This is a genomic window from Rhodococcus sp. IEGM 1307 (assembly GCF_030056915.1).
In the GTDB taxonomy this organism is placed as follows: domain Bacteria; phylum Actinomycetota; class Actinomycetes; order Mycobacteriales; family Mycobacteriaceae; genus Rhodococcus_F; species Rhodococcus_F opacus_D.
This window is the reverse complement of the sequence record NZ_JASHKW010000010.1, coordinates 1-57,671: the sequence shown is the minus strand read 5'-3', so window position 1 is coordinate 57,671 and position 57,671 is coordinate 1. Positions and strand designations below refer to the sequence as shown.

Annotated in this window: 48 protein-coding genes, 1 tRNA gene and 2 pseudogenes (1 of these 51 running past the window's edge); 31 read left to right on the top strand and 20 right to left on the bottom strand. The window is 65.4% G+C overall.

The window, feature by feature from the left end; translation table 11 throughout:
- The 4 genes from QM841_RS20815 to QM841_RS20800 all read right to left on the bottom strand — a co-directional run.
- Positions 1 to 149, bottom strand: partial view of a CHAT domain-containing protein gene (locus QM841_RS20815; RefSeq protein ID WP_283333402.1) — the beginning only. The gene continues 2,809 nt to the left of window position 1, outside the view; the window shows 149 of its 2,958 coding nt (coding positions 1-149); it begins with the start codon at positions 147 to 149; the stop codon falls past the left edge of the window.
- Positions 150 to 161: 12 nt separating this feature from the next.
- Complete coding sequence (locus tag QM841_RS20810) at positions 162 to 1,562, bottom strand: lipase/acyltransferase domain-containing protein (RefSeq protein ID WP_283333401.1); 1,401 nt, start codon at positions 1,560 to 1,562, stop codon at positions 162 to 164.
- A 123-nt stretch (positions 1,563 to 1,685) separates the two neighbouring features.
- On the bottom strand, positions 1,686 to 2,255 hold the full coding sequence (dcd, locus tag QM841_RS20805; RefSeq protein WP_005238072.1) for a dCTP deaminase: 570 nt from the start codon (positions 2,253 to 2,255) through the stop codon (positions 1,686 to 1,688).
- Positions 2,256 to 2,264: 9 nt separating this feature from the next.
- Complete coding sequence (locus tag QM841_RS20800; RefSeq protein WP_283333400.1) at positions 2,265 to 2,933, bottom strand: TetR/AcrR family transcriptional regulator; 669 nt, start codon at positions 2,931 to 2,933, stop codon at positions 2,265 to 2,267.
- An 86-nt stretch (positions 2,934 to 3,019) separates the two neighbouring features.
- Here QM841_RS20800 and QM841_RS20795 point away from each other — a divergent pair, with 86 nt between their 5' ends.
- Both QM841_RS20795 and QM841_RS20790 read left to right on the top strand, forming a co-directional pair.
- On the top strand, positions 3,020 to 3,844 hold the full coding sequence (locus tag QM841_RS20795; RefSeq protein ID WP_283333399.1) for an oxygenase MpaB family protein: 825 nt from the start codon (positions 3,020 to 3,022) through the stop codon (positions 3,842 to 3,844).
- Between the two features lie 96 nt (positions 3,845 to 3,940).
- Positions 3,941 to 4,014 (top strand) — tRNA-Gly (locus QM841_RS20790).
- A gap of 239 nt (positions 4,015 to 4,253) precedes the next feature.
- On the opposite strand, the gene QM841_RS20785 is transcribed toward QM841_RS20790, so the two are convergent.
- Genes QM841_RS20785 through QM841_RS20775 form a run of 3 tightly spaced genes read right to left on the bottom strand, consistent with a single transcriptional unit; the run spans position 4,254 to position 7,815 of the window.
- Positions 4,254 to 5,897, bottom strand: a complete 1,644-nt coding sequence (locus tag QM841_RS20785; RefSeq protein ID WP_283333398.1) for a hypothetical protein — start codon at positions 5,895 to 5,897, stop codon at positions 4,254 to 4,256.
- A 44-nt stretch (positions 5,898 to 5,941) separates the two neighbouring features.
- Positions 5,942 to 6,871, bottom strand: a complete 930-nt coding sequence (locus QM841_RS20780; protein ID WP_283333397.1) for a hypothetical protein — start codon at positions 6,869 to 6,871, stop codon at positions 5,942 to 5,944.
- Positions 6,871 to 7,815: a hypothetical protein gene (locus tag QM841_RS20775; RefSeq protein ID WP_283333396.1), complete on the bottom strand. Its 945-nt coding sequence runs from the start codon at positions 7,813 to 7,815 to the stop codon at positions 6,871 to 6,873. Before QM841_RS20775 ends, QM841_RS20780 begins: the two co-directional genes overlap by 1 nt.
- A 393-nt stretch (positions 7,816 to 8,208) precedes the next feature.
- Between QM841_RS20775 and QM841_RS20770 the strand changes: the two genes are divergently transcribed.
- Positions 8,209 to 8,577 carry a hypothetical protein gene (locus QM841_RS20770; RefSeq protein ID WP_283333395.1) on the top strand — a complete coding sequence of 123 codons (369 nt, stop codon included), beginning with the start codon at positions 8,209 to 8,211 and terminating at the stop codon, positions 8,575 to 8,577.
- A gap of 707 nt (positions 8,578 to 9,284) precedes the next feature.
- Here QM841_RS20770 and QM841_RS20765 read toward each other — a convergent pair.
- The 6 genes from QM841_RS20765 to QM841_RS20740 all read right to left on the bottom strand — a co-directional run bounded on the left by QM841_RS20765 (position 9,285) and on the right by QM841_RS20740 (position 16,201).
- Positions 9,285 to 10,058, bottom strand: coding sequence for an SDR family oxidoreductase (locus QM841_RS20765; protein ID WP_283333394.1), 774 nt, complete (start codon positions 10,056 to 10,058; stop codon positions 9,285 to 9,287).
- A gap of 103 nt (positions 10,059 to 10,161) precedes the next feature.
- Positions 10,162 to 10,602, bottom strand: coding sequence for a tautomerase family protein (locus QM841_RS20760; protein WP_120661785.1), 441 nt, complete (start codon positions 10,600 to 10,602; stop codon positions 10,162 to 10,164).
- A 146-nt stretch (positions 10,603 to 10,748) separates the two neighbouring features.
- Entirely contained in the window at positions 10,749 to 11,648 is a 900-nt protein-coding gene (locus tag QM841_RS20755; RefSeq protein WP_164065032.1) for an alpha/beta hydrolase, read from the bottom strand.
- A 427-nt stretch (positions 11,649 to 12,075) separates the two neighbouring features.
- Positions 12,076 to 12,987, bottom strand: coding sequence for an MBL fold metallo-hydrolase (locus QM841_RS20750; protein WP_283333393.1), 912 nt, complete (start codon positions 12,985 to 12,987; stop codon positions 12,076 to 12,078).
- 195 nt (positions 12,988 to 13,182) lie between these two features.
- Positions 13,183 to 15,207: an acetoacetate--CoA ligase gene (locus QM841_RS20745; RefSeq protein WP_283333392.1), complete on the bottom strand. Its 2,025-nt coding sequence runs from the start codon at positions 15,205 to 15,207 to the stop codon at positions 13,183 to 13,185.
- A gap of 40 nt (positions 15,208 to 15,247) precedes the next feature.
- Positions 15,248 to 16,201: an AraC family transcriptional regulator gene (locus QM841_RS20740; RefSeq protein WP_283333391.1), complete on the bottom strand. Its 954-nt coding sequence runs from the start codon at positions 16,199 to 16,201 to the stop codon at positions 15,248 to 15,250.
- Between the two features lie 543 nt (positions 16,202 to 16,744).
- On the opposite strand from QM841_RS20740, the gene QM841_RS20735 reads away from it, so the two are divergent.
- Positions 16,745 to 18,685: an ATP-binding protein gene (locus QM841_RS20735; protein ID WP_283333390.1), complete on the top strand. Its 1,941-nt coding sequence runs from the start codon at positions 16,745 to 16,747 to the stop codon at positions 18,683 to 18,685.
- A 145-nt stretch (positions 18,686 to 18,830) separates the two neighbouring features.
- Here the strand turns inward: QM841_RS20735 and QM841_RS20730 are convergent, their stop codons facing one another.
- Entirely contained in the window at positions 18,831 to 19,466 is a 636-nt protein-coding gene (locus QM841_RS20730; protein ID WP_283333389.1) for a TetR/AcrR family transcriptional regulator, read from the bottom strand.
- 151 nt (positions 19,467 to 19,617) lie between these two features.
- On the opposite strand from QM841_RS20730, the gene QM841_RS20725 reads away from it, so the two are divergent.
- From QM841_RS20725 to QM841_RS20700, 6 genes are all read left to right on the top strand, one after another.
- Complete coding sequence (locus QM841_RS20725; protein WP_283333388.1) at positions 19,618 to 20,835, top strand: acetyl-CoA C-acetyltransferase; 1,218 nt, start codon at positions 19,618 to 19,620, stop codon at positions 20,833 to 20,835.
- A gap of 21 nt (positions 20,836 to 20,856) precedes the next feature.
- Positions 20,857 to 21,588, top strand: coding sequence for an SDR family NAD(P)-dependent oxidoreductase (locus tag QM841_RS20720; protein ID WP_283333387.1), 732 nt, complete (start codon positions 20,857 to 20,859; stop codon positions 21,586 to 21,588).
- A gap of 32 nt (positions 21,589 to 21,620) precedes the next feature.
- The gene (locus tag QM841_RS20715; protein ID WP_283333386.1) at positions 21,621 to 23,417 is read left to right on the top strand and encodes an acyl-CoA dehydrogenase; all 1,797 of its coding nucleotides are present in this window, start codon (positions 21,621 to 21,623) and stop codon (positions 23,415 to 23,417) included.
- A gap of 19 nt (positions 23,418 to 23,436) precedes the next feature.
- A complete protein-coding gene (locus QM841_RS20710) occupies positions 23,437 to 24,198 on the top strand; it encodes an SDR family NAD(P)-dependent oxidoreductase (protein WP_283333385.1) in 762 nt (253 codons plus the stop codon).
- A 43-nt stretch (positions 24,199 to 24,241) separates the two neighbouring features.
- Positions 24,242 to 24,697, top strand: coding sequence for a MaoC family dehydratase (locus tag QM841_RS20705; RefSeq protein WP_283333384.1), 456 nt, complete (start codon positions 24,242 to 24,244; stop codon positions 24,695 to 24,697).
- 1,139 nt (positions 24,698 to 25,836) lie between these two features.
- A complete protein-coding gene (locus QM841_RS20700; protein WP_283333383.1) occupies positions 25,837 to 26,235 on the top strand; it encodes a DUF2510 domain-containing protein in 399 nt (132 codons plus the stop codon).
- 667 nt (positions 26,236 to 26,902) lie between these two features.
- Here QM841_RS20700 and QM841_RS20695 read toward each other — a convergent pair.
- A complete protein-coding gene (locus QM841_RS20695; protein ID WP_283333382.1) occupies positions 26,903 to 27,823 on the bottom strand; it encodes a PaaX family transcriptional regulator in 921 nt (306 codons plus the stop codon).
- Positions 27,824 to 28,061: 238 nt separating this feature from the next.
- Between QM841_RS20695 and QM841_RS20690 the strand changes: the two genes are divergently transcribed.
- The 11 genes from QM841_RS20690 (at position 28,062) to QM841_RS20640 (ending at position 40,567) form a co-directional block, all read left to right on the top strand.
- Positions 28,062 to 28,904: a PaaX family transcriptional regulator gene (locus QM841_RS20690; protein ID WP_283333381.1), complete on the top strand. Its 843-nt coding sequence runs from the start codon at positions 28,062 to 28,064 to the stop codon at positions 28,902 to 28,904.
- Between the two features lie 125 nt (positions 28,905 to 29,029).
- Positions 29,030 to 29,947: a transporter substrate-binding domain-containing protein gene (locus QM841_RS20685; protein ID WP_283333380.1), complete on the top strand. Its 918-nt coding sequence runs from the start codon at positions 29,030 to 29,032 to the stop codon at positions 29,945 to 29,947.
- A 47-nt stretch (positions 29,948 to 29,994) separates the two neighbouring features.
- Positions 29,995 to 30,930, top strand: coding sequence for an amino acid ABC transporter permease (locus QM841_RS20680; RefSeq protein ID WP_283333379.1), 936 nt, complete (start codon positions 29,995 to 29,997; stop codon positions 30,928 to 30,930).
- Positions 30,927 to 31,748: an amino acid ABC transporter ATP-binding protein gene (locus QM841_RS20675; RefSeq protein ID WP_283333378.1), complete on the top strand. Its 822-nt coding sequence runs from the start codon at positions 30,927 to 30,929 to the stop codon at positions 31,746 to 31,748. Before QM841_RS20680 ends, QM841_RS20675 begins: the two co-directional genes overlap by 4 nt.
- Positions 31,745 to 32,899: a CapA family protein gene (locus tag QM841_RS20670; protein WP_283333377.1), complete on the top strand. Its 1,155-nt coding sequence runs from the start codon at positions 31,745 to 31,747 to the stop codon at positions 32,897 to 32,899. Before QM841_RS20675 ends, QM841_RS20670 begins: the two co-directional genes overlap by 4 nt.
- A complete protein-coding gene (locus QM841_RS20665; RefSeq protein ID WP_283333376.1) occupies positions 32,899 to 34,137 on the top strand; it encodes a CaiB/BaiF CoA transferase family protein in 1,239 nt (412 codons plus the stop codon). The genes QM841_RS20670 and QM841_RS20665 overlap by 1 nt, the downstream gene beginning before the upstream one ends.
- Positions 34,134 to 35,300, top strand: a complete 1,167-nt coding sequence (locus QM841_RS20660; RefSeq protein WP_283333375.1) for a 2-hydroxyacyl-CoA dehydratase family protein — start codon at positions 34,134 to 34,136, stop codon at positions 35,298 to 35,300. Before QM841_RS20665 ends, QM841_RS20660 begins: the two co-directional genes overlap by 4 nt.
- Positions 35,297 to 36,559, top strand: coding sequence for a 2-hydroxyacyl-CoA dehydratase family protein (locus tag QM841_RS20655; protein WP_283333374.1), 1,263 nt, complete (start codon positions 35,297 to 35,299; stop codon positions 36,557 to 36,559). The genes QM841_RS20660 and QM841_RS20655 overlap by 4 nt, the downstream gene beginning before the upstream one ends.
- A 7-nt stretch (positions 36,560 to 36,566) precedes the next feature.
- Entirely contained in the window at positions 36,567 to 37,802 is a 1,236-nt protein-coding gene (locus QM841_RS20650; protein ID WP_283333373.1) for an MFS transporter, read from the top strand.
- Positions 37,803 to 37,845: 43 nt separating this feature from the next.
- Positions 37,846 to 39,612, top strand: coding sequence for a CocE/NonD family hydrolase (locus QM841_RS20645; protein WP_283333372.1), 1,767 nt, complete (start codon positions 37,846 to 37,848; stop codon positions 39,610 to 39,612).
- A gap of 25 nt (positions 39,613 to 39,637) precedes the next feature.
- On the top strand, positions 39,638 to 40,567 hold the full coding sequence (locus QM841_RS20640; RefSeq protein WP_283333371.1) for a poly(ethylene terephthalate) hydrolase family protein: 930 nt from the start codon (positions 39,638 to 39,640) through the stop codon (positions 40,565 to 40,567).
- Positions 40,568 to 41,554: 987 nt separating this feature from the next.
- On the opposite strand, the gene QM841_RS20635 is transcribed toward QM841_RS20640, so the two are convergent.
- Together QM841_RS20635 and QM841_RS20630 are read right to left on the bottom strand one after the other, a co-directional pair.
- A complete protein-coding gene (locus QM841_RS20635; RefSeq protein WP_283333370.1) occupies positions 41,555 to 42,781 on the bottom strand; it encodes a metal-dependent hydrolase family protein in 1,227 nt (408 codons plus the stop codon).
- Positions 42,782 to 42,837: 56 nt separating this feature from the next.
- On the bottom strand, positions 42,838 to 44,328 hold the full coding sequence (locus QM841_RS20630; RefSeq protein WP_283333369.1) for an AbgT family transporter: 1,491 nt from the start codon (positions 44,326 to 44,328) through the stop codon (positions 42,838 to 42,840).
- Between the two features lie 206 nt (positions 44,329 to 44,534).
- Between QM841_RS20630 and QM841_RS20625 the strand changes: the two genes are divergently transcribed.
- Positions 44,535 to 45,599: an Lrp/AsnC family transcriptional regulator gene (locus QM841_RS20625; protein WP_283333368.1), complete on the top strand. Its 1,065-nt coding sequence runs from the start codon at positions 44,535 to 44,537 to the stop codon at positions 45,597 to 45,599.
- Between the two features lie 414 nt (positions 45,600 to 46,013).
- On the opposite strand, the gene QM841_RS20620 is transcribed toward QM841_RS20625, so the two are convergent.
- On the bottom strand, positions 46,014 to 47,339 hold the full coding sequence (locus tag QM841_RS20620) for a metal-dependent hydrolase family protein (RefSeq protein WP_283333367.1): 1,326 nt from the start codon (positions 47,337 to 47,339) through the stop codon (positions 46,014 to 46,016).
- Between the two features lie 73 nt (positions 47,340 to 47,412).
- Complete coding sequence (locus QM841_RS20615; RefSeq protein WP_283333366.1) at positions 47,413 to 48,822, bottom strand: MFS transporter; 1,410 nt, start codon at positions 48,820 to 48,822, stop codon at positions 47,413 to 47,415.
- Positions 48,823 to 48,894: 72 nt separating this feature from the next.
- On the opposite strand from QM841_RS20615, the gene QM841_RS20610 reads away from it, so the two are divergent.
- The 4 genes and pseudogenes from QM841_RS20610 to QM841_RS20595 all read left to right on the top strand — a co-directional run bounded on the left by QM841_RS20610 (position 48,895) and on the right by QM841_RS20595 (position 50,838).
- On the top strand, positions 48,895 to 49,191 hold the full coding sequence (locus QM841_RS20610; RefSeq protein ID WP_283333365.1) for a putative quinol monooxygenase: 297 nt from the start codon (positions 48,895 to 48,897) through the stop codon (positions 49,189 to 49,191).
- 39 nt (positions 49,192 to 49,230) lie between these two features.
- Positions 49,231 to 50,064, top strand: a complete 834-nt coding sequence (locus QM841_RS20605) for a MurR/RpiR family transcriptional regulator (protein WP_283333364.1) — start codon at positions 49,231 to 49,233, stop codon at positions 50,062 to 50,064.
- A 255-nt stretch (positions 50,065 to 50,319) separates the two neighbouring features.
- Positions 50,320 to 50,400: pseudogene (locus tag QM841_RS20600) on the top strand (SDR family oxidoreductase); the annotation flags it as partial.
- Between the two features lie 168 nt (positions 50,401 to 50,568).
- Complete coding sequence (locus tag QM841_RS20595; protein WP_283333363.1) at positions 50,569 to 50,838, top strand: hypothetical protein; 270 nt, start codon at positions 50,569 to 50,571, stop codon at positions 50,836 to 50,838.
- A 374-nt stretch (positions 50,839 to 51,212) separates the two neighbouring features.
- On the opposite strand, the gene QM841_RS20590 is transcribed toward QM841_RS20595, so the two are convergent.
- On the bottom strand, positions 51,213 to 52,124 hold the full coding sequence (locus QM841_RS20590) for a hypothetical protein (RefSeq protein WP_283333362.1): 912 nt from the start codon (positions 52,122 to 52,124) through the stop codon (positions 51,213 to 51,215).
- 374 nt (positions 52,125 to 52,498) lie between these two features.
- Between QM841_RS20590 and QM841_RS20585 the strand changes: the two genes are divergently transcribed.
- From QM841_RS20585 to QM841_RS20565, 5 genes and pseudogenes are all read left to right on the top strand, one after another.
- Positions 52,499 to 53,464 carry a thiamine pyrophosphate-dependent dehydrogenase E1 component subunit alpha gene (locus QM841_RS20585; protein WP_283333361.1) on the top strand — a complete coding sequence of 322 codons (966 nt, stop codon included), beginning with the start codon at positions 52,499 to 52,501 and terminating at the stop codon, positions 53,462 to 53,464.
- 14 nt (positions 53,465 to 53,478) lie between these two features.
- Entirely contained in the window at positions 53,479 to 54,510 is a 1,032-nt protein-coding gene (locus QM841_RS20580; protein WP_105423492.1) for an alpha-ketoacid dehydrogenase subunit beta, read from the top strand.
- A 2-nt stretch (positions 54,511 to 54,512) separates the two neighbouring features.
- Positions 54,513 to 56,048 (top strand): dihydrolipoamide acetyltransferase family protein, encoded by a 1,536-nt coding sequence (locus QM841_RS20575; protein ID WP_283333360.1) that lies wholly within the window; start codon positions 54,513 to 54,515, stop codon positions 56,046 to 56,048.
- A gap of 9 nt (positions 56,049 to 56,057) precedes the next feature.
- A complete protein-coding gene (gene lpdA / locus QM841_RS20570; RefSeq protein WP_283333359.1) occupies positions 56,058 to 57,470 on the top strand; it encodes a dihydrolipoyl dehydrogenase in 1,413 nt (470 codons plus the stop codon).
- Between the two features lie 68 nt (positions 57,471 to 57,538).
- Positions 57,539 to 57,671, top strand: a pseudogene (locus tag QM841_RS20565) (lipoyl synthase); the annotation flags it as partial.

The following is a 57,671-nucleotide window of genomic DNA, read 5'->3' as shown; positions in this document are numbered from 1 at the left end:
CCGGTGACGTCGTTCGGCAGTTTCCATTCCGGGATCGGTCGCCGCACCGCGAAGACCGAACCCATCCGCGACTGCGCCGAGAGCCAGACGTGGTCGCCGGCCCGGAGAACGCTGATCTCCAGTGCCTCGAAACCGGGTGTCGGTCCCATGCGTCCGCGCTCCTAGACGTCCACGGACCGGGCGATCTCGTCGAGGTCGACCACACTCGCGACGTCGGTGACCGGGTGCACCCCGGGTGCGCGCACGGTGATCCGGTAGTCCTGGGCGGTCAGCCCGTCGAGGCTGGTCTGCTGCCAGCCGTCTGCGGTCGACACCAGCGGGTGTTCCCGGCTCGGACCGCCGGCCATCGGCTCGACCGTCGCGAGAAGCCGAGCGCCCCCGGCGCCGGTGCGCGCCCGGATCACCAGCGGCTCGGCGGTCGTGACGTCGTCGACTTCCAGCGCGACCGATTCGTTCACCGCCGGAAACACGTTCGGAGGCGCGAGTGTCGCGGTGTTCAGGATTCCGCCCACATGGTCGAGCACCGGGTCGTCGTTCTGGAGGGAGCCGTGCCGCTGGCTGAAGAAGGCCGCGTTCTTCCATCCCGTCATGAGTTCGTGCGGGGTGGACGACAACTTCGGCACGGTGCCGTCGCCGCCGCTCTCGTCGGGTCCGCGCACGGTCATCGTCTCGACCTTCGTCCCGGCGAGCCGGGCGGCCCACTTGGTGGGCTGGAAGTCGCCGATCACCGGCCGGATGTCGTAGCCCTCGTGTCCCGAATCCAGCCGCGCGTCGACGGCGTCGCGCAGACCTCGGTGCAGGCGCACCGCCGCACCCATCCGGCCGGCGTCGAGACCCGTCTCCGACCAGTCGAGCTTCTCGTCGTCGAGCGCGAGCCACGACCCGTCGTCGCCCGCCATGCACCGATACGACGGCAGCAACTGGTAGGCGGACGTGAACGACCGGATCAGCGCACTGAGGTCGACGGTGAACGGGCCCCAGCCCTTGCGGAACCCGTTGACGAGGAAGTCGAGTGCATTGACCGAACCCGAGTACGGGGTGCCGAAGGTGACGAGGGTGCGGGTATCACGCCACCCGTCCAGGAATTCGAGGAACAATCGAGCGACGATTCCGCCCATGGAGTGGCACACCAGCACGAGCTTCGCGTCCGCGTTCCCCGACTTCTCGCGCCACCGCGTCAGCCAGTCATGGGTCCGTCGGGCCAGGGCGCGGGCCGCCACCCGGTTGTCGCGCCGCCAGTCGTAGGGGAACTCGAAATAGTTGTCACCGGGAACCACCCCGAATCGGCGGACGACGTCGTCGCGGAATTTCGTGTACCCGTCGATCTTCCAGTCCAGCCCGGGAACGAAGTGGAAGTCCGGGACCAGGCGGGTGGCCACGACGCCGTCTCCGAGGTCGTCGACGTCCGGATCGTCGCCGTCGAGCTTCAGGCGTTTGATGTTCCCGCCCAGCGACAGCACGCCCGCCAGCGCCACGCCCGGTGTCGGTGCCCATACGTCCTTGCCGTCACGGGCGAGGACCGACCCGCCGATGCCGGGCAACAACACGACTACGTCTTTCATGGCGGCCTCCGGGATCGAACGCCCAGGAGAGGGCGGCTTCGAATCCCAGTCTTCTCTCACCCGCCGCAATACACACGAGTAGCGGACCACTCGGTTTGCAATTTTTTCGTCGGGCCGCGGGGCTCAGCTCTGCGCGAAGTTGAGGTAGGCCTTCGACGGCGTCGGGCCGCGCTGGCCCTGGTACTTGGAGCCGACGGCGGAGCTGCCGTACGGGTGTTCCGCTGCGCTCGACAGCCGCAGCAGGCACAGCTGGCCGATCTTCATGCCCGGCCACAGGGTGATGGGCAGGTTCGCGACGTTGGAGAGCTCCAGGGTGATGTGCCCGTTGAAGCCGGGGTCGATGAACCCGGCCGTGGAGTGCGTCAACAGTCCGAGGCGGCCGAGCGAGGACTTGCCCTCGAGGCGTCCCGCCAGGTCGTCGGGCAGCGAACACACCTCCAGAGTGGAGCCGAGAACGAACTCACCCGGATGCAGGACGAACGGCTCCCCCTCGGCCGGCTCGACCAGCGTCGTCAGCTCGTCCTGCCGCTGAGCTGGGTCGATGTGCGTATAGCGGGTGTTGTTGAACACCCGGAACAGGCTGTCGAGGCGCACATCCACGCTCGAGGGCTGGACCATCGAATCGTCGAACGGGTCGATGCCCAGACGTCCAGCGGAAATTTCGGCACGGAGATCGCGATCGGAGAGGAGCACAGGTAGAGGTTAACGGGTGTGGATGGCCATCGAGAGCAGCAGTTCGGTGCAGGTGTCCACGAGCTCCTCCTCGGGGAGGGTCACGGTGCCGTTCAACCACGCCGTCAGGGTCTGCGCCAGACCGCCGACCATGAAGTGCGCGGCCAGGTCGAGGCGCGGGCTCTCGGCCACCTCGTAATACCCCACCGTCTGCTTCGTGACCAGGCCCGCGAACAGCCGCGAACTGTCGAGGCGGCGCTGCGCCAGCACCGCGCTCGACTGCGCTACCGAGAACATGAGACGGCCCTGACGCGGATCCTCGGCGACCTCCCGCACGATGTTGCGGACGCCGGCTCGCACGATGTCGCGTTCACCCGGCCCGGCGTTCGACACGGCGTCCAGGGTGCTGGTGGCGATCCGGTCGACCACGTGGTCGTAGACGGCGACGGTGAGCGCGTCGCGGTCGGTGAAGCTCTCGTAGAAATAGCGGGTGGCGAGTCCGGCCTGCTTGCAGACTCCGCGCACGGTCAGGGCGTGGTCGCCGTCCGCGCTGCCCAGCAGGTCGAGTCCCGCCTCGATGAGCTGACCGCGCCGTTCCGATTTCCGCTGGTCACGCTCCTGGCCGCCATAGACGCGCCCACCGTCGCTCGTCGAGTGTCCGACGTTCGCGTTCACCGGTGCGGTAGCCATGCGGACCATCTTTCCACCGGACTCTGGACGGCGGACATATATGTGAGTACGGTCGTGTTCAGATAGCGAATCCGCGGTGGGGAGAGGGAACACAAATGTCGACGTCACTCGAAGTACCGGACCGTCTCGATCAGGTCATGGACGGTGCCGGACTACTGGCAGGCGCCGCGAACATCATCATGCAGCTCGCCCATCCCGGGGTCGGGTACGGCGTATACGAGAGCAAGGTCGAGAGCGGCCAGCTGTTCAGGCATCCGATCAAGCGGACCCGCACCACGCTGACCTACCTCGTGGTGGCGGCCCGCGGCACCGACGAGGAGAAGGCGGCCTTCCGCAAGGGCGTCAACCGCGCCCACGCCAAGGTGCGCTCCACCCCCGACAGTCCCGTGCAATACAACGCGTTCGACCCCGAACTGCAGCTGTGGGTGGCCGCCTGCATCTACCGCGGATTCGAGGACGTCAACCGCGCCCTGCACGGCGACCTCTCCCCCGCCGCCGCCGAGTTCTTCTACAAAGAAGGTGCCACGTTCGGCACCACCCTCCAGGTACCCCCGGACATGTGGCCCGAAGACCGCGTCGCATTCGATGAGTACTGGAACAAAGCCCTCGACAAGGTGTCGATCGACGACACCATCCGCGAACACGTCCTCTCCATCGCACAACTCGAATTCCTGCCCGCCATCGTCTCCCGCCTGTTCGGCCGGCTCAACATGTTCTTCACCAACGGCTTCCTGCCCCAGCAGTTCCGCGACGAAATGCACCTGACATGGACCGACAAGGATCAGCAGCGCTTCGACCGGACCCTGCGCACCATCGGCACCGTCAGCAGGCGCATCCCCGTCCCCATCCGGGAGTTCCCCTACAACCTGCTCATGTTCGATCTGCGACGCCGAATGAAGGCGGGCAAACCCCTCGTATGACACACCGCGAGTGTGCCCGGGTAGTCCGGATCACCATCTGATAATGTTTCCGCCGCAGGGTGTTGGGCCTGCCTACGGGCGCCCAATATCGTGCGCGCCGATGTAGTTCAATGGCAGAACATCAGCTTCCCAAGCTGAATACGCGGGTTCGATTCCCGTCATCGGCTCCACCCACGGGGTGTGCACCCAATAGGCCGTGTTGGGTTCACCTATTAGACCCGGGATCCGATTCGGACCCTTATTTCTGCGCATTCGACGCTGCGCCGCCCGCTTCTTCGGTCGGTGTGCAAGACGTTCGAGCTGTGAGAGCAGCAAATCTGGCGAACCCGTGCCCGATAATGGGTCATTTTCGGTGGGTGGTCGAGGTCGACTACCGGGATCCGTGGATTCCGTTGCCGGGGCGGGGTAGCTATCTGCCCGGTCCCGTGGCAGCCAGAGATGTTGCGTGTCGCGTGGCGGAGTGGGTGCTGCGACGCCGCCGTCGTCGGAGTCGGCGTTCGGGTTCCGGTTCGCCGAGGAACCGCCCCCAGGAATCGAGAACCTCGCGCCGGGTCGCCCAGTCGTGCAGATTGAGGATGTTCAGGGCGGCGAGGGTGAAGCCGGCGAGCAGGGTGTAACGGCGGATCCCGAAGCCCCGGAAGTAGCCGCGGTGCACACCAAGCCGGTTCTTCTTCAGGTCGGCGAACAGGCTCTCGATCCCGACCCTGCGGTGATAGGACGCCTCCCAGGCCAGGGTGCCGTGCTGGAACGGCATCCGCAGGTCCGGGTAATCGGCGTCGGACAGGGTGATGGTGCGCCCGCACCCGCACGGTGTTCCCAATGTGCAGGAGGTGGCCGGGACGCTGTGCGGTGCGCGCATCGACACGGGATTGTTCGGGCAACGCACCCGGGCCGGAGGAACGGCCGGCCCGCGGTAGCGGCGCGCCCCGTCAGGTTGGCGGGCACCGTGTGGGACGAAGGCGTAGGCCTGGCGGGCCTGGTGCCGGCGGTCGAGTCGCCCGCGCACGCCGACGTCCATCTTGGTGTCGATCGGCTCGATGTCGTGCAGCCCCGCAGGAAGACTCGTCGGGTAGAGGACGCCGTCGATCCAGAGGGTGTCGCTACCGTCGGGTCCGGGGTGTGTGCCGCGTTGTTTCGGGTGCAGGTCGTAGATGGTGGTGTAGCCGAGTTGCCAGACCGGCAACGCGAACGTGTCGTTGGTGACGTAGTTGTAGGCGCGGTCGGCGATGAGCTGTCGCGGCTTGCCGATCGTGTCACCGAGCGCGTGAACGGCGGGCAGGCCACCGATGCCCTTGTGCGACCCGGCCGGTGAGAGGTTCATCGCCCGGGCCACGTGCACCACCGGGCCACGGCCGGGCACGGATGGCACATCGGTGATCACATGCAGGTCATAACCGCAGAAGAAGATCGTTTCCTCGAACTCACTGCTGCGCCAGCCCATCCGCGCGTCCATGTCGACCGTGTAGATGTACCGGCCATCCGCCCCGACCGGGGCGTCCGGGAGGTGGTGATCGCGCCGGCGGGCATGCGGATGGGCCGGATCCGGCGGCGCGAGCGGATGATCCGGCGGCGGAGGCGAGTCGGGGTCGGCGTCGACGAGCGGTTTGCGGTGCCGCACCCGCCCCCACGTCGAGAGGTCGGTCGAATCCAGAGCCACGGTCCCGGTCGGCAGGTGACACCACAACGTGGCATCGAGCAGGGCTTGGGCGACGGCGCGCTCGTCCCACTCCGGATGGCGCGGCGACCGGCATGCCTTCATCAACCGCCGCAGCGCGTCGTTGACGCTCTTGTAGCTGATCTCGATGTGTGCGGGCAGTCCCACCTGGCGGCGTTGCGAGTTCGACCATCCCCGCACGACCTCGGCGACCTTCGTCTGGTGCATCGGCAACCCCAGCATCGGTGTCAGCAGGTACGCGGCGAGGAACGCATCAGCGGTGAAGACCCGGTGCGCGCCGCGGTGGTGATCGAACACCTCCCGCACGAACTCCCGCGCCGCACAGTGCTCGATCACCGCGACCACCCGCTTGAACTGCCATGGTTCGGTCCGATGCACGGCGGTGGACACCTCATGCAGACGACGAACCCTGCCCTTCGCGCTCACCAGGGCACCGCCTCGGCGATCGCGTCCAACTCGGCGATGCTCCACCGCGCACGCGTGCCCTGGGTGTCGAGAGCGAGAAGGTTGTTCAGCTTGCAGGTCGCGGTCAGCCCGGACAGCCTCATGAAGATCGGTAGCGGAACGGCCTGCACCATCGCGACCTCCCACGTCAACCGCAGCCGGGACGACGTCACCGGCTTCACTCCACGCGGGGCCTCGCACTGCGCGAGCAGATCGCTCACGAACTCGACCCGCGGCACCGGATCCCGGAACAAGTGCCCACGGCTCGCTCGCTCCGCGGACGCCAGCACCGCCTCGCGGTACGCCGGGCGCACCGGTACGTCCCGCCGCTTCGCGCCACGAACCTCGATGATGACGTGCTCGCCGCGGACCTGCACATCCGGGACGCCGACGTTGAGCATCTCGGTGCCGCGCAACCCGGCCCCGACACCGAGAGCCACCGCAGCAGCGAGCCCCCGCCTGCGGACCGCACTCGCTTGCCGCGGCGCCCACCACAGCAACTGCGCCACTTGAGCCGCCGTATACGGCGCGACCGTCCGCGGATACCGCAACGCTTCCCGCTGCGGTTCCCAGGGCGCCCGCCTGGTGATCCGCCGCGACAACGTCGTCAGCGTGGCACGTCGTGTGGACCGTGAGGCGGCCGCCAATCCTGGTGCCGTCATCGCGTACCGGTTCACCGTCGCGGGATGGAAGACCTGCTCGACGTCGAGCGGCAGTCCCTGTTCTCGCGCCAACGCCACGATCGACGCCACCTCCGAGATCCGGGTCGCGGTGACCTTCGCGATCTGGCTCGGTATGAACCCGCGCCGAACGACGTCACGCACGAACGGTGCGATCGCCTCCCACTGCTGCGCCGGCATCCGCGGGGTGTACAGCTCGATGATCTGCTCCGATGTCCGCGGCGCCATCACTGCTGCCCTCCCGCCAACCGCCGCCACCCGGGCGAACCGACCTCCGGGACAGGAAGATACGGAACAAGATCCGAAAACGCCTTCCCGCTCACGATCCCGGCGGCCGCGAAGATCTCCGCCACCCCACAATCGGACAACACACCGGTCAGCCAGGTCGACCGCAACCGCGCGACCGTCAACCGCGGCAACCCGGCCGGGTACTCGAACGAGGCGAGCAACGCCGCCGCCTGATCCCGGCCGGCACGATGCGAGGCCACCAGCGGCCCGGTCCCCGCCCCCGCGAGGACCCCCTTCAGCCTCTCCACCCACCCGGCCCGCACCGAAACCACCCGGCGTGCCGACACCGATCCGAGTGCCACCGCGACCACGCCGCCGACCTCGACCACATCGGCCCGGGTGACCGCGAACAACTCGCCCGAGCGGGCCCCTGCGCCCACCGTCAACGCCAGGACCGCGGTCATCGCCTGCACCCGGAACGGCCCGTTCTGCGCCATCGCGGCCGCCCAATACGCCTCGACCTGCTCGTGCGTGTACGGCGCGGACAAGCCCTGCCGGGCTCCTTGTTCGCCGGGTGCCGGCCACGGCGCCCGGCGCGTCACCGCCCGCGCCACCCTGCGCAGCCGCGAGATCTCCGTCAACCGCGAGGTCGGCGCCAGCTCCCGCATCCCGGTCACCCGATACCGTTCGAGCACCTCCGGGGTCAGCACCGTCTCCCGGTCGAGGTCGTACCCCACATCGATTGCCCACACCGCGAACCGCGACAGCGCCTTCAACGCGTTCGCCGCCTGACTGTGCAACCTGGGCCCGGACAATTCGACGGTCTCGCGCACCCACGGCGCCACCACCGACCACGCGGCGGGATCGACCGATCGTGGTTCAAAACACCGGATACGCGCCGCGATGCCATCGGCGTCATCAGTTCGCCGCTTGTAGGCCGTCATCAGTGATCACCGTTCCCCATCCAACAGGTGACTTCCAATAAGCCCGTCGCCGATCAAAGCGCAAGGGAGTATCGTCATGAGTGTCTACTCCTCATGAATCACATGGGGTCAGCTGCACCACAGCTGACGAATTCGAAAGACACCGAGCGTCATTCGGTGTCTTTCGGTGCGTTCAAAGGTAGTTGAGCGGATCACCTCCAGTCGGAGCACGCAGATATGAAGTTTTTGCTCCCCTATCCAGCGTGTGAGGCAGATCCGATACCTTCACGCTAACCCAGCGGCGGCACCCAGAAAAGCCCTGACCAGCGGCGACATGCGCACCTCGAAGTAACATCCCCACCCGGAACCCGAGTAGCGTGAACAGCACACGGGGGCTGACCGAGGAGAGGCGAAATGGTCGACACAGGCACCGGACCCGACACGGCAGCGCGCACCCTCATCACCGAATTGCGGTCACTCCTGGGCGCGAAACTCGTTGCATACCTGGCCGAAGCGCCCGACACCGCCACCGTCCACGGATGGGTGGACGGCACCACCCCACTGCCCGACCACGCCATCCTCGACCGACTCCAGGTCGCCCTCGACGCCGCACGACGAATCGGCGCGCGCGACACCCCCGCCGTCATCCAAACCTGGTTCCAAGGACGAAACTCCGCACTCGACAGCCAACCACCCGCACAGCTACTCCGCGAAGCGAACCTCCACACCGTGCGCGACACCATGCTCGCTGCCGCAACCGAATTCGCCACGCACAGCTCCTGAGCAATACAAGTCACCAAAAACAAGAACGCACCCGACCCACCGAGACCAGACGGCATACCCGACGGCGGGGTCGTGAGCTAGTCGCGCACACCACGTGTGCGCACCCCGGCGCCGACCCACCAGTGCGAAACTGTGATCTCGACTGCTGCGACTTCAGGCAGGCACTCAGTGGCCCGCGTCGAACATTTGGCGAAATATGTTGCTATCCAAACGTTCCCAAAGTTCTGATAACGGATATTATGTAAACTCGCGTTTCTGCATCAGATTCCTCATTCCCCAGTGCCCTTGTCGTTTCCTCAGTTCATGGAGGGGGTGAAGGAGGTTCGGCAGATCGATTCCACCACCACCCAACATTGCCGGGCAGAGCAGGGAATTCAACGCCGCGACATGTCGAAGTAATTCGCACTCCAAACACCCCCACCGCAACGCACTGTCAAGGAGTTCATCGAAGGGGGTGAGCATGATCTCGCGCCGGGCCGCGCGGGGCCCGAGGAGGTGGGTTCGATCATTCGTCCTCGGTCCACGCGCGACGGGTGACGGCCCTCGGCCGAAGGGGCCAGCGGTCGAGGGTCTCGCCGCCTGCGGACTGCCGTCGAGCCGCGGTTCCCGGGGAACGGTTTCCCGGGCAGTCCGCTGTATTTCGCCGGGCATTGAATTATGGTGACCTCACGTTGGACTCCCGTGACACAACCCATCCTATGAACTTTTCAGAACAATTGGCTCGTGAAACCGCCGTCGACGGTCAAGGCACTCCCGGTGATCATCGAAGCTTGGTCCGAAGTGAGGAAAAGAGCCGCATCTGCGATATTCTCTGGGGATATCAACCGCCCCTGCTTCTGGTCGATTACCTGAGCGAAACCGCCAGGGGCGAGGCCCATGGTGGACTCCCAAACTGGGACTTCAGAGTCAACGAGCGGAGTATCAACGTAGCCGGGCACCAGGGCGTTGACTCGGACGTTCTGTGCTCTGAGTTCACCTGCAGCTGTTGCGGTGAGGTTACGAACTGCAGCTTTCGACGCCCCGTAAGCCGCCGCGAGAGGTGTGCCCCCGGTCCCCGAAATGGACGAGAGGGTGAGGATCGATCCACCACCGGAATTCGCGATAGCCGCCGCGCTGTGCTTGATGGTCAGGAAGACACCGTCAAGGTTCACTGACATGGTGGATCGCCAAACATCGAGCGGCGTCTCCGCGATCGGATGCGATGCGCTGATGATCCCAGCGTTGGCGACCACGTGATGCAAAGCCCCATGCTCTTCGACAGTCCGTTCTATCAGCGCAGAAACGTCCTGCTCGCGGGTCACATCAGCCGGGATTGCGCTCGCGCCGGGGATGCGGGAAACAACTGCCTCGGCGGCTCCGCGGTCTCGATCGGAGACGACAACCCGAGCGCCTTCCTTCGCGAACCGGGCGGCGATCACAGCGCCGATTCCGCCGCCCGATCCAGTGACGATCACGACCTTACCTTCGAGTGATGCAGGCATGGCCACCTTCCTTTCCATTAGACGATGTACTGAGCCAGTTCGAGTTCCGCGGGATGAGAGGACCGACAAGGCCCGGGGCACAGCGCCGCCCCGGGATCCTCAGTCACGAGGCAGCGACGTCGTACGGGACGGGTCGGTTCTCCTTGGCCCAGAGCTTCTCCATGTCCGACTCCGGCGGCGGCGGCACGAGACCCTGCGTGCGCCAGAGGTCCATGGGGGTCTCATCGATGTGGATCTCCCAGTCGTAGCCGCGCTCCTTGATGAAGGGCGCGAGCTTCTCCTCGGCCACTGTCATCATCAGTGCGCGAACCTCTGCGGTCTCCATCTGCCGGGCGATGTGATCGAGTCGGATCCGGACGAAGTTGTTGTTCGCCTTTCCCCCGACATACATCGTCTCCTTCGGCATGTCCTTGAACAGGACGACCACGTAGAACCGTGGCAGGTTGACGTAGTCCACGTAGATTGACGTGATCGCCTCGGACAGCTGCTCCTTGTCCTCGGGGGTGAAGGCATTCTCGGGGGTGAAGATCTCCCAGTACGGCATGGCGGTTCCTCCTCATTGGATTGGTGCGGCGGGACTTGTGCCGCGATAGCGATTGCTTCTGTCGGACGGTCCGAATGGGCTCATCAAACTGAGGTCTGATGTTGCCCGCACGAAGGTCTTGATGGACCCGTAGTCGCGGACGGGTCCTACGCCAGGGCGCGCACAAAGTGCTCGCACGCAGCCTTAGACGACGCCTCGAACGCGGCACCGGTATACACGTCGAAGTGGCCACAAGGCAGCACGAGCAACTGCTTGGGCTGCAGGGCCCGTTCGTAGGCCTCGAAGGCAAGTTCTGCGTACGCACTGATGTCTTGGTCAGCCACGATCATCAGTAGTGGGGTCGGTGAGATCCGGTGGATTCCATCGCCGGGCTCGAACTCGACGATCCGCTCGAGCGAACCGAGGGTCACCTCGTTGCGCCAGGACGGAGCCCTGTCCTGCGCGGTTTTGGTGAAGAACTCCCAGGATTCGACGCTGGACATCAGCGCGGGAGCCAACGGATCGGCGTCCACGGCCGGCATGAGCGTGGGCTCCCCGCCGTCGTAGATGTTGCGTCGTTCGCCGTCCAACTGGGCGCGCACCGTTGGCAGGAAGTCGGGACGAACGAGCCGCGTCATCTGGCCGGACCCACTGATGAACGGGACCTGAGCGACAACGGCCCGCACCCGACGATCGACGGCGGCCACGCTCAGCACGAGGCCGCCGCCATGGCTGGATCCCCAGATGCCGACACGGCCGGGGTCGACGTCCTCGCGGCCAGTCGCATACGTGATGGCGTGGCGAAGGTCGCGGGCCTGGGTGATCGAATCGATGTGCTGACGCGGAGCGCCGTCGCTCGCGCCGAAGTTTCGGTGGTCGTACACCAGAACGTTCAGTCCCGCTTGGGAAAAGGACTCGGCGTAGTCGTCGAGATACATTTCCTTGACGGCGGACAGTCCATGGACCATCACCACCAGTGGGCCCTTGGAATCGGCCCCTTCTGCGGGATAGAACCATCCGCGCAAAGTGACATTGTCCGCTGAGAATTCAATATCCTCACGTGGCATGAGCGATCCTTCCGAAATTTGTACGCTTGTTGAAGAAGGTAGTGACGTGGAACACACCATTGAAGGGATGCTTGCGCCCACTCCGAGGACACGTCCGCCACGTTCGGTTTGCCGCTACCCCGGCCGCGAAATCCATCGATATCCGCTTCGGGACTGGGCCGGCCGTCGAGACGCACCCGGTTCGGCCCGCCTGTTTCACGGCGCGACGTACGACTCGACCGTGGTGCCGTTGCGCGGTGAGCGAGTGGCACAATGTCTCGCGGCCACCACGCGGTATCGAGTGGCGGTGCCCAGCCGAGCGCCTAGAACTGCACCCATCGCCGCGATGGGCCGGGGCAGGAGGGTCCCGCGTCGAGGCTCGAGGCTCGCTGTTCTGCGAGTCCCGAGCTGCGGCGTCGTTCGCTGGCGTGGGGTCCAGCCTGGGAAGTTACGGCCGGATTTCCGCCGCGGTCGAACCTGAGTCTCGAAGCTGGATCGCGTTCATGGCCGAGAACTGCAAGGTCCAGAGGTTTCCATGCCCCGGGTACTTCGCCGACATGATGCGGACCAGGTCCTCCGCATCGCTTGCAACCTCGTAGGCAGCCGCGAAGTCCTGGATGTAGGAACGTGTTTCGGCGATCATGGCATCGACGGCGTGGTCGTCGCCGTCGGGCCTGCGGTGGCCGGCGACGATCACCTTGGGTGCCAGCTTCTCCACCAGATCCACGGTCTCGAGCCAGTCTTGCCATTCCTCGGGCGTCGACAGGCCGAGCATCGGGTGGATCTCGTTGTAGATGGAGTCACCGGCAACGACGACATCGATCTCCGGGATGTGCACGATTGTCGTGGGATGGATGTCGGCCTGCTTCACCTCGACGATGTTGAGAGGCGAGCCGTCAACATAGAGCGTCCGGTCGTCGATCGGGTCGGGGAGCGCATCACTGACGACGCAGGCGTCGCCGAACAGCATCGCCCACTGCTGTTGCTGCAGTTCCATGGATTCCTTCATGGCCTCGACCACGTGGGGCAGCGCAACGCACTTCGCGTCCGGGAACCGCTCCTTGAGGGGACCGATGCCCAGGTAGTGATCGGCATGGGCGTGCGTCACGTAGATCGTCGTGAGTTGCTTCCCGGTGCGCTCGATCAGGTCCCCCAGGTCCCGGACGTCATCCTTGAGATACTGCGCATCGATGAGCACAGCTTCGGTCGGACCGGTGATCAACGTCGCAGTGGTCGGCGAGAACGTGCCGCGGGGAACATCAGGCCAGTCTCCCGCGGGGATCTCGGGCCAGCGACCGACGTACACGGTCGCTCGGATCGGCGGGGCGGCTGCGGCGGGCGGGCGGATGTCGGTATTCATGAAGAACCTCCAGAATGAGAGTGATTGGTCAGTGGCATCGGGTGGGCCTGCGGCCCACCGCAGTTAGATCAACGGTATGAGCGCGCCGTTTCCGGGACATAGGTCGGCCGTGCCGGACACCGGTACACAGCCGCCACGATTCGCTCGGCGTGACGAACCGGCCGCCATGGCCAAGTAGGTCGTCTCCCTTGGTCATCAGCCATGCACCGGTGAGTTCGCAGCACGGGTGGCTGCGTAGCGGGCAAAGGTTTCCAGCAGGGACGGGTCGTCGATCGACCGTGCTTCGGCGACCGCGGCGACGTCGTTGCCTTGCAGGATGCGCTTGACCGGAACCTCAAGCTTCTTGCCTGTCCGGGTGTGCGGGATCGCCCTGACGACGATCACGTCGTCCGGCACGACTCGGGGTGAGACCGCCTCGCGGATCCGCCCGATGATGCGCTCGCGGAGCGCGTCATCGAGCTCGGCGTGCTCGGACAGTGCGACGAACAGCGGCATCCAGTACTCACCGTTCTGCTGCTCCGCCCCGATGACGAGGGCTTCCTCTACCTCCGGGAGTTCTTCGACGACGCGATAGATGTCGGCGGTACCGAACCGGATCCCGTTACGGTTCAGCGTGGAATCAGATCGTCCGTGGACGATCACGGTGTTGCGCTCGGTGATGGTGACCCAGTCACCATGCCGCCAGACCCCGGGGTAGCTCTCGAAATAGGTCTCTCGGTAGCGGGCCCCGTCGCCGTCGTTCCAGAATCGGGTCGGCATGGACGGCATCGGCTGTGTCACCACCAACTCGCCCACGGCATCGCGCAGGCTGCGGCCGTCGGCGTCCCACGAGTCAAGGGCCACGCCCAGGTATGGGGCCGAGATCTCCCCGGCCCGCACCGGCAGGATCGGCACGAAGCCCGCGAACCCGCTGGCGACATCGGTTCCCCCTGTCACCGAGGCGAGCGGCACATCGCGGCCGACGTGATCGGCAACCCAGAAGTGCAACTCGGGAGCGACCACGGAGCCGGTGGCCCCGATCGTCCTCAGCCGAGACAGATCGTGGTCGGTGCCGGGTGACCGGCCGGCCCGGGCGCAGGCCTGGAGGTATGCCGGGCTCGTGCCCAGCACGGTGACCTCGTGTCGGGCTGTGAGAGCCCATAGCGCGTCGTCGGTCGGGTACGACGGACTTCCGTCGTAGCAGACGATCGTCGCGCCGACGAGGAGGCCGCTCACGAGGGAGTTCCAGACCATCCAGCTCGGCGAGGTGTACCACAGGTACGTGTCGGAAGGCCCTAGGTCGAGATGGAGGGCCAGGGCTTTGAGGTGCTCGAGCACGACTCCACCGTGGCCGTGAACAAACCCCTTCGGCTTCCCGGTCGTCCCCGAGGAGAACAGTACCCAGAGGGGGTGGTCGAACCGCACGTGCGCGGGAGTCATGGCCGGCCCACCCCCGGTGACTGCCTCGACCCAGGGCGTGGTGCCTGCGGGAACACTCGCCCCAGAGTGAAGTCGATCGACGACGAGCACCTCACGCAGCGTCGGCATCCCGGCCTGCAGGGCTGGCAGGGCCGCGAGGCGGTCGACCTCGCGTCCGCCGAAGCGGTAACCGTCGGCCGTGACGAGGACCACCGGCGCGAGCTGTCCGAGGCGGTCGACAACCGCTTCGGGTTGATAGTCCTGTCCGCAGCACGACCAGGTCGCTCCAACGCTCGCGGTGGCGAGGAAGGCGATGACCGCCTCGGCAACGTTGGGGAGGTATCCGACCACACAGTCGCCCTCGCCGACGCCCCGGGCGCGCAGCCAGTTCGCCAGCGCGGTGACCTGGCAGGCGAGTTCGGTCCAGGAAACCGTCCGCGGCCCGGGCCCGCCAGGTTCGGAATCGTCGATGATCGCTGGGCGGGACGACGTGGCGTGGCTCAGCACCATGTCCACATAATTCAGCCGCCTGCCGGGAAACCATTCGGCGAAGGGCATCTCCCGGGTTGGCAGCACCGGGCCAACGCCGGTCATGGTCACCCCGAAGTAGTCCTTCATCGACGCCCAGAACTCCTCCGGACTGGTCACCGACCAGTCCCACAAGGACTGGTAGGAGGTGGCCTCGAATCGGCCCGTCGCCTGCAGCCAGTCGATGAAGTCACTGATCCGGGCGTCGGCGATCCGTTCTGCCGAGGGCGACCAGGCGACGTCCCCGGGTCCGATCGAACTCACCTCCACGGTCGCGTCCATTCCGAAATCCATATCTGCACCCTTCTTCACGCGTTACTAGTCAGAACGGGCATCAGCAGCCGTGGCTTTCCCGATACTCGCTCGGCGAGACCCCGAAGCAGCGGTGGAACTCCCGGCGAAGGTGGCTGGGGTCGTAGAAGCACCACCGGTGAGCGATCGTCGCGATGGTCATGTCGGAGTTCACCAGCTCCTCGCGGACCGCGGCCATACGCCGTGCCCGCACGAGAGCGGTCATGGTGTCCCCGGTCAGCGAGAAGGCCCGGTGGATGGTTCGTGTCGAGACGTTATGGGCGGCCGCAAGATCCTCGATACGGATCGGACCGCTACGAAGATTGCGGGTGATCCAGTTGTCAATCTGCGCGCGCAAAGCAGCCAAGGCCGATCGACCTGTGACAGAGCCGCTCTCTGCGCGGATGATGCCGACAGTCAGTGCCACCAGCGCCCGGCGGGCCGCCTCGATCTCCGAGGGATGCATGGCTGGTAGCCGGCTCCAGACCTGGTCAATGGTCGTAAACAGGACGCCAACCAGCGGCCGGTCCTGCTCGAGCACGACACAGCCAGGAATGTTCGCGTCGCAACCAGCTGCCAGCAGCGCGGCCCGCGGCAGGGTCAGCGTGCGTTTCCTGACCCGCTCCGGCACCGAGAAGCCGTCACCGTCGTAACCGCCGGTCGCCACGACCACTGTCCCGTTCACCGGCGCGGCATCCGTGCCCGCAAAGGAAAGTCGCTCGTCGCCCCAGTCACCTGCCACGACCACGACGACATCGCGCTCAGCGGCACGATCTTTACCCAGCGACAGCACGCTTTGCAGGGGCGGGCAGTCCCAGTCCGCGAGCTGGAGGTCGCCGACGTCTCGCGAACGCACGCGAGTGGCATTGCCCCGCCTCTTGCGGTGTTGCACCGTCATGGGCCCCGAGACATCGCGGACCGCAGTCTCCCAGCGGGCCCCAGGCCCGGCCGCCTCGACGTCAAGGACATCGATTTCGGTGGCTATGGTCGCGGTCATCGGGGCCTCCCAAAGCAGTGGACTAGGTTTGATGTGCCTGTACAGCCTGCCTGTGGACCACCCCGGGGGACATTGTGTGAATGACGTATCCCATTACCTATTCGCGCTCCGGCCCGACCGCTCCCGGTCGGGCCGGAGCGTTAGTCTGGTCGGACCATGGCTTCACGGTCGGCGAACCAGCCGGACAACCTGCCCGCGGATCTGACGAGTTTCGTAGGCCGTCGATCCGAGACCCAGACTGTCCGAAAGCTTCTCTCCGTCGACCGGCTCGTCACGTTGACCGGGGTAGGCGGGGTCGGCAAAACCCGCCTCGCACTGCGGGTTGCCCGTGATATCCGCCGCGCCTTCCCAGATGGGGTTTGCCTGGTCGAACTGGCATCTCTGAAGGACCCAGACCTGCTGCCGCACACGCTGATAGATGCACTCGGGATTCGCGAGCAGTCAGCCCCCGCCCCGTTGGTCCTCACCGACTACTTGCGCCCCCGGCACACCTTGATAGTCCTCGACAACTGCGAGCACATACTCGAGGCAGCCGCGGACCTGGTGGACCGGCTGCTCCGGGCGGCGCCGAAACTGCGGATCCTCGCCACGAGCCGACAAGCGCTGATGATCGCCGGTGAGCATGTGTACCCGGTTCCAACGCTCCCGGTGCCCGACGTCGATGTCCGTCTCGCTCCCGGCTCGGCGACGCAGTTCGCGGCTGTCGACCTGTTCGCCGCCCGGGGGGCTGCGGTCGTTCCCGGCTTCGAGATCACCCCCGACAATGAACAGGCGGTCATCCAGCTCTGCCAGCGACTGGAGGGGATCCCGTTGGCGATCGAACTGGCAGCGGTACGGTTGCGCGTGCTCACGGTGGAGGACCTCGCGCATCGGCTGGATAGTCGGTTCGAGCTGCTTCGCGAGGGCAGTCGTAACTTGCCGGAGCGGCATCAGACTCTTCAGGCCCTCATCGACTGGAGCTACGAGCTGTGTACTCCGGCGGAGCAGACCCTGTGGGCGCGCGCATCAGTGTTCGCTGGTGGGTTCGGTCTTGACGCGCTCGAGGCTGTCTGCGCGGACGAGTTGCTTGCCGAGGAGGTCATTCTCGACACGGTGGCCGGGCTGACCGACAAGTCGATCTTGACCCGAGGCGAGCACGGCGGGCGTGTCAGGTTCCGCATGTTGGAGACTATCCGGGAGTACGGCCAGGCCCGACTACGAGAGTCCGGCTCCGAAGCGAAGGTGCAGCGCAGGCACAGAGATTGGTACTGGCGGCTGATCGAGAAGGCTGCCGCGGAGTGGTTCGGTCCGGGACAGGAGGCCTGGGCGGCCCTGCTCCGTGTGGAGCATCCGAACGTGCGCTCGGCGCTCGAATTCTGCCTCGCGCGGCCAGACGAGGTGCGCGTCGGACTGCGGATGGCGGGCCTGCCCTGGTTCCTCTGGGCTGCGCTCGGCTTCATGACCGAAGGCCGCCTGTGGCTGGACCGGGCGTTGGCACTGGATCAAGAACCGAGTCTCGAGCGGGTTTGGGCGCTGGGCACCGCCGCTGACATCGCTGTCTTCCAGGGCGATGAGGCTGCTGCTACTGCACTGATCGACGCCGTCCACGATCTGGCGGGCCGACTGGGCGACCCACGGGGCCTGGCTTACGCAACCCATATGCTCGGCCTACGCGAACTGGGCACCGACCCGAGCGCTGCGATTCCACTGTTGGTTGAAGCGCTCGAGCGATATGGGTGCGCCGACGTACCCGCCGACTACCCCAACAGTGTGCGCCCTGCACTGACCATTGCCTACGTGCTGTCCGGCGAGCTGGACAGAGCCTCCGAAGTGGCCGAGGAGGTTTGCGCGCAATGTGAGCAGGTCGGCGAGCGTTGGCTCTTGTCCTACGCCATGTGGGCCAGGGGCTTCCTGAAGCTTCTCCAGGGCGAGCTCGAGCAGGCCGAAGCCGATCTGTGCGAGGCGCTCCAGCTCAAGCGGTTCACCCAGGACAACCTGGGCCTGGCGTTCATCCTGGACGCTCTCGCCTGGACCGCCGCGGCGAGCGGCGATTCCGAGCGGGCCGCCGTGCTCCTCGGCGCATCGGACCAGGCCTGGCAGACCATTGGCGTCCCACTGCTCGGGGCGAAACACCTGCTCGCGCGGCGCGAACAGTTCGAGAACATGGCTCGGCGGGCGATGGGCAACCCTGGCTTCGACACCGCGTTTGCGCGTGGAGGCCAGCTCACCGTCGAGGAGATGCTGACCTTCGCGCTCCGTGAGCACCGAGTCTCCCCCGTCGAGACCCGACAGGCCGACAGCTTGTTGACACCTCGAGAGCGCGAGGTCGCGGACCTGGTGGCGCAGGGAATGTCGAGCAAGGACGTGGCGGCCAAGCTGGTCATCTCCCGACGCACCGTCGACGTACACGTGGAGCACATCTTCGCCAAACTTGGGTTCAACTCCCGCACTCAGATCGCGACCTGGGTGGCACAACGGCGCGCGCCGGAATCGCCAAATCGGTGATAGCTGGGCGGCGACTGTCGCCGACACGGTGACCTCGCGATCTCGGAGCCGCGAGATCTAGGCGGACGCCGCGGCGGGCTGTTTTTCGGCGCAGGTCTCGCCCACTTCGGTGACGTTCTCGAATCCTGCAGTCCAGCAACACGTGTCAAGAAGGCTTGTCGAGGGGTTGCCGGTCGGCGCACCCGACCATTCGAAGGGCAAGTTCGACGTAGCGAGCCGCGATAATGCGTGGGTCGGAGTAGGCGCGGGAGGGGAACCACCTGCTGACATCGACGCCGAGGGACGTGATTGCCAGCGCGGCGGCCTCGATGTCGAAGGGATGAAAGTCGCCTGCCGTTGCGCCGGCTTCGATGATTCGCTTGAACACCTTCGTGGTGGACCTGCGGATGTCCGCAATGACTGCGAAGTGCTCGGGCGAGAGCGAGCGTAGTTCGTACTGCGCGACCCGGGCGCTGGCGCGGTTGTCGGCGTGCCAGATCACGTAGGCCGTCACGGTCGACGTCAGCCGGTCGGGCGCCGCGACGTCGGGGCAATCAGCGGCGGTGATGGCCGCCAGTACCGAATGATGGCCTTCGAGGCTGATGGCGTAGAGAAGGGATTCCTTGGTCTTGTAGTGCGGGTATACGGCTCCTGGGCTCATGTCGAGGCTGGCGGCGATCTCCCGGGTGGTGGTGGCGCCGTACCCCTTGGCGGCGAACACCTCGATGGCCGCGGCGCGTATCCGCGCAGCGGCTTTCGAGGTACCCAGCTCGCCGACCGCTGCGGTTAGCGATGCATCCATCACACTGTTGCCTCTCGATTGGCGGGGGTTGACAGGTCTCCGCCGACACCATCAGTATATGCAAGCGCATAGAAAATATGCGGTTGCATATTTTTTGGCTACATAGCTTTCCCATCACCGTCGCCAGACGACCCGCATCCAGGAGTTCCGCATGCCCGAGGCTGTCATCGTCTCCATCGCCCGTTCCCCGATCGGCCGCGCCATGAAGGGATCGCTCAAGGGCATGCGCCCCGACGACCTCGCCGCGCAGATGGTCCAGGCAGCGCTCGACAAGGTGCCCGCGCTCGATCCCACCGACATCAACGACCTCATCCTGGGCTGCGGCCTGCCCGGCGGCGAGCAGGGATTCAACATGGGCCGCAACGTCGCCGTGCAGTTGGGCTACGACTTCATCCCCGGCACCACCATCACCCGGTACTGTTCGTCGTCGCTGCAGACCACCCGCATGGCACTGCACGCGATCAAGGCCGGTGAGGGCGACGTCTTCATCTCCGCCGGCGTCGAGACCGTGTCCCGGTTCATCGCGGGCAACTCCGACTCGCTGCCCGACACCCAGAACCCGCTGTACGCCGACGCGCAGACCCGCACCGAGAAGCTGGCCCAGGGCGGCCAGCAGTGGGTCGACCCGCGCGAGGAAGGGCTGGTCCCCGACACCTACATCGCGATGGGCCAGACCGCCGAGAACGTCGCGCAGATCACCGGCATCACCCGCGAGGAGCAGGACCGGTGGGCGGTGCGCTCGCAGAACCGCGCCGAGGCGGCAATCAACGAGGGCTTCTTCGCCCGGGAGATCACCCCGGTGACCCTGCCCGACGGCACCGTCGTATCCACCGACGACGGCCCCCGCGCCGGCACCACCTATGAGGCCGTCAGCCAGCTCAAGCCGGTGTTCCGCCCGGACGGCACCGTCACCGCCGGCAACGCGTGCCCGCTCAACGACGGCGCCGCCGCCCTGGTGATCATGTCCGACACCAAGGCCAAGGAGCTGGGGTTGACCCCGCTCGCCCGGGTCGTGTCCACCGGGGTGTCCGGTCTGTCGCCGGAGATCATGGGTCTCGGCCCGATCGAGGCGTCCAAGCGGGCCCTGGCCATCGCGGGACTGGGCATCTCCGACATCGACCTCGTCGAGATCAACGAGGCGTTCGCGGTGCAGGTGATCGGGTCGGCGCGGGAACTGAACATCGACGAGGACAAGCTCAACGTCTCCGGCGGCGCCATCGCCCTCGGCCACCCGTTCGGCATGACCGGTGCCCGCATCACCGCGACCCTGCTCAACAACCTGACCACCCACGACAAGCAGTTCGGCCTCGAAACCATGTGCGTCGGCGGCGGTATGGGCATGGCCATGGTCCTCGAACGCCTCAGCTGAGAAGAAAGACAGGAAACCTCAATGGGCAACATCACGTACGACTTCACCGGCAAATCGGTCATCGTCACCGGCGCCGCCCGCGGCATCGGCCAAGCTCTGGCCCGCCACTTCGTCGAGGCCAAGGCGACCGTGTTCATGGTGGACTTCGACAAGGACGAACTCGACAAGGCCGCCCGCGAGGTCGGCGCCATCGGCATCCCCGCCGACGTCAGCGACACCGGTGACGTCGAGAACGTTGTCTCTACCGTGATCGCCGAGACCGGGCGGATCGACATTCTGATCAACAATGCCGGGATCCTGCGCGACAAGGTGCTGTGGAAGCTGACCGACGAGGACTGGGACCAGGTCCTCAATGTCCACGCGGGCGGCACGTTTCGGTTCACGAGGGCCTGTGTTCCGCATTTCCGGAGCCAGGAATTCGGGCGGGTCGTCAACATCACCTCCTACACCGGGCTGCACGGCAACCGTGGGCAGGCCAACTACGCCACCGCCAAGGCCGGGATCATCGGGTTCACCAAGACCGCCGCGAAGGAGCTCGCTGCTTTCGGGGTCACCGTGAATGCGATCTCCCCGAACGCCGCGACCCGGATGACCGCCTCCATTCCGAAGGAGAAGATCGCCGAGGTCACCGGTCCGATCTCGCGGTTCGCCGACCCCGCCGAGATGGCCGACGCCATCGCCTTTCTCGCCTCCGAGGAAGCCGGCTACATCACCGGAGTCGTCCTCCCGGTCGACGGCGGCATCTCCATCTGAGCGCGCCCACCTTGTGAACGGAACCGATTCTCATGACTGATGTACTTTCTCGCCGCGATCTCGATTTCCTGCTCTACGAGTGGCTCGACGTGGTCGCACTGACCTCGCGTAAACGCTTCGCCGAACATTCGAAGGACACCTTCGACGCGGTGCTCGACCTCAGTGCGGACCTCGCGCACAAGCATTTCGCCACCCATAACAAGAAGGCGGACGCGCACGAGCCGACCATGCGCCCGGACGGCACCGTCGAGATGATTTCGGAGGTCAAGACGGCGCTCGACGCCTACGCGGCGGCCGGTTTGATCGCCGGGTCATTCGACGAGAGCGTCGGCGGGATGCAGTTGCCCACCACGGTGGCGCGGGCGGCGATGGCCTGGTTTCAGGCGGCTAACGCCAGCACCTCGTCCTATCCGTTCCTGACGATCGCCAACGCGAATTTGCTCGCCGAGTACGGCACCGAGCAGCAGATCGACGAGTACGTCCGTCCGATGCTCGAGGGCCGCTGGTTCGGCACCATGTGCCTGTCCGAGCCGCAGGCCGGATCCTCGCTGGCGGACATCACCACCCGCGCGGTGCCGCAGGACGACGGCAGCTACCGGGTCACCGGAACGAAGATGTGGATTTCCGGTGGCGACCACGAACTCACCGAGAACATTGTGCACCTGGTGCTGGCGAAGACCCCGGGTGGCGGCCCGGGTGTCAAGGGCATTTCGCTGTTCATCGTCCCGAAATACCTTCCCGGCGCCGACGGTGCCGCCGGCGAGCGCAACGACGTCACCTTGGTGGGCCTCAACCACAAGATGGGCAACCGCGGCACCACTAACACCCTGCTCGCGTTCGGCGACGGCACCCACACCCCCGGTGGGAAATCGGGTGCTGTCGGTTTCCTGGTCGGCGAGGAACACCGCGGCCTGTCCTACATGTTCCACATGATGAACGAGGCCCGGATCGGTGTCGGGTTCCTCGCGATCGCCCTCGGATACGTGGGATACCGCAAGTCGCTCGACTACGCGACGGTGCGGACCCAGGGCCGCCCTCTCGGCGCCAAGGACCCCTCCTCGCCGCCGGTGCCGATCATCGATCACGCCGATGTCCGCCGCATGCTGTTGGCCCAGAAGTCCTACGTCGAGGGCGCGCTCGCGCTCGGCCTCTACTGCTCACGGTTGGTGGACGAACACGACACGGCCGACGATGCGGCCACCGGCGACCAGGCGACGTTGCTCCTGGACGTGCTGACCCCGATCGCGAAGAGCTGGCCGTCGCAGTGGTGCCTCGAGGCGAACAGCCTCGCGATTCAGGTGCACGGCGGTTACGGCTACACCCGCGACTACGACGTCGAACAGTACTACCGCGACAACCGATTGAATCCGATCCACGAGGGCACGCACGGGATCCAGGGGCTGGATCTGCTGGGCCGCAAGGTCACCATGCACGACGGTGCCGGACTCTCACTGCTCGGATCGAAGATCGCTGCCACCGTCGCGCGGGCTCGGTCTCTCGGTGGCGACGCCACCGGTTACGCCGACGCCCTCGACACCGTCTGGAACCGGGTCGTCGACATCACCGCCGCCTTGTGGGCGTCCGGTGACGCGGCGGCCGCGCTGGCGAACTCGTCGGTCTATTTGGAAGCCTTCGGGCACACGGTCATCGCGTGGATGTGGCTCGAACAGCTCATCGCCACCGAGGGTAAGAGGGGTGACTTCTACGACGGAAAGCGGATGGCCGCCCGCTACTTCTACACCCACGAGTTGCCCAAGGTCGGCCCGCAACTCGATCTGTTGGCCAGCGGAGACCGGACCACTCTCGACATGAACCCCAGCTGGTTCTGAACCCCAGGAGACATCACACATGAGTGTGCTCGACAAATTCCGCCTCGACGGCCGCGTCGCCATCGTCACCGGCGCCTCGTCCGGTCTCGGCGTGGCCTTCGCTCAGGCCCTCGCCGAGGCCGGCGCGGACATCGTCCTCGCGGCGCGTCGCGTCGACAAACTGGGCGACACAGCCGCACTGGTCCGTGCCACCGGCCGACGGGCCCTGCCCGTAGCTACCGACATCGCTGATCCGGATCAGTGCACCGCTCTGGTCGACGCAGCAATGACCGAGTTCGGCCGCGTCGACGTTCTCGTCAACAACGCCGGAATCGCCACCGCCCACCCCGCCACCCGCGAAACCCCCGACCAGTTTCGCTCGGTGATCGATATCAACCTGGGCGGCTCCTACTGGACCGCCCAGGCGTGCGGGAAGGTCATGCAACCCGGCAGTTCCATCGTCAACATTTCCAGCGTCCTCGGGCTCACCACCGCCGGTCTGCCCCAGGCCGCCTACAGCGCCAGCAAAGCCGCAATCATCGGTCTGACCCGAGACCTCGCCCAACAATGGGGCACCCGCAAGGGAATTCGCGTCAACGCACTCGCCCCGGGCTTCTTCGCCTCCGAGATGACCGACCAATATCACGACGGCTACCTCGACAGCCTCGCGTCACGGATGGTGCTCGGGCGCACCGGCGATGCCACCGAACTCGCCGCCACCCTCATCTGGCTCGCCTCCGACGCCGCCGGCTACGTCACCGGACAAACACTCGCCGTCGATGGCGGCATGACCATCACCTGACCGCACCACACCCCGCAAGCCCATCGCGTCGAAAGTAACCACCATGCCCACAACCACCACCGTCGACGGGTTGAAGAACCTCGTCGGCACCACACTGGACCCCAGTGACTGGTTCGAGATCACCCAAGACCGAATCACCACCTTCGCCGACGCCACCGACGACCACCAATGGATCCATCTCGACCCGGAACGGGCCCGCACGGAAAGCCCGTTCCGGCGTACCATCGCCCACGGCTACCTCACCCTGTCGTTGCTCAGCGTCATGTTCGCGCAGGTTCTCGAAGTTCAGGGCACGTCCCTGGCGGTGAACTACGGCCTGAACAAGGTCCGGTTTCCGGCCCCCGTCCCCGCGGGATCGAAGGTCCGGCTCAACGCCGAGATAATTTCGGCCCAGGACATCAACGCCGGAGTCCAGATCGTCTCCGCAGTGACCGTGGAATGCAGTGCCACCGACAAACCCGTCTGCGTCGCCGAACCACTCTACCGATACCACCGTTAAACCCTGTGCTCGAGACCGTGGGACAGTCCCTGACAATCGACCGGTAGGCGACGTCTCACAAGCCTGTCGCGACAGCGGTTCGACAGCCCGGCAGATTCCTCGCGAACCAGCCTCGGCGCCAGAATCCGTATGGCTCATGAAACATGCGCATTCTGGAGAACACCCCTTCGCGGAACCTACACAGCATCAGATGCACTGAGTCGGGACACCTCCGCTCTATTGGAGCGTTGTCCCATCCGGGGCGCTGCCAGCCGGTTTGCCCGCCCACCAGAACGATCTGCAGCGATCGCACCGTTCGCAGGTAGTGCGCGGACATGCCCGCAGCAAGCGGAAACAGGTGTGATTAGAGGGGCCTACTTACGCATGATTACCAGACAGTCAGTTCGTGGAGTTACCCAGGCCAGCATTAAGGCGGCTCGCAATAGGTGAACACCCCCGCGCTCCGGCTCCACCCCTCCGTTCATCCATCCATAGGGTGTTCACCCATCAACCTGGTTTTGGGTCACCTATGTGCCGCGATCCACGATTTCCGCCTGATCGGGCTCAATCTAGGACGTCAAACCCGGTCTACTAGCAACTGTCGTGTACCCGTTCGCCCAGAGTTTCGACCTCGGTGGGCATTCGCGCGCGCTATCGGTGCCGGGTGGGATCGGAATGCTGGTCCGGGGCGCGTTTATCTCCGCGTCGATCAGCCAGTAGGCGTGTACCGGTTCTATTCGGTTGCGAAGAAGGCCGCAACCTTTTCAAGTACTCGCGGTCCAAACGCAATTCGGAGTTCTCCTGGCGGAGCCGTTCGAGCTCGGCTCGCGCGTCGACGTCCGGAGCGCGGTCATGTTCAATGACGGAGCGCGCCTTCACATGGGCCACCCACTTGCCGAGCAGTTGTTCGCTGACCCCGCTCTTCTTCGCGACTACGCGATCAGACGTCCGGTCTCGATCACTAGACGGGCGGACTGCTCCCGATACTCCGGGGTGTACCGCTTGCGTTTGCCCGACATATGGACATCCTTCGCGCGGGACCTGCCGTCCCGTCAGTCAGGTGTCCCCGTCAGGGGTCAACTCCAGAGTTCTCTGCACGATGTCCGCCCTGGCTATGCTGTTCTCCCTGTAGATAGTGCAGCTAAACAGAAGCGGGAAACATGACGCAGCCAGCGCCCGGTTGGTATCCAGATCCATCCGACCCTGCAAAAAAGATCTATTGGGACGGCACCGCATGGTCCGCCCCTGTTGTCACGACTTCGGCGTCCAGCCCCGGACCAAGCAGGCAAAGAGCGGTTGCGATCGGCGTCTGTGTGCTCGTTGGCATCGGATTGGCGATGTCCATGCAGTCGGTCAGTCTCCTGACCGGCTCTGGCCCGATCTGGACAGGAGTCGGAGTCGTCGGAGCAGGCGTGGCTGTTGCTTTCTTCTTTGGTGCGGCGAAGTGGGTCCGTGTGGTCGCGGCAATCATCTTGGCACTCGCGCTTGTCAACGCTCTCTACATCGAGAACCAGATGTCGAACAAGCGCGACGAACTATCGCACATCTTCGACGACTAAATTGTCCGATGTCGCATGTTGAACCGTCCCGGGTTTGATGCCGCTTCCTTCCTTGAGAACGATGCCGTTGACAGTTCGCAGGGTGTGATCTGACGACCATTCAAGGTGTGATTACCGACTGGTCAGCCCAGCCACTCCGCTACCAACGCATCACAACCCGCAATAGGTGAACACCTCTCCATCCATCTATGCCCACAGACACATCGACCCGACCGACCCTCTCCTCCATCCGCCCGCCCGTCCCTCCCAATGCCCACTCCACCATCGATCCGTTCCATCCATCCCGCACAAAGACATCCATCTACGCGCAGCGCCCCAGGCCGCCCAGCATCCGTTCGGTCGGCTGGCTGGCGCATCCAGGCTGGCTGGGATGGCTCGGCAGTGGCCCCGACGCCGCCTCCTCTCCCGGTTCGGGTACTTTGCGGGTTGGCCGACCTGACCACCACACCGATGGGGTGCCCGTGGCCTCGCGGTACCAGACGCGACGGCGAGTTCATCGATTGGAATACCCCACCTCTGTCCAGCCTCCGGCACTCGTTCGTGGCCAACCACTCCGCGAGGATGTCCTGCACGGTGGGATCGACGATGCGGTCGGGATTGTTCTCGACAACCGGAAAGTACGCACCACACCACCGACGAGTTCGCCTGTGGCGCATGCCGAGCGCTCTCAGCGTACGTCGGAGCCGAGCCTACGTGCGCCGCGCCGCAGATCCGTGCTGGTGCGGTGCACGGCGAGGTCGGCGAGTTCCGGCGCGTGCCGCTTGACGATCTCCCGCATTCTCGTTTCCGCGAGGGGGCCGAGGTTGTCGTAGATCTCGACGAAGTGACGTCGTGCCGCGTCTCTGGGCCACGGGCTGGGCAGGACTTCGGCCGGCAGATCGGGATCGATGTCGGCGAAGCTTCGCCACCGGGCCATCACCTTGGTCCTGACGATAAGGGCGTCCGCGGGGGTGGTCTGCTGCTCGGTGACTCGTGTCCGCAGCCGGGCGGTGTCGGCCACGAAACTGTCGTACTCGCGAGCAAGTTCGGGCAGATCCCACGCTTGTACCGGGTCGCCGCTGAACGAGGCACTCTTCGTGATTCGGGCGCGACTGACGGTGGCGCGGTCGACACCGACAGTTGCCAGCACAGCGCAGGCTTCTTCGGTGAGATCCCACGGCGATACCCAGACGCCGTCGTAGAGGGATCCGAGGCCAAGCGTTCGCAACCGGGTGCGGAGGGTCCGCCTCAGCTCGCGTTGGTCCTCCGGTACGGAGAACATCACGAAGGTCCAGAAACCGTCCCAGGCCCGGTCTCCCGAACCGAATCGAAAGATGCGGGTGAGCCGTTCCATGGTCAGGTCCTCGGTTTTGGGTGGGACGCCGTAAAACGTGGTCCGGCCGACTTTCGAGACGGTGACGAGTTCGCGCGCGGCGAGTCGGCGGATCGCGGCGCGCGCGGCCTGTTCGGCCAGTCCGAATTCGGCGAGCAGGTCGACCAGTACCCGCGAAGGTAACGGCTCGCGGCGCCAGAACCAGTAGTCGCCCAGCAGTGTCGTCAGGAGGCGCTGGGAATTCTGGTACTGCGGTCGCATCGGGCTGTCACTCACCGTCACAGAGTATCGGTGGTGGTCGGGTGGTCGTCCTCCTACAAAGAGTCAAAAGAAAAGGATGCATACCAGTGCCCGTTCGGGGTAACATTTGTCGCGTATTGAGAAAGGAGGCCGCCCGCACAACCAGTGTTCACGGTGGCGGATCAGATTGACCTGCCCTGCGCCCAGTGAAGGGCAGGGGTTGTTTCCGCGCGCCCTGATGCCATTTGTCGATCCGGGGAGTATCGTCACTTTTATGACGAACGTAACGGATTCGCATTATGACGCCGCCGCTGGAGTGAAGGCGCAGAGCGTCCTGCTGACGGTCCTCGGCCGCTACGTGCTCGGCCGCGACGTCCTCGTCGGTACGTCGAGCGTCCTCGACGTCCTGACTTCAGTGGGCGTCGGCGAACATGCCACCCGCTCTGCGCTCGACCGCATGGTCAGACGCGGTCTCCTGACAAAGCACCGCCACGGACGACGCACGTATGTCGGACTCACCTCGCGAGCGGAAGCCATCTTGCAGGACGGCCACGTCCGGATCTGGCGCACCGGCGCCGTCGAGAGCAGCTGGGACGGAACATGGACCCTTCTCAGTTTCAGCTTTCCCGACTCCTGGCAGAAGCAGCGCCACGAACTCCGGGCACGTCTGCAGTGGGCGGGGTTCGGCTCCCTTCAAGGAGGACTGTGGGTTTCACCGTCTACACGCGATGTCACCGATGTCCTCGACGGTGTCGAGGGCAGTGACAAGGTGCGCGTGTTCTACAGCAGGGCCGAGTCCGGGATGGACGTGCCCGCAATGCTGCGTGACGCCTGGGACATAGCGGGTATCGCCGACCGATATGCGCAGTTCCTCGACCGATGGAACGACCCGGGCAGTCGTGCGGGCGGCGCGCTGGCCACCCAACTGGTTCTGGTCACCGAGTGGCTCGAGGTAATTCGTCAGGACCCTCGATTGCCACTCGAGCACCTGCCCGCGGACTGGCCCGCGGCGCCGGCGCAGCGCCTGTTCCGCGCGCTGCACGATCAGCTCGACCCGGTCGCCCGGATGGAAGCCGGAGAACGCCTCGATCTGCGGGCCACGAACTCGGAGGCGTAGCAACTTTCGTCATATCGTTGACGGAAGTCATGTATTGAACTAACTTCGTCCTTGTTGCACGCATCACTTTCCGGCTTCAGGGACTGTTGAGTCTCGGGGCCTCTCGACCACCAAGTGAGGGACCAATGAGGCTCACTCGTTCAAAGACCTTCTGCGCCGCCGTCGCGCTATCGGCGCTGGCGCTGGCCGGGTGTACGTCGATCGATCAGAGGACCGCCGACACCGAGAAGCTGTCGGGGCCGGGCGCCAACGCCGGCGTCCTGTACGACCAACTGCCGCAGGCGATCAAGGACAAGGGTGAGATCGTCTTCGCCGGCGACTCGCACCCCCCATACCGGACCGTCGGACCGGATGGCAAAACGCTCACCGGGATGGACCCCGACGTCCAGCAGGCGCTGTCGGGAGTGCTGGGAATTCCCGTCCGGACGGAGATCACCAGCGGTCTTCCCGCCATGCTCTCCGGGATGCTCTCCGGCCGGTATGACGCCTTCAACGGCCCTGTGAAGGCGACACCGGACCGGCTCGCACAATTCGACGGTGTCCAATGGTTGACCAGCCGCACCTCCTACCTCATCCCGATGAACGGGGGCATCGACGCCGAGAACGCCGACGCGCTCTGCGGGACCCGGTCCGCAGGGGTCGTCGGATCCATCACCGAGGAACAGGTCCACAAACTGTCCGATTGGTGCGCCGCCAAGGGGCAGCCGGGGGTGGAGTTCGTCGGTCTCGCCGACACCAACGCGACACTGCTGGCAGTGCAATCCGGCCGGGCCGATTCGGCGGCGCTGACACAGAGCGGTGCGATCGATACGGCAGCGGCGCAACCGAACACGTGGCGTACCGTCGCCCAAACCGAGGAGCAGGGCGCACTCGCCGACCAGCTCGTCCTCCTGACACCGAAGACCAATGAACTCGGACCGGTCTTCTACGAGGCGTTCAAGTTGCTGTTCGAGGACGGGCAGTACCAGGAGCTGGTGAAGAAGTGGCAGCTCGAGGACATCGCCATTACCGCTCCGGTTCTCAACCCCACCCCGGCCGCATGAACCCGCGCCTGTCTGCCCCCGTCATGTCCGAAGAGCAGGGAAACTCGATGACCGCCCCAGTGTCCGCGGAACCTCACACCAGACCGAGACCCGAAGAGTTCGACGTCGCCCGGGCCCGGCCACGCCTGCGCCCCGCCCGGTGGATCATCTCGGTGATCCTCCTGGTTCTGGCCGCCCAATTCGTCAACTTTGTGGTGACCAACGAACGGTTCGCCTGGGACATCGTCTGGGGCTACCTGTTCTACCCGACGGTGCTGCAGGGTCTCGCGATGTCGGTGTTCATCACCATCGTTGGCATGACGGTCGGATCGCTGTTGGGCATCGCTCTCGCGGCCGGCCATGCCAGTGACTTCTGGCCCGTACGAATCGTGTGCCAGGCCTATGTCGGCGTCTTCCGCGGCATTCCGCCGCTGGTGCAGTTGATCTTCTGGTTCAACCTGGCCTACCTTCTGCCGGAGATTTCCGTGGGAATCCCGTTCGGACCCACGTTCGGGTCGTGGTCGTCGACCGCACTGATCAGCCCGCTCACCGCAGCCCTGATCGGCCTGAGCCTGCACGAGGCCGCGTACATGTCCGAGATCATCCGGTCCGGGCTCGGCGCGGTCGATGCCGGCCAGCGCGACGCCGCACGCGCCATGGGTTTCACCCAGTGGCGGACCTTCTCGCGCATCATCCTTCCGCAGGCCATGCGCGTCATCGTTCCCCCGACCGGAAACCAGTTCATCTCGCTACTCAAAGGCACGTCCCTGGTCTCGGTGATCGCCATGACCGACCTCCTCTTCTCCGTGCAGCTGATCTACAACCGCACGTACCAGGTGGTTCCGCTGCTGCTGGTGGCCTGCATCTGGTACCTGGTCGTCGTCTCGCTGCTCACTTTCGTGCAACGCCGACTCGAACGCCGGTACGGCAAGGGCCAACGCCGTGACGAGGGCGCTACCACCTCCTGGCGCACCACATTTCTTCGAGGAAGGGCCTCGCGATGACCGACCGAACTACCCCCGTAGTCCGGGTGACAAACCTACGCAAGACTTATCACGGCACGACCGCGCTCGACGGAGTGGACCTCGAGGTAGCCGAAGGTGAGGTCGTGGTGATCCTCGGCCCCTCCGGTTCCGGGAAATCGACCCTGGTCCGCTGCATCGACCAACTCGAGAAGATCGACGGCGGCGCCATGTACCTCGACGGCGAACTGCTGGGTTTCGCGCAGCGGCACGGAGCCCTGCGCCCACTCACCGACGAACAGGTCGCCCAGCAACGACGACGCATGGGAATGGTGTTCCAACAGTTCAACCTCTTCCCGCACTGGACCGTGCTGCGCAACATCACCGAGGCGGCCGTCGCGGTCCACGGGTTCTCGCGTGAGGACGCCCGGGTCCGTGCCGAGACGTTGCTCGAGAAGGTCGGACTGCCCGACAAGGCGCAGGCCCACCCTCGGCAACTGTCGGGTGGGCAGCAGCAGCGGGTCGCGATCGCGCGGGCGGTGGCCACCCGTCCGCGAGTGTTGCTGTTCGACGAGCCGACCAGCGCACTCGATCCCGAGCTGGTCGACGAAGTGCTCGGTGTCATCAAGGATCTCGCCCGAGCCGGGCTGACGATGATCGTTGTCACCCACGAGATGGAGTTTGCTCGACAGGTCGCTGACCGCTGCGTGTTCATGGTCGCGGGCAAGGTGGTGGAGCAGAACACCACCGAAGAGTTCTTCGAACGCCCGCAAAGCGAACGCTTGCAGCGATTCCTGAGCCGATTCACCCAATCGCTGACAGCAAGCCGTGAGCGTGAACTCGTGAAGGAGTCGCAGTGAGCCGGACCTGCACCGTCATGGCTGTCGGTGACCTCGTCCTCGACGAGCCCGACCCCGCCTCTTACTTCGCGCCGAGCGCACACCTGTTCCGGTCGGCAGACGTGGCCATCGGGCACATCGAAGTGCCGCACTCGACCAGCACCGTGCAGGCGAGCACTGACGTGCCGGCCCCGCCGGCAGACCCGCAGGCGCTCGAGGCGGTGGCAGAGGCGGGGTTTGATGTCGTCACCCTCGCGGGAAACCACTTCTACGACGTCGGTACCGAGGGTGTGCTCGACACCATCTCCTACTCGCGCAAGGCCGGCCTGCGGACCGCAGGCGGAGGGGGGAACCTTGCCGAGGCCCGGGAGCCGGCTGTCACCGAGGCGGCCGGACTGCGCGTCGGGGTACTCAGCTACAACTGCGTCGGACCGCGCGAGTCCTGGGCGGCGTCCCAGAAGGCTGGCGCCGCGTATGTGAAGGTGCTCACCCACTACGAACTCGACTCCGCCACCCCGGGTGGACCGCCGACCGTCTACACGTTCGCGGCACCGGACAGTCTCGCCCAGATGAAGGCGGACATCACCGCGTTGCGACCCCAGGTCGACGTCCTCGTCGTCGCATTGCACAAGGGAATCGGGCATACCCCGGCGGTCCTCGCCGACTACGAGTCCCCGGTGTCCTACGCAGCGATCGACGCAGGCGCCGACCTGGTGATCGGGCATCATGCCCACATCATGCGCGGCATCGAGTTCTACTGCGGAAAGCCGATCTTCCACGGGCTCGGCAACTTCGTCACGGTCACCCATGCGCTCACCCCGGTCGGCGGAGACTCCGCCGAACGCCGCGCGTGGGCCGCCCGCCGACAGGAAATGTTCGGTTTCAGCCCCGATCCGGCGATGCCGTCCTACCCCTTCCACCCCGAGAGCCGCAACACCGCCGTCGCGACGTGCACCTTCGACGCCGACGGCCTGGTCGCCGCCGGCTTCGTTCCGTGCTGGATCGACGACGACGCGCGACCGGTGCCGCTCACCGCCGACGATTCCCGCACCGAGAGCGTCGTCGAGTACATCGAGACGATCACCCGCGCAGCCGGTTTCGACACCGACTTCCACCGCGACGGTGACCTCGTGATGGTCACCGCACCCACTGCACAGCAAAGGATCCGATAATGGCTCAGCGACCCCTCGAAGGGAAGGTCGTCCTCGACCTCACCACCGCACTGGCCGGGCCGTACGCGACTCTGCTCCTCGCCGGTCTCGGTGCCCGCGTGATCAAGATCGAGAACCCCGAGCGCGGTGGGGACGCCGCACGCAACAATTCGCCATACGTCACGCCGGACGGGTTGTCGGTGAAACGCACCAGCGCGGACGACATGTCGGTGTCGATGCTGTCTCGCGGACGCAACAAGGAGTCGATGACCCTCGACCTCAAGAACCCGCACGGCAAGCAGGTCTTCCTCGACCTCGCTGGGCAGGCGGACATCGTCGTCGAGAACTACAGTGCCGGTGTCACCGCGCGACTGGGAATCGACTACGCGGCCGTCTCCGCCGCCAACCCGAGACTGGTCTACACCTCCATCAGCGGGTTCGGCAGTCAGGGCGGCCCCGGCACCGGCAAAGCGATGGACACCATCATCCAGGCGCTCAGCGGCGTGATGATGACCGCAGGCAGCCCCGGCGACGCCCCCATCCGCTTCGGTCTACCCATCGGCGACCTCGTCGCGCCCTTGTTCGCCGTCATCGGCACCCTCTCGGCCGTCATCCAGGCTGACAGCACCGGTCGGGGACAGCACGTCGACGTCTCGATGCTCGGTGCGCTGACTTCCATGGTGGCCGCGGAGCCCTTCGACGCCTTCGAGATGATCGGACTGCCCACCCGCACCGGCGCACTCGTGCCGCGGCTCGCCCCCTTCGGCACCTTCGAGGCGGAGGACGGCTACTTCGCCATCTGCGCTCCCACCGACGGATTCGCGCACGGAGTCCTGACGGCGATCGGGCGCCCCGACCTGATCACCGATCCCCGATTCGCTCGGCGCGACGGCCGCGTCCACAATGCCGACGATCTCCACGCGATGATCGGACAGTGGGCGGCCGACAAGCCCCTTGCAAAGGTGATCACGGACCTCGAAAGCCACGGTGCGCCATGCGCGGAGGTTCGCTCGCCCCGCGACGCAGTGCGCGACCCCATCGTCGTCGAACGCGGTGAGGTGGTACCTCTGACACACCCGACCTACGGAAACGTGGTCGAACTGTTCGGAAGCGGGCTGCCGATCACGATGTCCGGCAGCGAGACCACGCTCGACCGTCCCGCGCCCGCGCTCGGTGAACACACGACCCAGATCCTGGCAGATTTGCTCGGGTACGACGAGTCGCACATCGCCGACCTCGTCGAGAGTAAAGCGCTGTGACGGCGTCCTCTGCGTCTTCGGCATCGTCCGCATCGGCGCGGCTGCGCAGGCGCTACGACAGCCGGCTCGATCGTGCGCGCGCCGCCGCGGCCGACGGGACGGCGGTGATCGGGGTCGTCGGAGCGGACGTGCCGCCCGAGATCCTCGAGTCCTGCGGTGCACTCGCGTACCGGCTGTCCAGCGTCGACCGGTCACCCAGTCCCGAAGCCGTCACGCTGCTCGGGGGTGCGGTCGACGCGACCGCCTACTCGATCCTCGACCAGATCCTCGCGGGGGACGTCGATTTCCTCCGCGGACTGGTCGTGTCGCGGGACAGCCAGGCGTCGCTGCGCGTGTTCTACGTACTGCGTGCGCTGGCGGCGCAGGGCCGTCCGGTGCCGCCCGTCCACCTGCTCGACGTCCTGCATCTGCGTCGGAAGTCGACGCGCAGGTACAACACGAGTCAGATCGCCGGACTCGCCGAGACCATCACGCTATGGACTGGCCGGCCGCATACGCTCGAAAATCTTCGTGCAGCACAAACTGTCCGGGCCCGCCTCGGATGCCGACTGGTCGAGGTCCGCGAACGACGGAGATCGGCCATCCCGACAGTGTCGGGTGTCGACGCCCTCCGGTTGTTCGCGCTCAGCCAGTCCGCGGAACCCACTGAGTGCATCGCACTGGCGGAGGCGTTGCTCGCGGACCCGTCACCGATCCCGGCGGGGCCGCGCGTCTTCCTCACCGGCAGCCCACACGACCACGACCACGCCTACGCCGCGCTCGAGTCGGCGGGTGCGCGGTTGGTGGGCGACGACCACAGCTGGGGTGATGCGGTGGCGGACCTGTGGCCGGTGCCGGCCGCAGGTGACGACCTCGACAGTGCCCACAGCGCAATCGCGTTGCATCGCCTGTACTGCGGGGTGATGGCGCAGACGTCGGGGTTGACCGACCGGGCCGGCTATAGCGCCGAGGGTGTGCGGCGCGCCGCTGCGGATGCGGTCCTGTCCCTCGTCCGCCGCAACGATCCCGCACCGGACTGGGACTTTCCCGCACTGGTCCGGGAAGTCGGTGAGTGCGTGCGCACGGAGAAAGTGGCCGGGGGTGGTCGTACCTGGCCGGACAGGGAACTGGGGGAAGCCCTCCAACGGCTGACCCGGGAAGATTGCGAGGTATCCGCACGATGAGCGCAGCACATACAGCGTCACCGGAGCGGCTGGCCGCAGCGACCGCGGCCACCGCCCGCCAGAAGGAGTGGTTCGCGCAGATGCGAGCCGAGGTGGCCGCCGGCGCCCCGCTTGCGCTGGTCAACGCGGACGCACCTCAGGAAATCCTGCGCGCGATGGGGATCCCGTACGTAGTCAACCAGTGGTGGGCGTCCGTCGTGGCCGCCAAACGGTTGGGCCCGGCGAGCCTGAACACCATTGCCGGGCTGGGCTATCCGGACGACTCGTACCAGTACGACGCGATCGGACTGGGATCGATGAACCTCCCAGCCGAGCAGGCGCCCTGGGGTGGGCTGCCCCGACCGGACTTCGTTATCGCCGAGAGCAGTGGGGACGCCACCCGGAAGGTGTTTGACCTGTGGGCGCAGCATCCGGAGACCGAGTTCTTCGCGTTCGAGCGATCTTCGGCGACCACTGCACCCGACAATTGGTGGGACCTCGTCCCGCATCGGTGGGATCAGGCGTACGCTGCCGACCGATTGGACCTGATGACCGACGAGAATTGGCAACTCGTCGAGTTCCTCACCGAACGCACGGGTCGGACGTTCGACCTCGACCGCCTCGCCGCCGTGATGGATCTGGTCAACGAGCAAGCCGAGTGGAACAGGCGGACACGGGACCTGATCGCGTCCTCCCGTCCCACTCCCGTTTCGGTCAACGACAGCATCCCGGCCGTGATGATCCCGCAGTGGCACCGCGGCAGCGAGTGGGCGCGCGACGCCGCACGCGCGCTCTATGAGGAGGTCGAGCAGGCCGTGTACGCGCGCCGGGCCGTATGCCCGGACGAGCGGGTCCGCCTCATGTGGATCGGACGCGGTCTCTGGTTCGACCTAGGTCTGTACCAGCGTTTCCAGGATAAGTACGGGGCCGTCTTCGTGTGGTCCATGTACCTGGCCATCGCGGCCGACGGCTACCCTCGCTACGGGGACGACCCGATGCGGACCCTCGCCGCCCGGTTCGTCGGGTTCACCGACCAGCTCTACACACCGCCGTGGTCGTCGCAGTGGTACGTGAAGGAGGCGCTCGCCCATGGAGTCGATGCGGTCGTCCACCTCGTGGCCGACGACGTGCCCGGGGGGACCTTCACCACCGCGGCACTCGAGCAAGCCGGAATTCCCGTACTCGAAATCAATGCCAGTAACGCGGATTCGCGCGGCGACACGGCGACGGTAGTCGAGAACGCGATCGGCGGCTTTCTCGAGAGGAGAGTCCTCGGCTGAGGCCCCGATGGCTTCCCTCGTCCCGCCACCGCTCCGTCGGCGCAACTTCGCCCTCTATTTCACCGGCCAGATCGCCTCCAATACCGGTGTCTGGTTCCAGAACCTGGCATTGAGCCTGTGGATTGTCGAGGAAACCGAGAGCGCCCGCGCACTCGCCCTCGTCACGGTATGCCAGTTCGCACCGATCCTGCTGCTTTCCGCCGTGGCCGGTGCTGCCGCGGACACGTTCCGTCCCCGGTCAATCCTGTTCGTCACCGCGGCACTGTCCTCGCTCGCCGCGGCGATGCTCGCTCTTGCGGCGAGCTCCGGCATCGACCACCTTCCCATCTTGCTCGCAATCGTCGCGTTCTCCGGGGTGGTGCAGGCGTTCGACCGCACGGCGGGCCAAGCATTCCTGTTCGAACTCGTCGGAGCACGTGAACTCGGGGTGGCGGTATCGCTCAATACCGTTGCCCTGTCGGCGGCCCGGTCGATCGGCCCGGGCATCGCCGGCATCGCCTACGCAGTGGCCGGTCCGGCCACGTGTTTCGGCATCAACGCCGCGACCTACGGATTCGTGATCCTGGCGATGTGTTCGATGAACGCGAAGCGGTTCGTGGCGCGTCCCGTTCGACCCGCCGACTCGGACGAAGCGCGCAGTGCCATCGGCACATTACTGGCCGACCGGACGTTGCGGAGACTGTTCGCGACCAACGTCGCGGTGACAGTGCTGGCGATGAATTTCATGGTGGTCGTCACGGCGATGGTGACCATCAGCCTCGACGCCGGTGCCCCGCAGCTCGGTGCCGCGCACGCACTCAATGCGGTCGGCGCGGTCGTGGGTGGACTCGTCGTCTCCACGCTGGCCCAGGTGCGTCTCCGCGTCGTCGCACTCGCCACCATGGTCCTCGGCGGCGCGCTGGCCTGCGCGGCACTGTCTCCCAATATTGTTGTTTTCCTTGTTGTTTCACCCATTATCGGTCTAGGGTTGGGTGCATTCCAAAGCTCGTTGGGCAGTGCCGTCCAGACCCTGAGCCCGTCCCATCTTCTCGGCCGGTCCTCGGCGCTGCTGACCATGAGCAGTGTCGGTGTCGCCCCCGTCGGGGCGATCATCGCCGGTTCGATCGTCGACGGTGCGTCCGCGCGCTGGGCAATGGCCGTCGGAACACTCGCCTGTCTGGTGTGCGGTGCGGTCCTCGCGCGCACGCCGCGCACTACCCGTCCGCGCACTCGCACGGACGACAAGCGTCCTGCCCGAAGCTGACGTTCGGCCGGCTGGACGCGTTCCCGCAACGTCCTCGGAGGAAATGATGTCGAGAATTCGCTGGTTTCTCGCCGGTCTGATCGCAGTTGCCGTCGTGGCCGGCCTGGCGGTGGTCGTGCCACGAATCGGTGAAAGTGGGGAGATTGCAGCAGATTTTGCCGAGTACGCGCCCACCCCGCAGTTCACCGAGCGCACCACCGAGACGTTCTACGTTCCGATGAGCGACGGAACGAAGCTGGCGGTCCTGCTGCACAGGCCGGCCGAAAACGGGCAGGCTGTCGACGGACGGTTCCCGGTGATCTGGCATCACAAGCTCGACATCTATCCGAGCCCGAAGGACGGTGTCGGCCCGAAAGAGGCCGGTTACTCGAACCTCACGTCCATGTCCGACCAGGGCTACGTCGTCGCGCAGGTCGCACGCCGCGGTAACGGGCAGTCGTTCGGGGTGCGCCGCGGATACCACGACCGCGTGGAGGCGCAGGACGCCTATGACGTCACCGAGTGGCTCGCCACCCAACCGTGGTCGAACGGGCAGGTCGGGGTCTACGGCTGCTCGAACACCGGCGATGCTGCCATGCACGCCGTCAGCATGCGTCCGCCACACCTGAAGGCGGCCTTCGCGGGCTGCTTCTCGTGGAACAAGTACGACGCCATGCGCCGAGGCGGCATCGCCGCACAGTGGGGATACGGCCCCACACGCAAGGTAGAGGACGATCTTGCACTGACCCCGGTCTCCGGCGACGACGACAAGACTCTCCTGCGCCAAGCCGCCGAGCAGCACCAACTCTCCACCCCGCTCGCACAGATGTGGGCAGGTATGCCCTACCGCGACGACTACTCGACGCTGGTGGGATCCCGCTTCTGGGCCGAAGGCAGCCTGAGCACCTACGCCGATCAAATCCGGGAGTCACAGGTGCCGCTGTACATCGTCGGCGGCTGGCGCGACGAATTCCGCGACCAGGGCATCGTCACGGCACTGAACACCTCCGGATCGAAGCTGCTGATCGGTCCCTGGCGGCACTGCGAGAACCCTGGTCTGGCACTCGTTCAGGAAGCGCAGCGGTTCTTCGACTTTCACCTCAAGGGCATCGACACCGGCATCGACGAAGCACCCCCGATCCGATACGCCATAGTGGACTCCATCGACGACCCCACCGGTGACATCGGCTGGCGCACAGCCGAATCGTGGCCACCAACCTCGTCCGGGCTCACCGACTTCGCCCTCGGCGGCGACGGCGTCCTGGGTTCCACCGCGCCCGGGACATCGCGATTCACGGTCGACACCGTAGTGGAGTGCCCCGACGCCGGCGAGGGTTCTACCGTCCAGCCCTGCCACGTCCCCGGCGCCGGGGCCTCGTTCGTCGGGGCAGCACTCGAGAAGGACACGGAGGTCACCGGCACCCCGATCGCCGACGTGACCGTGCGCGTTGACCGCGACGACGCCCACATCTTCGCCTACATCGAGGATGTCGCACCGGACGGCACGGTCTCCGTGATCACAGAGGGCCGACTCACCGCATCGCTGCGCGCGGAGACCGAGGCACCGTACGAACTTCCCGCGGAAGTGCCGTTCCACCGGTCGTACCGGGAAGACGCGCAACCGCTCACACCGGGCGAGGCGACCCGGATGCGGTTCGACATCCTCCCGATGTCGTACGTGTTCCGCGCCGGCCACCGCATCCAGGTCACGGTGACCGGTTACGACCACCGCGAGACGATCCCGCTGCCCGATGCACAAGGGTCGACCGTCGAGATCGTGTCCGATCCGAGCTCCCCGTCGCTCGTCCAGCTTCCCGTCGCTCAGTCCTGACCACTTCAGACTTGAAGGAGACAATATGCGCTACAACCATCTACGGGCGGTATCCGCGCTGGCCGGATTGTCAATCTTGGGAGGCCTCGCCCTGACCGGGTGCTCCTCGGCAGAATCTACGGCGTCGGCGGAGGAACCCGCAGCCGCCGCCTCATCGCGGGACGACTACCACGCGACGGTGCGGGAAAGGACGAACGGACTCGACGGGCACACCGTCTACCATCCTGCTGACCTGAGTGCGTTCCCCGACAGCAGTGTGCCCGTCCTCGCGTGGGCCAACGGGGGCTGCCGGACCAGCAACATCGCGGTCACCAGCTTCCTCAGCGGGGTGGCCGCGCAAGGTTACATCGTGATCGCGAACGGTGCGCTCGACGAGTTGCCGGTCGACCAGCTCCCCGATGACACCCTCGCGCGACCGGATCGGCTGACCGATGCCATCGACTGGGCCGTCGACTCCGACGAGGCGGCCGAACAATTGGGCCACAAGGCCGACAGCGACAAGATCGGGGTCATGGGCACGTCCTGCGGCGGCGTCGAGGCGCTCCTGGCCGCGGCGGATCCGCGCGTGAAATCGGTAGCGGGACTGAACACCGGCTTCTTCCCCAATAAGCGATTCGGGTACGAGCGGAACGCGCTAAACGACATCACGGTGCCGACACTGCTGTTCAACGGCGGGCCGGCGGACCAGGCGACGAAAAACAGCGTCGAGAACTTCGACCTGCTCACCGTTCCCACCGTCCTGGTCAGTCAGGAGACCGCCGGGCACAGTGGCCTCACCTACGGGCTCAGCGGCACCGACACCAGCGCGCAGATGATGATTGCCGGCTACGGCATGGTGGCCGACTGGTTCGATTACACCCTGCACAACAGCGAACCGACGAAGAAGCAGTTCGTCGGCACGGACTGCGGATTGTGCACGGAGCCGGGATGGGCAGTGCAGACGAAAAACCTGTAGACGGTGGTGCCGAAGCGTACCGCAATCGACGTCAGGGCTCGAGGCCCGTACCCTCCGCCGGCAATCGCCAACGTGCGGTTCCCGGCAAGGGTCGGTACATCGGAGGGCGGTCGCGCTTGATGACCGACGTGATCGGCGATTTGTAAGCCGACACCGACGCGACCGCTGTGTCTCCGCAGAGCGGGGTGGTGCATCCCGAACGTGCAATGCAAAAGTGTACTGAGCTGCGGTGTCGACTTAGTCGCACGTAATGAATTTCTACGTCACTCACCCCACATACTGGCAGAGACCTACAGGCCCCTCTTCAGCCGTGAGGTGTGCAGACCTCCGGTGACACGACGGTGAGGCAGTCCACTCCCCCGCGCGGCCTCATCGGCGGCTCATGAGAGTCAAGTGTGCGGAACTGCCCGCAGCAAGCCGGATCAGGTGTGATTTGAGGTCCCTCTTGCGTGTGATTACTGGTCAGTCAGTTCGTGGAGCTACCAAGGCCCGCATCATCGCTCGCTATAGGTGAACACCCCTCCGCCCACCCATCCATCCACGTTCGTGACCGGATGGGGCCTCGTCGACGCATCGGTGTCACCGCATGCGACACGCGAGCACAGAAAACTGTCACCTTCTTCATGGACGCCACCGACGGCCCAAACGTCCACGCGAACCGAATCTCGCTGTCCGCGGCCGACGCATCCAACACCGTCGAACTGATCTTCAACGGACACGACGTTCTCCACGCATCAGTCATCCAGGCCCATCTCGGGTGTTTCAGACGTCCGTTCCGGCGCTGAGCTGCGGAGATGACGTGGTCAGCCGTACGACACCCGCGACCGGACCCCAAGGCAGCCCTTGGGCCGTAGAAGCTGGCGCAGGACACCCTCCAAACCGCCCTGCACTGAAGGGTTACCGGTGTGGCGCGGCGGCCTGCCGGGCGACACCCGCGCGCGCGGTTGTGGGGGGGCTGCGCGCGATCCACCCACATGAGACCCGCTCTTAATTGTCTGGTCGGTTCACGAGCTGACCATCTTTGACGACGGCGTCGAGGTAGCGATCCGGTTGAGCCAATACGACTGCGTCCCCGAGGGGATCCGCATCCCAGATGAGCAGGTCGGCGTAGGCGCCGGGTGTGAGAATTCCGATTTTGTCGGGCATTTGGAGCAGACGTGCCGCGACTGTCGTGGCGGAGCGAATGATCTGAGTCGGTGACTGCACCTTGCTGCGGATGCGGAATTCCTCGCTCTGATACTTATGCATGCCTCCCAGGAGGTCTGACCCGAACGCGATGTTCACGTCGGCGTCCGAGGCTCGCCGCAGAGCATCGATACTGCCTTCGAGCACTTCTGCGACCTTCCGCCAACTGGTTTCCGAAAGTCCGTGTTCGCGACCCTCGCGTTCGAGTGCCCAGTAGGTGACCAGAGTGGGCACAAGGTAGGCGTTCAGTTCCTTCAGCAGGACGATGCTGTCATCGTCGAGTAGGTTGCCGTGTTCGACGCAGCGAGCTCCGGCGCGTAGTGCTCGGTTGATGGCGGCCGGGGCGTAGGCGTGGACGGTCACGTATGAGCCGACGGCGGTTGCTTCTGCGACAGCCGCTTCCAGTTCCGGTATCGAATACTGAGTCGAGTTGATGTGGTCGGTCGGCGAGGCGACACCGCCCGATGCCATGAGCTTGATGTGGCTGGCGCCTCGGCGTAGTTCCTCTCTGACCGCCAAGCGGACGTTTTCGACGCCATCGACGACACGACAGGATCCACCGCAGTAGGGATGGTCGTCGGATGCCTGAACTCCTGGGGAGCGCTTGTCGCCGTGGCCGCCGGTCTGGCTCAGTGCCTTTCCTCCGAAGATCAGGCGCGGGCCGCGGATCAGTCCTTCGTCGATCGCGCGTGCGAGACCGAAGTCGGCGCCCCCGACATCGCGGACGGTTGTGAACCCGCGGGCGAGCATGTTTCCGAGGATTTGTGTGGCGCCGGCGGTGACGTAGCTCGGTGGCAGCGTTCTGAGCAACGTGGTGTCGGCGGTGACCGCGGTGGAATGGACGTGGCAGTCCACGAAACCGGGGAGAATCGACCGGCCACGCGCATCGATTACGGCGCAGTCAGGCGGTGGCTCGATGCCTTGAGCCATTTCTACGATCTGTCCGTTCCGGGACAGTAGATCGACCGAGGCGTATCCCGTGCAGTCTTCGGTGAGCACGTTTCCGTTGCGAACGAGCAGGTATGACACCTGTTTCTCCCTTTTCGAGGTGAGGCTGCGCGCCACGATCGGCGCGTGCGGGGCGGTTATCGGACGGGGTATCCGGGTCCGAGGGGAATGCCGAGGATCCACCACATGACAAACAGCAGGACCCAGCCGAGGAACATCGCCATCGCTATCGGGGCGGTCATGGCGGCGAGGGTTCCGATTCCGGCATTCTTGCGGTACTGCTGGACGAATCCCAGGGCCAGGATGAAGTAGACACCCATGGGTGTGACGACGTTTGAGCATGAATCAGCGATGCGATACAGCGCTTGTGTCGTCTGCGGGGGAATGTCGAGGAGCATCAACATCGGCACGAAGATGGGTGCGATCAATGACCACATCGCCGATCCGCTGGTAATGATCAAGTTGATCAAGCTGACGAGGATGAGTAGTCCGGCCGCGATCACCAGGGTGTGCGCATCGGCGGCCTTCAGTAGGCCTGCGCCCTGCACCGCGATGACCTCGCCGATGTGGGTCCATCGAAAGTACGCCAGGAACTGGGACACTGCGAAGAACAACATCACGATCGGCGCGATGTCGCGCAGACCCGCCGTGATCAGCTCGGGTATGTCGCGGCTGGTACGCACCGTTCCCACCGCCATGCCGTAAATGGCACCGGTGACGGCGAACATCAGCGACAACACGACTGCAATCTCGGATACCACTGGGGATTCCAGCAGTGCGCCGCCCTCTCCGCGCAGCGGTGACCCGGACGGGAGCAATGCCAACCCGATCAGCATGAGCAGTATGGCGGTACACACCGCACTGTTACGCAACCCGCGCCGCTGGTCCGCGGTCAGGCCGCGCGCGTTGATTTCGTCCTCGGTCTCGGCAGGCAGGTCGTAACCGTCTTGTTCGACGCGTTTGGCGATGAACAGTTCGACGACCAGCGTGATGATCAGGGCAAGTACTACTGAGGAGGCGAGGGAGAAGTAGTAGTTCGCGACCGGCCCGACTGTGACCGCGGAGTCGATTGTGTGCGCGGCCGCGGTGGTCAGGCCGGACAAGATGACGTCGGTCGGAGTTATCAGTGGGCTGGCATCCGTGCCGGCCGATATCGACACGAACGCGACCACGATACCGAGGATGGGGCTGCGACCAACTGCCCGATACACGATGGCGCCCAACGGAATCAACACGATATATGCAGCATCGGACGCGACATGCGCGATCATGGCGGTGAAGGCCAGCCCGAAAGTGACCATCTTGGGCGGCACCCGCAGCACCGCCGCACGCAGTGCAGTACTCAGGAGTCCGGCTTTGTCCGCGACCGCAACCCCGATCATGATGACCAGCGCGTTTCCCAGAGGCGGGAAGGTCACGAAATTCTCGACGGCAGTGCTCAGCGCCATCGTGATTCCGTCCGACGATGCCAAGCTGCGAACGGCAACCGTGTCTCCGCTCCCGGGCATTGCAACGCTCACCGTGAAGGCAGCAAGCAGGGCAGATGCCGCAGCCAGGACCAGGCTGAGAATCCCGAACAGCCAGAACGGATGTGGAAGCTTATTTCCCACCCGTTCGACAGTGGACATGAACCTCATCAAGGTTCCAGTCATGAGCCCGTCGCGTCGGTCAACAATCTGCACGCTTCCTCCACCCTTTCGAATGCAACAATCAGCAACTTTATCGACCTTTGGAGAAACGTCAACCCTCTGGTAGTCAATTAGTGCATCATTCAGTCATGACAGTCTGGTTGACTGAGTAGGGCATCGACACGCGCTCCACTAAGATCGACGGTGTGCCCGACCACGAACGCCTCGACGAAGGCATCAACGAAACCGACCTGGACCTCATAGCCGCACTGCAGTGGTCACCGCGTGCCGGCGTCCGGGACCTCGCCGAGGTTCTCGGCGTCAGTGCCGCGACGGTCAGCCGACGCCTGAATCGCCTCATCGACAACGGCCACCTCCGGGTGGTCGCCCAGATCAATTGGTCCGCCCTGGACGAGGTACCGCCACGCTATGTGTGGATGTCCGCGGAACCGAAACTGGTTGCGTCGCTGGCGGCCGAAGTCTCGCAGCTGGAGCAGACGCAGTACGTGGCGATCACCACCGGGCCGAGCGACATCTTTGCAATCGTTCAACCGCGAAACCGCGCGGATGGTGCGGATCTGCTGATCGATACACTCAGCGGCCTCGACGGCCTGGTCTCCAGCCGCACCGACACCGTCCTCAAGTCCCACAGAACAGCAGCGGAATGGCGGCTCAATCGACTCAGCCGGGAACAGTGCGATCGTCTCCAAGGCACTCGTGTTTCCGAGACGGTTCAGTCCGCGACACTGACCGAAGAAGCGTGGAGGGTGGCACGCCTCGTGCGACGAAACGGACGGATCGGGGCGACCGAGGTCGCGCGGGCCCTCGACCTTCCGCAGTCGACTGCGTACCGGGTGCTCCTGGGTCTCCTCGACCGGGGAATCGTGACGCCCCGCGTCGAAATCGAACCCGGGCTGATCGGCTTCCCCATCGACGCGCTGATCAATCTGACCGTCCAACTCGGTGAACTCACCACCATCGCCGGAATACTCAGCAAGCATCCCTCGGCACGATCGGTCGCGACGGTGGCGGGAACAGCATCACTGACCTATATCGGAAGCTTCCGTTCCGAGCAGGACGTCGAGCGATTGATAACTGACGACTTGGCTAGCCTGAGTGGAATCAACCACATCGAAGTCTCCATGGTCCAACGAGTCCTCAAGCGGTACTGGATTCGCCGAGACGGGGTGCGACTTCTCGACGATGCCCTGAACTTTCCGTCGGTCAACGATGCCATCGCCGACCCGAGATCGGTCGGCAACCTCGACTGAACAGCACTGCTGCGGCCTTCGCTCGAAGATCGCCGGGAAGGTCCGGCGCCACCGGCATTCGTCCCGCCGAACGCGCGGCCGCGACAGCGGCGACCCGCGAGTAGGTCAAATCTATTGTGCAGCCGACGTTTCCTACTACCCCTGGGCGCGATGACAGATGCGGTGCGGCCGCTGGTGCACGGTCTGGCGTTGATACACCTCGACGGCACGTTCGATGCCCTCGCCGCCGAGCCCGTTGCCGACTGGGTCCGCGCCGCGGTCATGCCATCCTCGCGAATCGGACTCGTTTGCGGCCCCGTCCGCCACACAGCCATGGCCTCACCTACCCCATACCGATTCGAGGCGACGACCAGTCGGTTCGAGGCGACGACCAGTCGGCCGGCACTCACTACGGATCTCCACTCCTCTTCGAACCTATCGAGCTTCGGCGGCGATCCGACCCGGAATTTCGTGCGCGTGCGTCATCGCTGTTGCGGAGCAGATCCCATCGGCCGCCCGGTACTGCGGCCGAGCTGTGGCGATGTCGGTGACGGTGCCGCCGTGGATCACATAACGCAGGTGCCGCTCCGGTGTAGTGAGGACCGCGAGGTCCTGTTCCGGATCGCCGTCCAGCACGAGCAGGTCCGCGAGTGCGCCCGGGGCGAGGGTGCCGATCTCTCGCTCCATACCGAGAAGGCGCGCAGCGGTGCTGGTGGCGCTGCGTATCACATCGATGTTCGGCTGGACGCGCGCACGGATGGTGAACTCGTCGAGTTGGCGTGTCTGCAGGTCACCGAGCAGGTCGCTACCGTAGACCAGGTTCACTCCTGCCCGGTGGGCCTGCTCGAGCGCGGCGACGGCCGCGGTGCGTACCTCGTCGAGCTTTTTCAGTGATCCTGCGGAGAGGCCGGACGCCGCACCGGCCTCGTACATCGCCTCGTAGGTGATGATCGTCGGTACCAGGAAGGCGTCCTGTTCGACGAGCAGACGGATCGACTCGTCGTCGATGAGGTTCCCGTGCTCGACGCATCGCACCCCGGCCTTCAGCGCCTGGTTCACCGCGCGCGGGTGGTAGGCGTGCACCGTGACGTACCGGTTGTGATTCTCGGCCTCCACCACGGCGGCACGTATCTCTTCCGGCGTGTACTGAACTGCTGAAATCTCATCGGTCGGGGACGCGACCCCTCCGGAGACGACGAGCTTGAGATGATGCGCGCCCTTACGGAACTCGTCGCGGGCCGCGTGCCGCACGGCATCGACGCCGTCCGCGATGCGTCCGAAGTCCGGTTTGAGCTGACAGCAGGGCTGCGAGTCGTCGTTGAGAGAGCGGAAGTCGCCGTGCCCACCTGTCTGCGAAAGCGCCTTGCCGCCGAAGATCAGCCGCGGCCCGGGGGCCAGGCCCTCCTGCAAGGCACGTGCCATGCCATGGTCGGCACCACCGACATCGCGCACGGTGGTGAACCCACGACGGAGCATGTCGCCCGCCGACCGCAACGCCCTCACCGTCGCGTAGCCCGGCGTCCATTGAGCGCGATCGGCGGCATCTGTGGAGGTCACCAGGATATGCACGTGGGCGTCGACCAAGCCGGGCATGACGGTGCCCCCGCCCGCATCGATGACTCGAATGTCACCGGCCGTTGCCGGGGCTTGCCCCGCACCGCTGGCGGCGATCCGCCCGTCGGCGATGTCGATCCACACATTCTTCTGACGCTCTCCCGTCGAGGGTTCGAGCGTGTGGGCGTTTACTACCCGAGTGCGCATGGCGTCTCCTTGAAAGTTCTCGATAGTTGACGCGGCGGCAAGGAAGCGGTCCTCAGCCGCCGCTCGATGGGTGTCAGTGGACGGCGGGCACGTCGAGGCTGCGGCCCGAGGTGCGTGCGCCGAAGGCCACCACCACGGCTACGGCCAGGACCAGGGCGCCCACCAGGACCAGGAACACGTTGATCCATCCAATGCGCGCGAAAAGGTAGCCGATAGCGATCGGTGCGGTGATCGCTCCGAGACGGCCCACGGCCGAGGCTGTGCCCATGGCCGTGGCACGCACCGCGGTCGGATAGAGCTCCGCGGTGTACGTGTAGTACACGCCAGCCGCCCCATTCGTGAACGCCGCCAGCAGGGCGGAACCGAGCACGAGGACCGGCGTGGTGTCGGCGAAAGCCACGACGATCGCACCGCTCGTCGCTCCGAGTGCGTAGACGGCGAGGAGCCACTTCCGCTCCATCCGATCGATCAGCACGCTGGCGACGTAGTAGCCGGGAATCTGTGCGAGAGAGGTGACGAGAGCGATGAGGAAGGAATTCGTCAGCGTGATTCCCTTCTCCAGCACCAGAAGCGAGGGAAGCCACGAGGAGAATCCGTAGTTGACTCCGATCAGAATGAACCACAGCAGCCAGATCATGATCGTCGTGCGGGCTAATCCTCCTGTCCACAATCCGGCCAGCGGAGCGAGCACACCCCGCTGCGGGGCAACCGGGGGCGATGCGAATGCAGCACCCTTCGCGGTGTCGACGGTGACCGGTGGAGCCCCCGCCGGCGTGACGCCGGATTCGCGTTCCATCTTCTCGACCACGTCGGCCGCCTCCTCGATCCGGCCTTTGGCCAGCAGGTAGCGGGGCGATTCGGGGAGCTTGCGTCGCCACCACAGCAGCAGGACCACCGGAAGCGCACAGAGGACCGCGGCGATCCGCCATCCCACCGCGGGGTGGGGAGAGATGACCAACGGAGCGACCAATCCGGCGAGGACGTAGCCGAACGCGAGGAACCCGACGGTCCTGGTGACGAACTTGCCGCGGACACGAGCGGGGAGGAACTCGGAGATGTAAGGGGCGATGAGCGCGGTCTCCGCCCCGATTCCGATACCGGCAAGCGCACGCCAGATGAACAGCTCCGGCAGGGAGGTCGCGGTGCCCATCAGCAGGCTGCACGCGCAGAAGATGAGCAGCGACGTCATCATCAACTTCCGTCGACCGAAGCGGTCGGCGAGAACACCGGCAACCAGCGCGCCGACCAGATACCCGAAGAAGATCGACGACAACAGCCATCCGCCGACCTCGGCGGGGATGTGCCAGATGATGATGAGCGCGGAGAGCGCGTAGCCCATGAGGGCGCCGTCGAACGAGTCGAAGGTGTAGCCGAGGCCGCCCATCAACATCAGACGCCGGTGAGGTTTCCCGGGTTCCAGATCATCCAGTCGCGCCAGGAGGGCAGCGTTTTGCGTTTCTGTCGCACCCGCAGAGGTGGTCATGTCGATCTCCGTTCACCGTCGTTGCGGCGCAACATTAGATGCATGACGGTGATCTGTGCAACACTTTGTTTCATGAGCGTGCTCACGATCCTCACCCTTCACGTGCCCCGGGAACGCAGCGGCGACGTCGTCCGCTACTACGCGAGGGCTCGCATACTCGAGGAGTCAGGAGCCGTATCGGCCCAGCTCTGCGTGACATCGGACGATCCCGGCACCGTGGTCGTCGTCGCGCGATGGCCTGATACGTCCGCGTACGAGGCCTGGCAGGCAGCCCCCGCACGATCAGAGTTCTCGCAAGGAATCCTGGACGCTGCGGGTGATAGCGTGACAGCGACCAGCGAGGTGTTTCAGGTCGCCATCGACACTTGAAAGCCCATGTCGTAGATCCAGTGGAAGAGGCGCTCCGAGGTGACGGTTGGGACGATGCTCGCGCAACGGACGGAACGTGCAACCCTGGGGGCTCAGGCAGACCGGGTCCTCCAGGTTCTCGCGCAAATGCCGCAGTTCGCCTCCTACGCGTCCGCGCGCGAAGTCGCCGAGCGCGCCGGGGTGAATGTCTCCACCGTCGTGCGGACCGCCCAACAACTCGAATTCGAGGGGTGGAGCGACCTCAAGAAGGCGCTCCGCGCCGAATACCTCACCTCACTCGTCACAACGAGCCCCGAGCGCCCCATGTCAACTGATGCCGCCGCGCAAATGCTGAGGCAGGACGCGGCAAACCTCGCCACCGCCTCGTCCGCGGCCAACATCGCTGCCATCAAAAGCGTCGCTGAGGCGATCAACGCGGCTCGCCGCATCGTCGTGATCACCACCGGATCCGGGGCAGGCCCCGCTCAGGTCCTCAGTTACCTGGCATCCATCTACGGATATGACATCCACGTCGCGGCAGGCCCCGCAACGTCGCAGGCAGTATCGGTGTCGCAGATGGACGAACGTGACTGCCTCATCGTCATCAACGTGTGGCGCCTCACTCGTGCACTGCGTGGACTGACCCGACTTGGACGCGAGAGGGGCGCGTCCATCGCCGTTCTCACCGACCTGCACTCGTCTCCCCTCAATGCGTACGCCGACCACGTCGTGATCACCCCGATCGAAGGCATCAACGCGACCCCGTCGCTGACAGCCATGGTCGCTGTCGTGCATGCCATCCTCGCCCAGCTCGAAAGCTCCGGTGCACGCTCCTCGGTCGGACGCATCGAACAGGCCTGGGAAACTCTCGACCTCATGGACGATCACCCCTAGGGCGCCGCACGCAATTCACCTCAGCCATCAACCATTTCGACCATGGTGGTTGACGGCCTGCCCACCTTCGAGTCCCAGACCTTTCGGCAAACCTGCGGGAAAGAACGGTCTCGACGCCGGTCTGATGAGGGCTGGGCAGCGAGTTTTCACGTACCTCTTGCGATCCGTCGCAGCCGCCGATCACCGCGGACGTGATCCGAGCCCTGCGGTCCACCACCCCGGCCACCGTGACGCCGCCACGTCGTCGGCGTCGCAGCCGTCTTCCTCGCCTCGGCCGCATCCTCCTACGTCACCGGCACCGCCCTGTCGGTCGACGGTGGATGGCTGTCCCGATAACACCGCGACCACCACTCGGAGGATATCCCGCGGCATCGACCCTGCAGAAGCATCCCCTGGACCCCGCCGACACGGAGTTGGTCGCGTCGGCTTCGAATCTTGGGAGAGCTCTGCCTGAACTCGACGGCACCACCAAATCTTCCCTGCGCACATCGAATCGTCACGCTGATGAACGACAACGAGATAGCGGTCGAAGGCATCGCGCCATTCGAGGCCAAGCCCGCGAAGACCGGTCTCCATCTGCCATTCGGCTCGCAAACCAATCATATCGACGCGTGCCTCGGCGTGTTCTGTCCCGGCGTGCCGAGGTTCATCGGCAACACTGGAAATTCTGTTGTGGTTGAGTACATCTGGCTGAGGATGGATGGCGCCTTCGGCACCGTGAAGGTCAACGGGTCGCTCAGGGCGAGAGGATGGTCGCCACCCACAACGTGGTGAGATGATGCCGACGGTTCATGACGCCGCACGGTGGCGGGATCGGCCCCACGTATCGGCAGTTCCGCTTCTCCCCATATTTCGCGCTGGCCCAACGAGACTGCCGATACCAACCTCTTCATGGCTGGTGAGGTGTTCGCCAACCTCGACGCTTTCGGGAAGTTCTGAAGAACCCAAATCCGTTCGAGTGTGTCCCGGATCGAAGTTCGATGACGAGACCCCCGGGGGGGAACCCCGTTCGCCTCGGCCACTGCGATTCCCGGCGTCGGGGTCAACCTCGGCGGATCGGCGCAGGCGGTCACCCGATGGCCGAGAACGGCAGCTCCCTCCGCCAGCTCACCTCTGCGCGGTCGATCACAGCCCGTTCTACCTGTGGATCACTGGAAGTAGGACGCATAGTCGCTGAAAGGAACCTGGCCGGTGGGGCTCGAGTGTATTGCGTCGGCGACCGGCGACGGGATGGGAGTCCAGTGGGCAGGCATCGCGGCCGCCAGGGAAGGATTCAATATGTAGAGCAGGGCAAAATTCACTATCCAGAGCGGCGGCGCCATCGACATGCCTACCTCCGAACTCACACCCCCCTTGGTGTTCGTCACCAGTTGAGCTGCGCCCGAAATCTGTTGCGCTGCGAAGCCGTAGACCGCTTGCACCGTGTACGCCGACCGGTAGAGCGCTATCAAGGTTCCTGTCGCATCGTTGTTCCTCAACCAGGTGCCCACGAACCCACCGGGAGCGATCAACGAGTTCACCTGCCTTGTCGGGGCGTCCGCGTTGGCCGGACTCTCCAGCAGTCCGCTGGTGTTCACGTAGAGCCCGTAGCTGGCCAGAACCGACGGTGTGGGGTGGCCATCGACGTTGGAATACACGGGACGGCCGTTCGTGTTGGTGAGGATCTGGGCGCATGCATCGATCACCTCGGCGGCTTCGCGGCTGCCGCCGACTCCGCCGCCGCTGAGGAGGTCGCGATACTGCTGTTCGGATAACGCGTCGGCCCTGGTGAGCCCCACCTGGCCGGCAATCTCGTCCGCCGCTTGCTGACCGAGTGGCTGGTTGAGCTGCCCAGGGTTGGTCACCTGCGTCGGAGCCAGGCTCTCGTAGCCGGGTGCCCCGGCGAAGGGGATCGCGAACCCGGTGTCGACGGTGTCTGCCGCTGCCGGGTCTGCGCTGGCTGTCTGGGTCGCCGTCAGGGAGAAAATGCACACTCCCACCAGTGCCAGTACCGAGATGGTCCTGCGAGGGGAGGTTGCTCCGCGTCGATGGCCCGGACCCGCTAACCCTGTGCCGCGCATACGTCAACCTCCCGGAACACCATCGGGCGAGCCCACACCAGCTTGCGTTCCAGTCAAGCGCCGTGATCAATGCCGTGTCAATCCCTCCCGACTACGAGTCCTTCACCTCGGTCTCGATGACCCGAGTGCCGCCATCAAGGGCGGCGATCACGTTCGGAATATTGACCCTGACGAGCTTTCGACGAACCTCGACCGCGTCGTTGTTTCGCATCCCTCGATCGAACCATTGCAATCGGCTGCAACGTATATTGCGCACGTCATATCTCCCTACATTCATGACCCGGGTTACACGAGGCACGAACCGTTCCGACGCCGCGGCGCGATCGGAGCGGGCTCGACGTAGCCGGCGACAACGGACAAACCAAGGGAGTGCAATGGCGCTGAACAAGAACTCGCTACTGAGCGCGTATCGGAAGATGTCCGAGATCCGAGCGTTCGAAGACCGCCTACACGAAGAGAACGCCACCGGCGACATCCCCGGCTTCATTCACCTGTACTCCGGTCAGGAAGCCATTGCCGTCGGCGTGTGCGAGAACCTGCAGGACACCGATTACATCGGATCCACCCACCGCGGCCACGGGCACTGCATCGCCAAGGGGTGCGACCTCCACGGGATGATGGCGGAGATCTTCGGCAAGGACGACGGCCTCTGCCACGGCAAGGGCGGTTCCATGCACATCGCCGACCTGTCCGTGGGCATGCTGGGCGCGAACGCCATCGTCGGCGGGGCACCCTCCCTGGCCATCGGCGCGGCGCTCAGCGCGAAGACACTCCGAAACGGCGGCGTCGCGGCGTCGTTCACCGGCGACGGCGGTTCCAACCAGGGAACCGTCTTCGAAGCCATGAACATGGCTGTCGTGCTCGACCTTCCCATCATCTTCGTCACCGAGAACAACGGATTCGGTGAGGCCACCGGACGGGACTACGCCGTCGGCGCACCCAGCATCGCCTCCCGCGCGGCATCCTTCGGCATGCCCGCCGTCACCGTCGACGGGACCGATTTCTTCGCCGTGTACGAGGCGACCCGTGAGGCCGTCGAGCGTGCCCGGATGGGAGGCGGACCCACGTCGATCGAGGCGATCGCGTACCGCTGGCACGGACACTTCGAAGGTGACGCGCAGCTGTACCGCACCGCGGATCAGGTCGCGGAACTGCGCAAGACGAAAGACCCGCTGCTGAACTTCCGCAATCACCCGGACAGCAGGAAGGTGTCCGCGAAGGAACTCGACGCGATCGATTCCGACGCACGAGCCCGCGTGGACGACGCCGTCGCGAAGGCCCGAACAGCCGAGTATCCGCCGTTGGCAAACCTTCTGACCGACGTCTACGTGTCGTACTGAGAGTGAGAACAGAAATGACAACGTCGAAGACGACGTACCGCGAAGCAATCAAGGCCGCGCTCGCCCAGGAGATGGAACGCGATGCGACGGTAGTGCAGATCGGTGAGGATCTGCGTGGTGGTCAGGCGGGGACCAACCCGGAACTCGAGTCCGGGAAGCTCGAGGCGTTCGGTGGTGTGCTGGGTGTGACCAAGGGTTTGTGGACCGAATTCGGTTCCGACCGGGTCATCGACACCCCGATCACCGAGTCCGCGATCATCGGCATGGCGGCCGGCGCCGCGTTGACCGGGCTGCGTCCGGTCGCCGAACTGATGTTCATGGACTTCTTCGGGGTCTGCTACGACGCCCTCTACAACCAGGCCGCGAAGTTCCGCTACATGTTCGGCGGGAAGGCCCGCACCCCACTCGTGGTGCGCGGCATGATCGGCGCCGGATTCTCGGCGGCGGCGCAGCATTCGCAGTCCCCGTACAACGTGTTCGCCGCGGTCCCCGGCCTCAAGGTGGTGGCCCCGTCCAACGCGTACGACGCCAAAGGCCTTCTCATCCAATCCATTCGCGATGACGACCCGGTGGTGTTCTGCGAGCACAAGACGCTGTACGACCTCAAGGGCGAGGTGCCCGACGAGCCGTACACCATCCCGTTCGGCGTAGCCAACTACACCCGGGAGGGCACGGACGTCACCATCATCGCGCTCTCGGCCATGGTGAATGCCGCCAACACGGCCGCCGACAAACTTGCCACGGAGGGCATCTCCGTCGAAGTGGTCGACCCGCGGACCGTCTCACCCCTCGACGAGGAGGGCATCCTCGAATCCGTCGCGTCCACCGGGCGGGTGGTGATCGTCGACGAGTCCGCGGCACGATGCGGATTCGGCCACGACGTCGCAGCGCTGATCGCCACCAAGGCGTTCGGCTCGCTGAAGGCACCGATCGAACTGGTCACCCCACCGCACACCCCGGTGCCGTTCTCCCCCGTGCTCGAACAGGCATGGCTTCCCGACGCGGCACGCATCGAGGCCGCGGTACGCAAGGTGGTGACCGCCTGACCATGAGTGACATCAAACTGATCGAAGTTCCCAAATGGGGCCTGTCCATGGACGAGGGCACCGTCACCGAGTGGTTGATCGACGAAGGAACGTCCTTCTCGAAGGGTGATCTGATCTGCGAGATCGAGACCAGCAAGATCACCAACGAGTTGGAGGCGCCGTTCGACGGAGCGCTGCGGCGCATCGTCGCCAAGCCCGGTGCCACGTTGCCGGTGGGTGCGGTCCTGGCCGTGTCGGCCGACGCGGCCGTCTCCGACGCCGAGATCGAGGAGTTCCTGACCGGCCTCGGAACGGATCACGTCTCCGCATCCGAGCCCGAGCGGTCACCGGGTGGACAGCTCATCCCCGAGGAACCGTGCGTGACATCCACACGGTCGACACCGGCGGCGCAGGAGTCGACGAGGACTCCCGGCACCACCACCGTCCCGGATTCGCTACGGGGACAGACGAAGGGTGACGTGTTCGCGACACCACACTCCCGCCGATTGGCAGGTGAGTTGTCGATCGACCTGGGCCGTGTGACCGGGACCGGCCGCGAGGGCCGGATCTCCGTCGCGGACGTCCACGACGCGATTCGGTCGGCGGGTGGAACCGTCGCGGAAGCACCGTCTCCGACCCGATCGGGTGTGCCCGGACGCTCGTCCGAGGACGACGGCGGTGTCGACGCGACACCGGTGGCGCGTCGACTGGCGAAGTCCCTCGGCATCAATCTGCACGATTGCCGGGCCACCGGTTCGCGGGGACGCGTCTGCGAGGCGGACGTCCGGGAAGCCGAACGGACGTTCCGGCTGCTTCCCGATCCGGTGGCGGCGTCCACTGGCGCAGCGGACGCCCCGCAGCACGCGGCACCCGAGTTCGAGACGATCCCGTTCAACTCGATGCGCAAGGCGATCGGGCAGCGTCTGCAGGAATCGAAGCGCAACGCTCCGCACTTCCGCCTCACCGTGGACCTCGAGATCGACAATCTCCTCGCACTGCGCAAGGAGATCAACGCGACCGTGCCCTCGGTCAAGCTGTCGGTCAACGACTTCGTCGTCAAGGCGTGCGCGGCGGCGCTGCGCAAGGTACCCGACGTCAACGTCCAGTTCGACGAAGCGGCCCAGTCGGTGCTGAGATTCTCCGCCGCCGACATCTCGGTGGCCGTCGCCTTACCGTCGGGACTGATCACGCCCATCGTTCACGGAGCCGAGAGCAAGAGCCTCGCCGAGATCTCCCATGAGGTCCACACATTGGTGACGAAAGCCAAGACCGGCAAGCTGACCCCCGAGGAGTTCCAGGGCGGCACGTTCACCATCTCGAACCTCGGCATGTTCGGTGTGCGCGAATTCGACGCGATCATCAACCCACCGCAGGGCGCAATCCTCGCCGTCGGTGCGGGGCAGCAACGGCCGGTCGTCGTCGACGGCCGGGTGGAAGCCCGCACTGTGCTGACCGTGACCCTCTCGTGCGACCACCGGGTGATCGACGGCGCCCTCGGCGCGACGTTCCTGCAGGAACTGCGGCGCCTCGTCGAGTCACCCGCGTTGATGCTGGTCTAGGGAGTATTGATGACTGACAAATACGACGTCCTGGTGATCGGAAGCGGCCCCGGCGGCTACGTCGCCGCCATCCGTGCCGCGCAGCACGGACTCCGCACCGCGGTGATCGAACGGGACCGGCTCGGCGGTATCTGCCTCAACTGGGGGTGCATTCCCACCAAGGCGCTTCTCCACGGCGCCGACGTGGCCCACACGCTGGCGAATCTGCGTCCCCTCGGATTCTCCACCAGCGGTGTGGAATTCGACATGGCGCAACTGGTCGAATTCAGCCGTGGGGTGTCGGGCCGATTGTCCGACGGCATCGGATATCTGATGAAGAAGAACGGTATCGACGTGATCACCGGCACCGCACGCCTGACCGGAAAGGGCGTGGTGGGGGTTCGCGAGGGCGGCCCGGACTCGGCGTCGCCGCTCACCGAGTACCGGGCCGACCACATCATCCTGGCCACGGGTGCGCGCCCGCGGTCGGTGCCCGGGGTGACACCGGACGGCGACCGGGTCTGGACCTACTTCGACGCGCTGGTTCCCCCGGAGCTTCCGAAGTCGTTGCTGGTCATTGGCTCCGGCGCCATCGGCGTCGAGTTCGCCAGCCTCTACCGCGATCTGGGCAGCGAGGTCACGCTCGTCGAGCTGGCACCGCAGATCATGCCCGTCGAGGACGCCGCGGTGGCCGGTCACGTGCGCCGGCAGTTCGAGAAGCGCGGGATCGCCATCCACACCGGCGCCTCGGTATCCGAACTCACGGTCGACGAGGACTCCGTAACCGTGACGGTGAGATCGGCGGACGGGACCCTCGGACAGCACGTCGTGGACCGGGTCCTGGTCGCCGCCGGCATCCAGGGCAACGTCGAGAATCTCGGACTCGAGGACCTCGGCGTCGACGTCGACCGCGGCTTCGTCACCACCGACCAGTGGTGCCGCACCACCGCATTCGGGATCTACGCCATCGGAGACGTCGCCGGCGCCCCGTGCCTCGCCCACAAGGCCGGCCACGAAGGCGTGCTGTGTGTCGACAAGCTGGCGGGCGCCCCGCACGTGACCCCGCTGGACAAGGACTATGTGCCCGGATGCACGTACGCCCGGCCCCAGGTTGCCAGCCTCGGCCTCACCGAGGACCAGGCGCGGGCGACCGGTCGTTCCCTGCAGATCGGGCAGTTCGATCTGCAGGCCTCCGGCAAGGCGCTCGCCATCGGTGAAGCGGACGGGTTCGTCAAGACCATCTTCGACGCCGACAGCGGGGAGCTACTGGGCGCCCACATGGTCGGTCCCGATGTCACCGAGCAGATCCAGGGCTTCGGCATCGCCCGATCCCTGGAGGCCACCGGTGACGATCTCGCGGAAGTGATCTTCGCGCACCCCACGCTGTCCGAGGCCATGCACGAATCTGTCCTGGCCGCGCTGGGTCGTCCGATCAACATGTAGCAATCCCGCCGAACCGTGGTCACCCTCCGGCACCACGGTTCGGCGGAACCACCCCCAGGAATCGACACGTGACTGCCACACCAGGACCATCGTCCGACGCCCCACAGGCCCCGCCCGGCCGCAAGCTGCTCCGCCTCGAGATCCGGAATGCGGAGACTCCGATCGAACGCAAACCGAACTGGATCAAGACGAGAGCGAAGA

What these genes read in the sequence shown, in the direction of transcription:
- QM841_RS20810 (WP_283333401.1), bottom strand. Translation starts at nt 1,562, where the DNA reads ATGAAAGACGTAGTCGTGTTGTTGCCCGGCATCGGCGGGTCGGTCCTC.
- QM841_RS20800 (WP_283333400.1), bottom strand. Translation starts at nt 2,933, where the DNA reads ATGGTCCGCATGGCTACCGCACCGGTGAACGCGAACGTCGGACACTCG.
- QM841_RS20795 (WP_283333399.1), top strand. Translation starts at nt 3,020, where the DNA reads ATGTCGACGTCACTCGAAGTACCGGACCGTCTCGATCAGGTCATGGAC.
- QM841_RS20780 (WP_283333397.1), bottom strand. Translation starts at nt 6,871, where the DNA reads ATGGCGCCGCGGACATCGGAGCAGATCATCGAGCTGTACACCCCGCGG.
- QM841_RS20775 (WP_283333396.1), bottom strand. Translation starts at nt 7,815, where the DNA reads ATGACGGCCTACAAGCGGCGAACTGATGACGCCGATGGCATCGCGGCG.
- QM841_RS20770 (WP_283333395.1), top strand. Translation starts at nt 8,209, where the DNA reads ATGGTCGACACAGGCACCGGACCCGACACGGCAGCGCGCACCCTCATC.
- QM841_RS20765 (WP_283333394.1), bottom strand. Translation starts at nt 10,058, where the DNA reads ATGCCTGCATCACTCGAAGGTAAGGTCGTGATCGTCACTGGATCGGGC.
- QM841_RS20760 (WP_120661785.1), bottom strand. Translation starts at nt 10,602, where the DNA reads ATGCCGTACTGGGAGATCTTCACCCCCGAGAATGCCTTCACCCCCGAG.
- QM841_RS20755 (WP_164065032.1), bottom strand. Translation starts at nt 11,648, where the DNA reads ATGCCACGTGAGGATATTGAATTCTCAGCGGACAATGTCACTTTGCGC.
- QM841_RS20750 (WP_283333393.1), bottom strand. Translation starts at nt 12,987, where the DNA reads ATGAATACCGACATCCGCCCGCCCGCCGCAGCCGCCCCGCCGATCCGA.
- QM841_RS20745 (WP_283333392.1), bottom strand. Translation starts at nt 15,207, where the DNA reads ATGGATTTCGGAATGGACGCGACCGTGGAGGTGAGTTCGATCGGACCC.
- QM841_RS20740 (WP_283333391.1), bottom strand. Translation starts at nt 16,201, where the DNA reads ATGACCGCGACCATAGCCACCGAAATCGATGTCCTTGACGTCGAGGCG.
- QM841_RS20730 (WP_283333389.1), bottom strand. Translation starts at nt 19,466, where the DNA reads ATGGATGCATCGCTAACCGCAGCGGTCGGCGAGCTGGGTACCTCGAAA.
- QM841_RS20725 (WP_283333388.1), top strand. Translation starts at nt 19,618, where the DNA reads ATGCCCGAGGCTGTCATCGTCTCCATCGCCCGTTCCCCGATCGGCCGC.
- QM841_RS20720 (WP_283333387.1), top strand. Translation starts at nt 20,857, where the DNA reads ATGGGCAACATCACGTACGACTTCACCGGCAAATCGGTCATCGTCACC.
- QM841_RS20715 (WP_283333386.1), top strand. Translation starts at nt 21,621, where the DNA reads ATGACTGATGTACTTTCTCGCCGCGATCTCGATTTCCTGCTCTACGAG.
- QM841_RS20710 (WP_283333385.1), top strand. Translation starts at nt 23,437, where the DNA reads ATGAGTGTGCTCGACAAATTCCGCCTCGACGGCCGCGTCGCCATCGTC.
- QM841_RS20705 (WP_283333384.1), top strand. Translation starts at nt 24,242, where the DNA reads ATGCCCACAACCACCACCGTCGACGGGTTGAAGAACCTCGTCGGCACC.
- QM841_RS20700 (WP_283333383.1), top strand. Translation starts at nt 25,837, where the DNA reads ATGACGCAGCCAGCGCCCGGTTGGTATCCAGATCCATCCGACCCTGCA.
- QM841_RS20690 (WP_283333381.1), top strand. Translation starts at nt 28,062, where the DNA reads ATGACGAACGTAACGGATTCGCATTATGACGCCGCCGCTGGAGTGAAG.
- QM841_RS20685 (WP_283333380.1), top strand. Translation starts at nt 29,030, where the DNA reads ATGAGGCTCACTCGTTCAAAGACCTTCTGCGCCGCCGTCGCGCTATCG.
- QM841_RS20680 (WP_283333379.1), top strand. Translation starts at nt 29,995, where the DNA reads ATGACCGCCCCAGTGTCCGCGGAACCTCACACCAGACCGAGACCCGAA.
- QM841_RS20675 (WP_283333378.1), top strand. Translation starts at nt 30,927, where the DNA reads ATGACCGACCGAACTACCCCCGTAGTCCGGGTGACAAACCTACGCAAG.
- QM841_RS20665 (WP_283333376.1), top strand. Translation starts at nt 32,899, where the DNA reads ATGGCTCAGCGACCCCTCGAAGGGAAGGTCGTCCTCGACCTCACCACC.
- QM841_RS20655 (WP_283333374.1), top strand. Translation starts at nt 35,297, where the DNA reads ATGAGCGCAGCACATACAGCGTCACCGGAGCGGCTGGCCGCAGCGACC.
- QM841_RS20650 (WP_283333373.1), top strand. Translation starts at nt 36,567, where the DNA reads ATGGCTTCCCTCGTCCCGCCACCGCTCCGTCGGCGCAACTTCGCCCTC.
- QM841_RS20645 (WP_283333372.1), top strand. Translation starts at nt 37,846, where the DNA reads ATGATGTCGAGAATTCGCTGGTTTCTCGCCGGTCTGATCGCAGTTGCC.
- QM841_RS20640 (WP_283333371.1), top strand. Translation starts at nt 39,638, where the DNA reads ATGCGCTACAACCATCTACGGGCGGTATCCGCGCTGGCCGGATTGTCA.
- QM841_RS20630 (WP_283333369.1), bottom strand. Translation starts at nt 44,328, where the DNA reads ATGTCCACTGTCGAACGGGTGGGAAATAAGCTTCCACATCCGTTCTGG.
- QM841_RS20620 (WP_283333367.1), bottom strand. Translation starts at nt 47,339, where the DNA reads ATGCGCACTCGGGTAGTAAACGCCCACACGCTCGAACCCTCGACGGGA.
- QM841_RS20615 (WP_283333366.1), bottom strand. Translation starts at nt 48,822, where the DNA reads ATGACCACCTCTGCGGGTGCGACAGAAACGCAAAACGCTGCCCTCCTG.
- QM841_RS20610 (WP_283333365.1), top strand. Translation starts at nt 48,895, where the DNA reads ATGAGCGTGCTCACGATCCTCACCCTTCACGTGCCCCGGGAACGCAGC.
- QM841_RS20595 (WP_283333363.1), top strand. Translation starts at nt 50,569, where the DNA reads ATGAACGACAACGAGATAGCGGTCGAAGGCATCGCGCCATTCGAGGCC.
- QM841_RS20590 (WP_283333362.1), bottom strand. Translation starts at nt 52,124, where the DNA reads ATGCGCGGCACAGGGTTAGCGGGTCCGGGCCATCGACGCGGAGCAACC.
- QM841_RS20585 (WP_283333361.1), top strand. Translation starts at nt 52,499, where the DNA reads ATGGCGCTGAACAAGAACTCGCTACTGAGCGCGTATCGGAAGATGTCC.
- QM841_RS20580 (WP_105423492.1), top strand. Translation starts at nt 53,479, where the DNA reads ATGACAACGTCGAAGACGACGTACCGCGAAGCAATCAAGGCCGCGCTC.
- QM841_RS20575 (WP_283333360.1), top strand. Translation starts at nt 54,513, where the DNA reads ATGAGTGACATCAAACTGATCGAAGTTCCCAAATGGGGCCTGTCCATG.
- lpdA (WP_283333359.1), top strand. Translation starts at nt 56,058, where the DNA reads ATGACTGACAAATACGACGTCCTGGTGATCGGAAGCGGCCCCGGCGGC.